The organism is Paenibacillus mellifer, from assembly GCF_023195895.1.
GTDB classification, from domain to species: Bacteria; Bacillota; Bacilli; order Paenibacillales; family Paenibacillaceae; genus Fontibacillus; species Fontibacillus mellifer.
In genome coordinates this window covers 57,440-115,110 of record NZ_JALPRK010000004.1, presented here as the reverse complement: position 1 = coordinate 115,110, position 57,671 = coordinate 57,440, and the positions used below count along the sequence as shown (strand labels likewise).

53 protein-coding genes and 1 riboswitch (2 of these 54 running past the window's edge) are annotated in these 57,671 nt (G+C 51.3%); of the genes, 40 read left to right on the top strand and 13 right to left on the bottom strand.

All coding sequences use genetic code 11. The features are described 5' to 3' along the window. The 14 genes from M0651_RS06550 to M0651_RS06480 all read left to right on the top strand — a co-directional run. Positions 1-299 carry the 3' portion of a TIGR01457 family HAD-type hydrolase gene (locus M0651_RS06550; RefSeq protein WP_372490892.1) on the top strand. 502 nt of this gene lie to the left of the window's left edge, so only the last 299 of its 801 coding nucleotides appear in the window; its start codon lies beyond the left edge, outside the window; its stop codon occupies positions 297-299. 21 nt (positions 300-320) lie between these two features. Next, on the top strand, positions 321-1,139 hold the full coding sequence (locus M0651_RS06545; RefSeq protein ID WP_248551036.1) for an Fpg/Nei family DNA glycosylase: 819 nt from the start codon (positions 321-323) through the stop codon (positions 1,137-1,139). Then, positions 1,129-1,983 carry a deoxyribonuclease IV gene (locus M0651_RS06540; RefSeq protein ID WP_248551035.1) on the top strand — a complete coding sequence of 285 codons (855 nt, stop codon included), beginning with the start codon at positions 1,129-1,131 and terminating at the stop codon, positions 1,981-1,983. Before M0651_RS06545 ends, M0651_RS06540 begins: the two co-directional genes overlap by 11 nt. A 60-nt stretch (positions 1,984-2,043) precedes the next feature. Continuing rightward, positions 2,044-3,423, top strand: coding sequence for a cyclic-phosphate processing receiver domain-containing protein (locus M0651_RS06530; RefSeq protein WP_308195470.1), 1,380 nt, complete (start codon positions 2,044-2,046; stop codon positions 3,421-3,423). 182 nt (positions 3,424-3,605) lie between these two features. Next, a complete protein-coding gene (locus M0651_RS06525) occupies positions 3,606-5,135 on the top strand; it encodes a serine/threonine-protein kinase (protein ID WP_248551034.1) in 1,530 nt (509 codons plus the stop codon). A gap of 19 nt (positions 5,136-5,154) precedes the next feature. Continuing rightward, positions 5,155-6,111 (top strand): SAF domain-containing protein, encoded by a 957-nt coding sequence (locus M0651_RS06520; RefSeq protein WP_248551033.1) that lies wholly within the window; start codon positions 5,155-5,157, stop codon positions 6,109-6,111. A gap of 14 nt (positions 6,112-6,125) precedes the next feature. Further along, positions 6,126-6,836, top strand: a complete 711-nt coding sequence (locus M0651_RS06515) for a hypothetical protein (protein ID WP_248551032.1) — start codon at positions 6,126-6,128, stop codon at positions 6,834-6,836. Further along, complete coding sequence (locus M0651_RS06510; protein WP_248551031.1) at positions 6,833-7,675, top strand: hypothetical protein; 843 nt, start codon at positions 6,833-6,835, stop codon at positions 7,673-7,675. Before M0651_RS06515 ends, M0651_RS06510 begins: the two co-directional genes overlap by 4 nt. Before the next feature lie 60 nt (positions 7,676-7,735). Beyond that, complete coding sequence (locus M0651_RS06505) at positions 7,736-9,505, top strand: P-loop NTPase family protein (RefSeq protein ID WP_248551203.1); 1,770 nt, start codon at positions 7,736-7,738, stop codon at positions 9,503-9,505. Then, complete coding sequence (locus tag M0651_RS06500; RefSeq protein WP_248551030.1) at positions 9,495-11,585, top strand: hypothetical protein; 2,091 nt, start codon at positions 9,495-9,497, stop codon at positions 11,583-11,585. The genes M0651_RS06505 and M0651_RS06500 overlap by 11 nt, the downstream gene beginning before the upstream one ends. Before the next feature lie 22 nt (positions 11,586-11,607). After that, a complete protein-coding gene (locus M0651_RS06495; protein ID WP_248551029.1) occupies positions 11,608-12,099 on the top strand; it encodes an ABC transporter permease in 492 nt (163 codons plus the stop codon). 30 nt (positions 12,100-12,129) lie between these two features. Next, positions 12,130-12,594 carry a hypothetical protein gene (locus M0651_RS06490; protein WP_248551028.1) on the top strand — a complete coding sequence of 155 codons (465 nt, stop codon included), beginning with the start codon at positions 12,130-12,132 and terminating at the stop codon, positions 12,592-12,594. Positions 12,595-12,603: 9 nt separating this feature from the next. After that, entirely contained in the window at positions 12,604-13,146 is a 543-nt protein-coding gene (locus tag M0651_RS06485; protein ID WP_248551027.1) for a hypothetical protein, read from the top strand. Further along, positions 13,133-14,125 carry a hypothetical protein gene (locus tag M0651_RS06480; protein ID WP_248551026.1) on the top strand — a complete coding sequence of 331 codons (993 nt, stop codon included), beginning with the start codon at positions 13,133-13,135 and terminating at the stop codon, positions 14,123-14,125. The genes M0651_RS06485 and M0651_RS06480 overlap by 14 nt, the downstream gene beginning before the upstream one ends. A 65-nt stretch (positions 14,126-14,190) precedes the next feature. Here M0651_RS06480 and M0651_RS06475 read toward each other — a convergent pair whose 3' ends face one another. After that, positions 14,191-14,940, bottom strand: coding sequence for an SDR family NAD(P)-dependent oxidoreductase (locus M0651_RS06475; RefSeq protein WP_248551025.1), 750 nt, complete (start codon positions 14,938-14,940; stop codon positions 14,191-14,193). Positions 14,941-15,082: 142 nt separating this feature from the next. Here M0651_RS06475 and M0651_RS06470 point away from each other — a divergent pair, with 142 nt between their 5' ends. The 3 genes from M0651_RS06470 (at position 15,083) to M0651_RS06460 (ending at position 17,823) form a co-directional block, all read left to right on the top strand. Then, positions 15,083-15,961 carry a LysR family transcriptional regulator gene (locus tag M0651_RS06470; RefSeq protein ID WP_248551024.1) on the top strand — a complete coding sequence of 293 codons (879 nt, stop codon included), beginning with the start codon at positions 15,083-15,085 and terminating at the stop codon, positions 15,959-15,961. Positions 15,962-15,996: 35 nt separating this feature from the next. Further along, on the top strand, positions 15,997-17,049 hold the full coding sequence (locus M0651_RS06465; protein WP_248551023.1) for a MoeB/ThiF family adenylyltransferase: 1,053 nt from the start codon (positions 15,997-15,999) through the stop codon (positions 17,047-17,049). 96 nt (positions 17,050-17,145) lie between these two features. Then, positions 17,146-17,823 (top strand): response regulator transcription factor, encoded by a 678-nt coding sequence (locus M0651_RS06460; RefSeq protein WP_248551022.1) that lies wholly within the window; start codon positions 17,146-17,148, stop codon positions 17,821-17,823. 118 nt (positions 17,824-17,941) lie between these two features. Here the strand turns inward: M0651_RS06460 and M0651_RS06455 are convergent, their stop codons facing one another. Together M0651_RS06455 and M0651_RS06450 are read right to left on the bottom strand one after the other, a co-directional pair. After that, positions 17,942-18,451, bottom strand: coding sequence for a C40 family peptidase (locus tag M0651_RS06455; protein ID WP_248551021.1), 510 nt, complete (start codon positions 18,449-18,451; stop codon positions 17,942-17,944). Between the two features lie 281 nt (positions 18,452-18,732). Next, a complete protein-coding gene (locus tag M0651_RS06450) occupies positions 18,733-19,374 on the bottom strand; it encodes a thiamine diphosphokinase (protein WP_248551020.1) in 642 nt (213 codons plus the stop codon). 145 nt (positions 19,375-19,519) lie between these two features. On the opposite strand from M0651_RS06450, the gene M0651_RS06445 reads away from it, so the two are divergent. Beyond that, on the top strand, positions 19,520-20,206 hold the full coding sequence (locus M0651_RS06445; RefSeq protein ID WP_248551019.1) for a trimeric intracellular cation channel family protein: 687 nt from the start codon (positions 19,520-19,522) through the stop codon (positions 20,204-20,206). A gap of 102 nt (positions 20,207-20,308) precedes the next feature. Here the strand turns inward: M0651_RS06445 and M0651_RS06440 are convergent, their stop codons facing one another. Beyond that, positions 20,309-21,034, bottom strand: a complete 726-nt coding sequence (locus M0651_RS06440; RefSeq protein ID WP_248551018.1) for an alpha/beta hydrolase — start codon at positions 21,032-21,034, stop codon at positions 20,309-20,311. Positions 21,035-21,292: 258 nt separating this feature from the next. Here M0651_RS06440 and pdhA point away from each other — a divergent pair, with 258 nt between their 5' ends. The 5 genes from pdhA to M0651_RS06410 all read left to right on the top strand — a co-directional run bounded on the left by pdhA (position 21,293) and on the right by M0651_RS06410 (position 27,448). Next, positions 21,293-22,360: a pyruvate dehydrogenase (acetyl-transferring) E1 component subunit alpha gene (gene pdhA / locus M0651_RS06435; protein WP_248551017.1), complete on the top strand. Its 1,068-nt coding sequence runs from the start codon at positions 21,293-21,295 to the stop codon at positions 22,358-22,360. A gap of 49 nt (positions 22,361-22,409) precedes the next feature. After that, positions 22,410-23,390 (top strand): alpha-ketoacid dehydrogenase subunit beta, encoded by a 981-nt coding sequence (locus M0651_RS06430; protein ID WP_248551015.1) that lies wholly within the window; start codon positions 22,410-22,412, stop codon positions 23,388-23,390. 90 nt (positions 23,391-23,480) lie between these two features. Then, the gene (locus tag M0651_RS06420; RefSeq protein ID WP_308195469.1) at positions 23,481-25,103 is read left to right on the top strand and encodes a 2-oxo acid dehydrogenase subunit E2; all 1,623 of its coding nucleotides are present in this window, start codon (positions 23,481-23,483) and stop codon (positions 25,101-25,103) included. 3 nt (positions 25,104-25,106) lie between these two features. Then, positions 25,107-26,522, top strand: a complete 1,416-nt coding sequence (gene lpdA / locus M0651_RS06415; protein WP_248551014.1) for a dihydrolipoyl dehydrogenase — start codon at positions 25,107-25,109, stop codon at positions 26,520-26,522. A 170-nt stretch (positions 26,523-26,692) separates the two neighbouring features. Then, positions 26,693-27,448: a carbonic anhydrase family protein gene (locus M0651_RS06410; protein WP_248551013.1), complete on the top strand. Its 756-nt coding sequence runs from the start codon at positions 26,693-26,695 to the stop codon at positions 27,446-27,448. On the opposite strand, the gene M0651_RS06405 is transcribed toward M0651_RS06410, so the two are convergent. From M0651_RS06405 to M0651_RS06395, 3 genes are all read right to left on the bottom strand, one after another. After that, on the bottom strand, positions 27,445-28,269 hold the full coding sequence (locus tag M0651_RS06405; RefSeq protein ID WP_248551012.1) for a class I SAM-dependent methyltransferase: 825 nt from the start codon (positions 28,267-28,269) through the stop codon (positions 27,445-27,447). The two genes, M0651_RS06410 and M0651_RS06405, sit on opposite strands and share 4 nt — an antisense overlap. 113 nt (positions 28,270-28,382) lie before the next feature. Continuing rightward, positions 28,383-30,896 (bottom strand): FAD-dependent oxidoreductase, encoded by a 2,514-nt coding sequence (locus M0651_RS06400; RefSeq protein WP_248551011.1) that lies wholly within the window; start codon positions 30,894-30,896, stop codon positions 28,383-28,385. Positions 30,897-30,899: 3 nt separating this feature from the next. Continuing rightward, the gene (locus M0651_RS06395) at positions 30,900-31,187 is read right to left on the bottom strand and encodes an ArsR/SmtB family transcription factor (protein ID WP_248551010.1); all 288 of its coding nucleotides are present in this window, start codon (positions 31,185-31,187) and stop codon (positions 30,900-30,902) included. A 452-nt stretch (positions 31,188-31,639) separates the two neighbouring features. Here M0651_RS06395 and M0651_RS06390 point away from each other — a divergent pair, with 452 nt between their 5' ends. Next, positions 31,640-32,284, top strand: a complete 645-nt coding sequence (locus tag M0651_RS06390; protein WP_248551009.1) for a hypothetical protein — start codon at positions 31,640-31,642, stop codon at positions 32,282-32,284. Between the two features lie 16 nt (positions 32,285-32,300). On the opposite strand, the gene M0651_RS06385 is transcribed toward M0651_RS06390, so the two are convergent. After that, positions 32,301-33,071, bottom strand: a complete 771-nt coding sequence (locus M0651_RS06385) for a hypothetical protein (protein ID WP_248551008.1) — start codon at positions 33,069-33,071, stop codon at positions 32,301-32,303. A gap of 252 nt (positions 33,072-33,323) precedes the next feature. Here M0651_RS06385 and thyA point away from each other — a divergent pair, with 252 nt between their 5' ends. The 4 genes from thyA (at position 33,324) to M0651_RS06365 (ending at position 38,640) form a co-directional block, all read left to right on the top strand. Continuing rightward, positions 33,324-34,118, top strand: a complete 795-nt coding sequence (gene thyA, locus M0651_RS06380) for a thymidylate synthase (RefSeq protein WP_248551007.1) — start codon at positions 33,324-33,326, stop codon at positions 34,116-34,118. 31 nt (positions 34,119-34,149) lie between these two features. Further along, positions 34,150-34,635 carry a dihydrofolate reductase gene (locus M0651_RS06375; protein WP_372490896.1) on the top strand — a complete coding sequence of 162 codons (486 nt, stop codon included), beginning with the start codon at positions 34,150-34,152 and terminating at the stop codon, positions 34,633-34,635. A 101-nt stretch (positions 34,636-34,736) separates the two neighbouring features. Continuing rightward, positions 34,737-36,224 (top strand): glutamate synthase subunit beta, encoded by a 1,488-nt coding sequence (locus M0651_RS06370; RefSeq protein WP_248551005.1) that lies wholly within the window; start codon positions 34,737-34,739, stop codon positions 36,222-36,224. Positions 36,225-36,357: 133 nt separating this feature from the next. After that, entirely contained in the window at positions 36,358-38,640 is a 2,283-nt protein-coding gene (locus tag M0651_RS06365; protein ID WP_248551004.1) for a type IA DNA topoisomerase, read from the top strand. A 23-nt stretch (positions 38,641-38,663) separates the two neighbouring features. Here the strand turns inward: M0651_RS06365 and M0651_RS06360 are convergent, their stop codons facing one another. Both M0651_RS06360 and M0651_RS06355 read right to left on the bottom strand, forming a co-directional pair. Next, entirely contained in the window at positions 38,664-39,431 is a 768-nt protein-coding gene (locus tag M0651_RS06360; RefSeq protein WP_248551003.1) for an HAD family hydrolase, read from the bottom strand. A 101-nt stretch (positions 39,432-39,532) separates the two neighbouring features. After that, positions 39,533-40,450: a helix-turn-helix domain-containing protein gene (locus M0651_RS06355; protein ID WP_248551002.1), complete on the bottom strand. Its 918-nt coding sequence runs from the start codon at positions 40,448-40,450 to the stop codon at positions 39,533-39,535. A gap of 166 nt (positions 40,451-40,616) precedes the next feature. On the opposite strand from M0651_RS06355, the gene M0651_RS06350 reads away from it, so the two are divergent. The 6 genes from M0651_RS06350 to M0651_RS06325 all read left to right on the top strand — a co-directional run bounded on the left by M0651_RS06350 (position 40,617) and on the right by M0651_RS06325 (position 46,648). Further along, the gene (locus tag M0651_RS06350; RefSeq protein ID WP_248551001.1) at positions 40,617-41,816 is read left to right on the top strand and encodes an MFS transporter; all 1,200 of its coding nucleotides are present in this window, start codon (positions 40,617-40,619) and stop codon (positions 41,814-41,816) included. Between the two features lie 90 nt (positions 41,817-41,906). Then, on the top strand, positions 41,907-42,641 hold the full coding sequence (locus M0651_RS06345) for a phosphonate ABC transporter ATP-binding protein (RefSeq protein WP_248551000.1): 735 nt from the start codon (positions 41,907-41,909) through the stop codon (positions 42,639-42,641). A 14-nt stretch (positions 42,642-42,655) separates the two neighbouring features. After that, positions 42,656-43,912, top strand: coding sequence for a hypothetical protein (locus tag M0651_RS06340; RefSeq protein WP_248550999.1), 1,257 nt, complete (start codon positions 42,656-42,658; stop codon positions 43,910-43,912). Positions 43,913-43,941: 29 nt separating this feature from the next. Further along, complete coding sequence (locus tag M0651_RS06335; protein ID WP_248550998.1) at positions 43,942-44,640, top strand: response regulator transcription factor; 699 nt, start codon at positions 43,942-43,944, stop codon at positions 44,638-44,640. Next, positions 44,637-46,070, top strand: a complete 1,434-nt coding sequence (locus tag M0651_RS06330; RefSeq protein WP_248550997.1) for a sensor histidine kinase — start codon at positions 44,637-44,639, stop codon at positions 46,068-46,070. The genes M0651_RS06335 and M0651_RS06330 overlap by 4 nt, the downstream gene beginning before the upstream one ends. Before the next feature lie 35 nt (positions 46,071-46,105). Beyond that, the gene (locus M0651_RS06325) at positions 46,106-46,648 is read left to right on the top strand and encodes a GNAT family N-acetyltransferase (protein ID WP_248550996.1); all 543 of its coding nucleotides are present in this window, start codon (positions 46,106-46,108) and stop codon (positions 46,646-46,648) included. Positions 46,649-46,731: 83 nt separating this feature from the next. Here the strand turns inward: M0651_RS06325 and M0651_RS06320 are convergent, their stop codons facing one another. Next, positions 46,732-47,952 carry a glucose-1-phosphate adenylyltransferase gene (locus M0651_RS06320; RefSeq protein ID WP_248550995.1) on the bottom strand — a complete coding sequence of 407 codons (1,221 nt, stop codon included), beginning with the start codon at positions 47,950-47,952 and terminating at the stop codon, positions 46,732-46,734. A gap of 182 nt (positions 47,953-48,134) precedes the next feature. On the opposite strand from M0651_RS06320, the gene glgB reads away from it, so the two are divergent. Together glgB and glgA are read left to right on the top strand one after the other, a co-directional pair. Continuing rightward, on the top strand, positions 48,135-50,066 hold the full coding sequence (gene glgB, locus M0651_RS06315) for a 1,4-alpha-glucan branching protein GlgB (RefSeq protein WP_248550994.1): 1,932 nt from the start codon (positions 48,135-48,137) through the stop codon (positions 50,064-50,066). Continuing rightward, positions 50,063-51,493, top strand: coding sequence for a glycogen synthase GlgA (glgA, locus tag M0651_RS06310; protein WP_248550993.1), 1,431 nt, complete (start codon positions 50,063-50,065; stop codon positions 51,491-51,493). The genes glgB and glgA overlap by 4 nt, the downstream gene beginning before the upstream one ends. Positions 51,494-51,521: 28 nt before the next feature. On the opposite strand, the gene M0651_RS06305 is transcribed toward glgA, so the two are convergent. Next, positions 51,522-53,270 (bottom strand): alpha-glycosidase, encoded by a 1,749-nt coding sequence (locus tag M0651_RS06305; protein ID WP_248550992.1) that lies wholly within the window; start codon positions 53,268-53,270, stop codon positions 51,522-51,524. Positions 53,271-53,541: 271 nt separating this feature from the next. Between M0651_RS06305 and M0651_RS06300 the strand changes: the two genes are divergently transcribed. The 4 genes from M0651_RS06300 (at position 53,542) to M0651_RS06285 (ending at position 56,947) form a co-directional block, all read left to right on the top strand. Continuing rightward, positions 53,542-54,393: a transporter substrate-binding domain-containing protein gene (locus tag M0651_RS06300; protein WP_248550991.1), complete on the top strand. Its 852-nt coding sequence runs from the start codon at positions 53,542-53,544 to the stop codon at positions 54,391-54,393. A 97-nt stretch (positions 54,394-54,490) separates the two neighbouring features. After that, positions 54,491-55,153 carry an amino acid ABC transporter permease gene (locus tag M0651_RS06295; protein ID WP_155605916.1) on the top strand — a complete coding sequence of 221 codons (663 nt, stop codon included), beginning with the start codon at positions 54,491-54,493 and terminating at the stop codon, positions 55,151-55,153. Then, entirely contained in the window at positions 55,140-55,862 is a 723-nt protein-coding gene (locus M0651_RS06290; RefSeq protein WP_248550990.1) for an amino acid ABC transporter ATP-binding protein, read from the top strand. The genes M0651_RS06295 and M0651_RS06290 overlap by 14 nt, the downstream gene beginning before the upstream one ends. Before the next feature lie 202 nt (positions 55,863-56,064). Continuing rightward, a riboswitch (cyclic di-AMP (ydaO/yuaA leader) is annotated at positions 56,065-56,238 on the top strand. Between the two features lie 7 nt (positions 56,239-56,245). After that, positions 56,246-56,947 carry a 3D domain-containing protein gene (locus M0651_RS06285; protein WP_248550989.1) on the top strand — a complete coding sequence of 234 codons (702 nt, stop codon included), beginning with the start codon at positions 56,246-56,248 and terminating at the stop codon, positions 56,945-56,947. Between the two features lie 39 nt (positions 56,948-56,986). Here M0651_RS06285 and M0651_RS06280 read toward each other — a convergent pair whose 3' ends face one another. Further along, on the bottom strand, positions 56,987-57,671 hold the 3' portion of the coding sequence (locus tag M0651_RS06280) for a polysaccharide deacetylase family protein (RefSeq protein ID WP_248550988.1). Its footprint extends 143 nt past the window's final position; the window shows 685 of its 828 coding nt (coding positions 144-828); its start codon lies off the right edge, out of view — the gene reads right to left on this strand; the stop codon is at positions 56,987-56,989.

Sequence of the window (57,671 nt, the reverse complement as noted above, 5' to 3'; positions counted from 1 at the left end):
CCATTCAAGCGGCCACAGGCGTGAAACCTGTGGTGATTGGTAAACCGGCAGCGCCTTTGATGGATTTTGCCATTGCTAGGCTTGGATTAAAGGCTTTGGAAGTGGCGGTCATCGGAGATAATCTGCATACGGATATTGCCGCTGGGGTGAATGCCGGCTGCGGGACCATTCTGACACTCACCGGTGTCACGACGGCTGACAATCTGCCGGACTTTGTGAAATCTTCGGGCGTGTCGGCGGATGTATTATGCCGCGATCTGGCGGAAGTCAGAGCATGGATCTGCGGATCGAACTTATAAGAATGAAGGGAAAGATGTACCATGCCGGAATTGCCGGAGATGGAAAATTATCGAATACAGCTATCGCAACATATTTTGGATCTTCCGATTACTGAGGTGGTTGTAGGCCGGGAGAAATCGGTGAATTTACCAGCGGAGGCGTTTGCCCGAGAACTGCTAGGAAGACAGGTCATCTTCATCGAACGTCGGGGCAAGCATCTACTGTTCCATTTGGATAACGGACGAAGATTGCTGCTCCACTTAATGCTTGGCGGATTATTGTACCTTGGTTCCAAGGAGGACCGCCCGGACCGCAGCACCCAGGTCGAAATTACCTTTGGGGAGTCCCATGTGTTGTATTTCATTGGGTTGCGTCTGGGGCATCTGCATCTACACACCGCTAAAGAAGCCGAGGAATTGCTGTCCCATCTGGGGCCGGAGCTTCTGGATCGGCGGATGAACGCAGAGCGGTTTACCACGCTGCTTCGCAAGCGGCGGGGAAGTCTGAAGACGACGCTTGTTAATCAGGACGTCATTGCCGGAATCGGCAATTGTTACGCGGACGAAATTGCGTTCGCCGCCGAGCTGTTGCCGATGGCCAAGCTGCAAAATTTGAGCGATGAGGATTTCTCCCGCCTGTACCAAGCGGTCCGGGACGTGCTCATCGAGGCGACGGAGGCCGGCGGATATATGGAGATGCCGCTGACCAAGGACGACAAGCTGACTGGAGGATCGAACGAAACCTGCAGGGTGTACGAACGGGAGGGAGAGACCTGTCCGCGCTGCGGCGACCAAATCGTAAAAGCGGAAATGAACGGGCGCAAGGTATTCTACAGCCCCGGATGTCAGCATGACCGCTAAGGTGAAGGTAGGGGGACATTTCAGCATACGAGGCGGTTACTCTGGCGCTGCTAAGGCTGCGCTGCAACTCGGGGCCGGCGCTTTTCAGTATTTTCCGAAAAATCCGCGAAGCCTGACCGTGAAACCATTTGATGTGCGGGATGCGGAGCAGTGCCGAACGTTGTGCCAGGAACATGATCTGGTCTCGATCGCGCATACGCCTTATCCCAGTAATCTCGCCATTAGCAAGGACGCTGACGAGGACACCTATAACCGAGTAGTGACTTCGTTGCGCAACGATCTGGAAATTGCCGAAGCGTGCGGTTCCATTGGGATCGTTGTACATTTTGGCACATTTAAGTCAGGAAACCCCTTACAAGGATATCAAAATATTATACAATGTATTAATGATGTGCTCTCCGGCTGGCAGGGCTCGGCAAAGCTGCTCATCGAGAATCAGGCCGGTGATCACGGCGATATGGGGATGACGATCGAGGAGTTAGTCCAGATCCGCAAACTGTGCCGGGATTCGGAGCGCATCGGCTTTTGCCTGGATACCTGTCATGCTTTTGGGGCGGGGATGTGGTTAGGCGAAGGAGATGAAAGCTTCACGGCCAAAGCTAAGGAGCTTCAGTTTTGGGACGGTCTAAGTGCCGTCCACTTGAACGATTCAAGATACCCGGTATTATCGCGCAAGGACCGTCACGCCCGAGTGGGCCAGGGCCATATCGGTGAAGCTGGCTTTCGCTGGCTGCTGCAGATCGACGCGATCCGGAAATCCCCGCTGATTTTTGAGAGCGAAACCGGGGAAGATGGGACCTACAGAGAGGATATGGAGCGAGTGAGACGGTGGGCGGAGGCCTAGTGCTTAGAAGGCAACCTGACTCCGCTTGGAGTGAAATACTGCGGGAAAGGAAGAACACTATTGATTCATGTATATATGGACGATTTTCGCCGATGTCCGCAGGGATTTACGTTAGCGCGCACCGTCGAGGAGTGTCTGGAGCTGCTTCGTTTGACGGAAGTAGACATTTTATCGCTGGATTACGATATGGGGCCTGATGAACCTACCGGTACGGAAATGGCGGCCGCCATGGTTCGGGAAGGACTTTTTCCGCGAGAAATTTATCTTCATACCTCCAGCATCTCCGGAAAAAAAAGCATGTATGAAATTCTGTACCAAGGCTTGCCGGAGCAAGTACAGTTGCATAATGGACCGATTCCGTTCGAACGGTTGGAGGAGATCGCCCGTAACTGCAAGGTGCCGCCCCATTCGAAATGGATATGCACGGCCAATCACGGCTTTGCGCCCTACGCTCAGGAGGAGCTGCGCCGCATGTTCGGTAGTGTGAAGAGCACCATGCTTGTTCCCGGTGAAGTCTTTGCGGCTTCGCTGCAGGCGATGCCGGAAGACGTGCAGCACCGGCTCCGTCAGGCTCCGCCGATATTTCTGCGACACACCTTCCTGGTCGATTGGGAGTGGTGTCCGGGGGAAACGGAGGAAGTGAAGCCGGAGGATTGGCTTGAACCGCTTCGGAAATATCTGATGGCCGACTTCCGGCTCCCTGGAGCCAAAATTGCAGTGCAGGCGCGCAAATCGGAAGATGGGCTGTGGTCAGGAACAGCGCTGGAGCTGAAGGATCGTCTGCAGGAAGATCTAAACGACGTTTCCGTTGCGGATTTCGTAGTGCGGGATGCCGATTGGATCATCTCGGTATTTGCGGGAGCAGATCGGGTTTACGCCGGTGTGGCACATCCGCAGGATAACCTATCCGATTGGAGCGGCGGTGCAATTCGCTTCCGCAAGGAGGAGGGGCAAATCTCCCGGGCGAAGTTCAAGCTTCTGGAGGCCGAATCGGCCTTCGGTATTCCGTTTGAGTCGTTCCGCGAAGCGCTGGATATCGGTGCGGCACCGGGCGGTTGGACCTCGTTCCTGCTGGAACGCGGCCTAAGCGTAACGGCGGTGGATACGGGGAAAATGCACCCCTCGTTGTTGTCATCTCCCAAGCTGACGTTCCTGCAGCGGAATGCGAACCGAGTTAAATTCAAGGAGAATCAATTTGATCTCCTGGTGTGTGATATGAGCTGGAGTCCGAAATTGACAGCTAAACTCGTAACCGAGCTGTTGTATTCGCTGGTTCCTGGGGGAACGGTAATTGTGACGGTGAAGTTGCTGACGAAGAAACCAATGGCGCTAATCCAGGAGGTCACCGACCTATTTCAGGAGGCTCGGCTTCAAGTACAGCGGGCGAAGCAGTTGTTTCATAACCGTGATGAAATCACGCTCTATATGATTAAGTATTAATGGCGTTAATTAATGGCTTTGAAAAATAGTGCTTTACATTTGACGCCAGCCGTCCTATACTAATTCCAAAATTATACAATGTACCGCAGTAGGGAAAGCATCCCTTGTCATTTCATCTTGGCCGAGAGGTCAAGGAATGACGAGGAGGCTTTCCCTTTTTTGCGTTCAGGAAAGGAGGAGTTATGGCGAGATTCGTTCCCAAGATCGCGCCGGGCGGCTTGTTGGCCGGACGCTACAGGATTGAACAAATCCTCGGGCAAGGCGGCATGAGCCGGGTTTATTTGGCCGAAGATCTGAAGCTGCCGGGGAAGTCTTGGGCTATAAAGGAATGCTTGACCGTGCCTGGAGAACCCGTATCCGTTGCCAAGGAGGTTAAGCTGTTAATTCAACTGAATCACCACCGATTGCCGCGGATCGTCGACTTTATTGATCCCGATGAAGACGGTTATTCCTATATCGTCATGGATTATATCCAGGGCGTTCCCTTGGACCAATTCATCCGAGCGAGAGCAGGGCGGCTTCCCATGGAACTGTTAATTCGGTTCGGCCTTCAAATGGCCGAAGGCCTGCGGTATTTGCATCGACATGAGCCTCCGGTCATCCATCGGGACGTTAAGCCAGCCAATCTACTCGTTGATGACAAAGGAGAGCTTCAGTTCGTGGACTTCGGGATTGCCCGCACCTTCATAGACGGCAAGACAGAAGATACGGTGCAGCTCGGGACCGTCGGCTTTGCGGCCCCGGAGCAATACGGTGATCGCCAAAGCGACGCGCGTACCGATCTATATTCCCTGGGCGCGGTCCTACTTTATATGGGGACGGGGGGACGCTTTCCGGTTTGGACTCCTGAGGCTGCGTCGGCTTTACGCAACCACGGGTGTGAACGTCTAGAGCCCATCGTAACCCGACTGCTGCAGGCCCGGCCCGAAGACCGCTTCAACTCGGCCGAAGAGGTGAGTGAAGCTCTAATTGCACTGCTGCGCCGACAGTCTGAAGCGACCAGGCCTGTGATTCCGGGGTCAAACTCCAAGACGCATGAGGATATTATTGAGAACCGCGGTCGTCCGGTGTTGGTCAGCGTCCTCGGTGCCTCAGCCGGAGCAGGCACGACTCATACGGCCATTGCGCTCGCCCACCTGTTGGCTCGCTGCATCAAGAAGGTTGTAATTGTGGAGATGGATCCCAAGTCTTTGGCGTTTCTCCGTTTGGCACAGCTTTTGGATGAGGAAGCATCTGCGGCAAAAGGGAAAACAGGGAGGCGATTTCGCATCGGACATGTGGATTATGCCAAACTGTCCGCTCGTTCGGATTTCATTTCGTTACTGTCCGAAGGTTACGGTTGCATCGTCTGCGACCTGGGTACCGGCCGCAGCAAGGAGCTGCTTGAGGAATTCCGCCGCGCGGATCTTTCCATCATCGTCGGAGCTGGTGCGGAGTGGAAGGCCGAGGAACTGGAACGTTTCGCTGGAACCTTATGTTCAATAGAGCAGATTCCGCCAACCTGGAGGTTCTGTGTGCCTTTCGCTTCGTCTTCCGGCTTGCGGCGGATCCGCAAGTCATTACACACCAAGAACGTGTACGGCCTTCCTGCGGATCCGAATCCGTATGATCCTGGGCCTTCGATGTCTCACGCTCTGCAGGAAGTTTGCGAGAACCTGTTGACGAAGCCCAAACGGACGAGCTTCCGATTCCTGGTGAAACCCAAAACATAGAAGGGATGTGGATTGACCTATGCCAAGATTCAGGCAAAAAACGAAACAGCTGCTGCTAGCCGGATTTATCGGGGTTGTTGTGGCTGGAGCTGCGTTTACGAGCTATGCGGTTGTGAGGGACAGACACGTTCACGCCGCACGTACTGCCATGGTCCAGGATTATGAAGCCCGGTTAGCCGACTTACAAGATCAGGTACAGCAACGGACGATTCAGGGATGGGTACCCACGCGGGATATTCCTGCCGGAAACCGTATCGGGGCAGGCGACCTAAAGCGGGTGGAACTGCCTGCTGACAGCGTTCCTGCAGATCTTCTGAAAGCACAGGAAGCAATTGCGGGGAAATACGCGAAAATATCGCTCCGTTCGTTAACGCCTCTGACGGAAACTTTGCTGTATGAAGAAGAACCGATCCCCGCTGATTTGCGCTGGCGGGAAATGGCGTTCGTCCAGCTTCCGAATGCTTTGAAGGAGAACGACGTCATCGACATCCGTATTCAGTTTCCGACCGGTCAGGACTACATTCTGTTATCCAAGAAGAAGGTGGAGACCCTGAACACCGAAACGTTGACGGTGACGCTTGGTGAAGCGGAGATTCTCTCACTATCAAGCGCGATCGTAGACGCTTATTTACATAAAGCTTCGATCTATGCACTCGCCTATGTTGAGCCAAATCTGCAAAGCAAACCGGTGCCGACGTATCCGGTTAATAAAGGGGTCATGGAGTTGATCCGAAAGGACCCGAATATCGTACAGAAGGCGGAGCAGTCGCTTCGTCTCAGCAACACGGCGCGATCCGGCTTGGAAAGTGATTTATCCTCGATGTCTCCGCAGCGAGCTTCTGAATTTGCGAGCAACCAGACACAGATCATACGTTCGAATTCCCAGGTTCAGGACGGAAACATCCCACCTGAGAGTCTCGTAGCGGACGGAACGTCGGTGGAATCCGATCGTTTTGAGCTTAATCCGGGGAAATGAGAGGAGAATATGACGTGAAGCGATGGTTATTCGTGGGGAAAAGCGATAAACGCGACCTTTTATTGTATCTATGCAGCGTGTTGGCTGCGGCCGGCTCGAAGGTCCTGCTCACCGACGGAACGGAAAACGGCAAATACCGCTATTCGATCGGTGAAGGAGATTCGTATCAACCGCTAACGGAGTTCTACGGATTTGATGTAGCAACGGGGACTACAGGCTTCGTAAGTTCGATGTCCAATAAGGATGGCGAGGAGAAGTCCACCGCCTACGATTATGAACTGCATGATGTTGAAACTCTTAACGGTCTTACTCCCGAGTTGTTTACCTCCGCAGATGAAATCGTCTGGGTGACGACATTTGATCGTTACGAGGTAGAGGCAAGTAGACAGTGGTTTCACAGCTTGTTCCATCTCTGGCCTCAGCTTTGCGGGTTAACCCTGCGGCCCGTCTTTATCCGTACGGTCGATAGTAGCGTAAACAGCCGGTTTGTTCTGAGCTTATTAGATGGTCTTCCAGTGGAATGGTGCTCCGAGGCGTTATGCATTCCATGGAACGAATCGAATCTCGCTGCTCAGCTGGAGAATGATCATTCCCAGCGACTGCGCCTTGGGAGTCTCTCCCGCTCTTACAAAAGAGCGCTTCGCCATTTGCTGCGCGAGCTGGCAAGCTGGGATCAAGCCATCGTGAAGCGGGCCGTACGCCAAGCGGCAAGGAGGCAGGCATGAGCCGACTTGTGTTTTGGGACGGTGGATTTGGCGGAGCTGCAGAAGCAGCCGTAGCCACCGCGATAACGTTAGGTCTGAGGCTTCCGCAGCGGTTGCTTCTGGTCAATGAAGGACCTGCCGAATCCGGCATAGAGGAGGGATTGCGACACACGGTCCGCCAACACGGCTCAACCTACGGGGAGGAGGCGATCCCGGAGCATGGTCTCGATGCACTTCTCCGCCTGCAAGCGAGCGGACGCCTTACACGGAGCAATTTTACCGATTATACGGTTCCATTACTGCGCGGTCGCCTGGATCTGGTATGCGGGACACGTTTGGCCGATACGGCTTGGAGGGAAGCCGAACAGAAGGGCGTCGCCGAGGTGCTGGCGATGGCGGACCAAGTATACGATGGACTGATCCTTTATGCGCAAGGTCAGCGGTTAAACGAGGTGTTGCAGAATCAACGCGAAGGCGACGTGTTCGTGGCGGTGCAACCGCATCGCCTGGGAATCCTGGATGAGCGCTTTGCATATATGGCTTCAGGCCAGGGCGATCACAGGAAGAATTTAATTGTTGCCATTTCGCCCTTTGATCTCCGTTCCCGCTGGAGTCTAACCAATTTGAAGCGACGGTATCCATTCTCGCTGCCTATGGTCGGTCTTCCGCATCATACCGAGTTCTCTGATGCTTGGAATGATCGAAACATCTTGACGTATTTTCGTCAAAATCCGCTGTTACTGAAACGGGGCGGAGAACGCGAACTATTGCTCAAAGGTTACCGCAAGCTGGGGGAGATGCTGATGGAGTTTGCGGCGAGTGCAAGCCCTTCCGTATCTCCGACAGAAAAGGGGGCGTAGGGCTTGAGCGGATTAACAAACGGGTTATGGATTACGCTGCTGTTACTCACCGTGTTCCTCATGATTTGGCGCAAAGCCCAAACGGCAGGGGCAAAGGCTCACGATCGTTTGACTGGCCAGGATCGATACGAGCTTTCGGTCATTACGTCCTACATCAAGGAAAGGCTGTATGAACTCAGCCGCTCGGTAGGTAATGATTGGGGGATCAGCGAGGACGCTTGGAACCGCAAAGCGAAAGTTCGGGCAGAGCTCCGCCAGGCACTTCGTGGATGTACGTACGGAGACCCGCAGGATAAACAGTATATTAAGGCGTTTATCCGCGACATCCTGGTGGGCGATTATGGGATCAACGAACATCATATCGACCGGATCCTGCCGTTTGATCGCAGGGAGCTATTAACCGTCCAAGATCGCTTTGATATCGTATTGTACCTTTACAAGCAACGGTATGGTGCCGAAGGATTAGCTCAAATGATGGAAGATTATTCGCTGGATGAACCCAAACTTCCTAAGACAGTTGACGGTTCGCCGGTCTATGAAATGACCGGGGAAGACGTTAATCGCATCTTTTTCCTGGAATACCGCATGCTTACGTTTCAAGAGAAGTTAGACCTCGTCGTCCAGCGCGTTTACCAAATGTATAAAGGTTTCTCGGTGGTGGATGAGCTTCGGGAAATGCGGATCGACGGACTAAGCGGCGGGGTGAGCGGGATTCCGAGCGGGTTTGCAGCGAGGGAAACAACCCATGGGCTGGACCATGAATTCGGTGCGGGCAATCAAGCCATGTCTGACGTTGACATGGACGGTGAACAAATCACTCACGCTTGGGACAGCGTCTGGATCTTCTACAAAGGGAAGAGCATCCGCTTGGCCTTTCTGTCCTTCGGCAGTGAAGCGGAACTTAAACGGGTTTGTCAGAACATCTATAAATTTAACCTGCCCGGTCAATTGTCAGAGGTTAACGGGTATAAGGTGAACGAAATGAAAGACGGTTCACGGATTGTAGTCGTTCGGCCGCCTTTTGCGGAGACATGGGCGTTCTTCGTCAGGAAGTTCGATATTCCCAGCGCTTCGTTGGAGCACTTGATCCAAGGCGATCAGGCCGAGCTCCCGCTGGGGTTGCTGAAGTATCTCATGAAGGGAAGCCGGATTACCTCGATCACCGGTTCGCAAGGCTCGGGCAAAACTACGCTGCTGATGGCGATGATCAAGCATATTTACGCCTCCTATACGCTTCGCGTACAAGAAATGTCTTTCGAGCTTCATTTACGGCGTCTGTACAGCGGACGGAACATTTTAAGCTTTCGGGAGACCGATTATGTGAGCGGGCAAGCTGCGTTGGACTTACAGAAGAAGACGGACGGTACCGTGCATATTCTCGGCGAGGTTGCGACAGACGAGGTTGCCGCCTGGATGGTGCAAATGGCGCAAGTCGCCAGCTTATTCACCTTGTTTACGCATCACGCCAAAACGTTCCGTGATTTAATCGAATCACTGCGCAACTCCCTGCTGAAAACCGGTGTGTTCCGTGACGAAAGAATCGCTGAAATGCAAGTGGCCTCGGTCATCGACTTTGACATTCACTTGCGTCGTGATATGACGGGGAAGCGTTATATTGAACGGATCACGGAATGCTGCCCGCGGGAGTCTCTTCATCAAAGCGGCTATGAGGAACGGGTGATCATGGAGTATCGGAGTGGGCGATATGTGGCCGTTCAGCCAATTACGCCTAAGTCTCGCGAGGCTATGGCCCGAGAGATGCTGCCGGAAGACACGGCGGATTTTGAGCGGTTTGTCGGCTTGTATTGGGGGGAGACCGTTGGAGCTTAAGACGATCCTGCTGGTGGTGTTAGTCATTTCCTTGAGTGGTTGCGCTGGATTATATGTCATCAGCCAGTTGCTCGGGAGAAGGGAAGTCCTGTTGTGGTCGGATGCCGGGAGTGGGGGCGGAACGTCTTCCCAACAACCTCTACGCTGGATGAAGTTGTGGATCTCTTCGTTCTTGCTTAAGTCGTATGCCGTGTGGATGAAGGTGTTGCCGCTAAGGTATTATGCCGGGAAAGTTCGGATGCGCTTGGCGGTCATTTACCCTTATGACGAGCTGGAACTCCGGCGTCAAACAATGAAATTCGCTTATGGGATCACTGGGACGTTGACCGTATCGATCACAGCGTTGACCGTATTGAATCCCGATGCGGTATTCTTGTTGTCAATGCTCATCGTCGCCGCCGTCCTCCAGGGTTTAATCCTAGACGGTTATATCAATCGATTGGAAACCAAGCTGCTTGAGCAATTGCTCGGTTTCTATTCCGCCGTCCGGCATGCGTATCATCGGCATGGCATGGTGACAGACGCGATTGAGGAAGCGGGTGAGACGACGGGCCAAGAAATCGGGGTTCATGCCCATTTGATCAGCGAGGCCCTAGAAGACTCCGATCCGGACAATGCGCTGGAGAAGTATGTTGAAACGGCGCCAAGCCGATATTTGAAAGCCTTCGCCGGCATTTCCCGGCTGGTAGCGGAATATGGGGATCGGAAACGCGCGGAGGGTTCTCTGTATCTACGCGGCATTAGCCGCTTAACCGGTGAAGTTCAATTAGAGCTGATCCGAAAGAAACGACTGGATTATCTGTTAAAAGGGCTGCATGTGATCGCTTTGTTGCCGGTCTTTTTTACGAAGCCTATTGAGATGTGGGCGAGGGGGCATTTCCCGCTCATGGATTCGTTTTACTTGAGCAAGGCGGGGATGTTGATCAAAGCCGGTCTGTTTCTAACGATTCTGCTCAGTTATGTGTTGCTGCAAAAGCTCAAGAGCGAAGAAGAAACGCCCTATCGAGTTAAGCCGGCGAACAGGCCGTGGGAAGCGAGAGTGTATGCGCATCGAGTTCTTGGTCGTGTCTGTCGCCCGTTTGTCCCGCCGGTTGATTCCATGGCCAATCATCGGATCTCTCAATTGCTAAAGGAGACGAACCATCGGCTGCGGATCGAATGGTTTCAGGTCAGGCGGATGAGCGCGTTTGTCCTTAGCTTTGTCGTAACTCTATGTGCGTTCCTGATGCTCCATCATCTTGCACAGCAGCGAATAATGACCGAACCTCCCGCCGCTTCTTCCTTTTTTGGAGCCTTGCCGAAGGATGCGATTGATACCGGGCGCCTGGAGGCTCAAAGGGATGCTGCGGTGATGCGGGAAATGGAGATGTCGGGGACAGCCGGTTATGATGCAATCGCTCTCTCCGTCGATACTTTGCAAGCGAACTTCGGGGGAGGGGGTTCCCGTGAAGAGATATCCGAAGTTGCACGGCGGATCATGGACAAGCTGCAGCGGTGGAATCGGGAATACCTCAAGTGGTGGGAGGTCGGCCTCGCGATTTTAGCCGGATTCGTCGGGTACCAGTTGCCGCTGTGGACTGTGCAATTTCAACGTTGGATGCGGTCGATGGATATGCGTCACGAAGTCTATCAGATGCTAACGATGATCGCGATCCTGCGAGAGCTGGAGCGGATCTCCGTAGAAGAAATCCTGGAGTGGTTGGCCTCTTATGCCGTGATTTTCCGGATCCCCCTGCAAAAATGCCTGCTGAATTATGGTCATAACCCGGAGGATGCACTAGTGGAGTTGAGGAAGGTGGTTGTGCTGGAGGATTTCCAACGCCTGGCGGATAAACTGCTGCTGGCGTCGGAGAAACTTACGGTCGCCGACGCCTTTGATGATCTCGACAGCGATATGTCCTATCAATTTGAGCGGCGGAGGCTGGATTACGAGAAATCACTGGAGGTTAAAGCCGGATGGGGCCGAATGATCGGTTTTACCCCTATGTATGCGCTAGTATTCGCCTATTTGGTGATTCCGCTGATCTGGATGAGCTTTGAACAGATGAGCTTGTATTTTGAACAACTACAAAAATTGTGAGGATTAAAGGAGGCACTTATCGATGAATAACGCATCATCCGCTTTAAAAGTCGCGGCCGGTATCTTTTTGACAATTGCTTTGATTACGATTGTAGTCATTTTGTTCGTTTCTGCGCAGGAAGCCACCAAAACGGCGCAGAACAGCTTCTCCGACATTCAGACCGAATTGTCCCAAGCTTCATTTACCGTATATGATGACACGACGGTCAGCGGATCACAGGTCACGAATGCGCTTAGGAAGTTTAAGGATCGTGATCAATTCGGGATTATGGTGAAAACCGGGAAAAACAGCGGCGGGGAATGGTACGGGGATGTACTGATCATCAATGAGCCCGAAACCTCGGAACGTTACGGTTCCGTCAACGGGCAAAGCTACGCCGCGATCAGTGATGCCTGGAACGAACGGCTGAATGAATATGTCAATCCCAGCGGCAAATTCAAGGCAAAAGTGGTCAAGGACAGTTCGAATGTGGTCCGAGGATTGATTTTTACGCAAACAACGCTCATCCCGTGAGTATGCCGTGGTTGGGAGGTACAGGGTTAGATGATTAATCATGTGAAAAGTCTGGTTTGGCTGCTCTTCTCCGTTAGTACTTTTCTGGCGGCCACCTTGTATACGCTTGAAATCGGGAAGGATCAAAATGGATCCTACGATGTGATGGCCATACAGCTGCACGGCGTTGGGCGAAGCGTTTATGCCCATGAGGGGAAGGATTCTGTCCGGGTAACGGCGGGGAACTCCGGCGATGACGAGCTGCTGGAATTGACGAGTGAAATTTATACAGGGAATGAAATTTTGCATCGTCTTCCGGACTGGATTGAACTCGGCGTAACCATCGAAGTGGAAGGCGAAATTTTGAACGCCACCCTGCTGGGACCGCTGGAGGACGAACTGGAACAAAGCCGCAAGCGCGCCTTATCCGTACTGGAGCTGCGGGAGGAATATACCTCGGAACGTGTGTACAATTCTACCGGGAAAGAGATACGCGTAATTTTTAGCAGAAAGTAGGTGGCAGGAATGGTTAACGCCTTGTCCAAAATTACGGCCGCGCTGCTTGCCGTGCTGCTCCTATTTCTGTTTCCAGCATTACAAGCGGCTCAGCGACAGGAGGATATCCGGTATTTGGCAGCTTATCGTACACTGGTTCAGTTTACGGATGCGGTTCGGAACAAAGGGGTTGTGACTCCAACGATGTATGAGGATTTTGTCCGCGAAATTGAAATCACCGGGGGAGGGTACGAGGTTGAATTGGAACACCGGCATAAAAGTTATCATCCGGAATACGCCGATCCGGCCGACCCCACGACTTTCCTGAATGACTTTAGCGTCGTCTACGACGCATTTTATACTTCGGATATCTTGCAGGTGATGTTTCCAGCTGGAACTGGGCAAAAAAGAGACACCTACGTGCTTCAGGAAGGCGATTTCTTCGCCGTCACGGTTGTGGATCGTTCTCGCGGCCCCTTTGATATTCTATCGGAGTTTCTATATAACGGCGCCGGCAGAGACAATCCATCTCTCTTAACCTATGGGGGCATGGTGTTAAATGAAGATTACTGACTGGGCTATTCTCTTTGTGTTGATCGTCGTCCCGATCCTTTGGCTGAGCGGTCAACGAGTGGAGGATCTACGGGAAGTGAACCGTCTTGAAACTCGTTATACCGCTGCAATCCGTACGGCTGTTCAAGATGCGGCGGTTGCGCTGAATCGGAACGAGCTCCAACAATTCGAGAGCGGGTATGGATCGGCGAAATGGATGCGTGCGGATAAGGAACAAGCGTTGGCCGCGTTGCTCCAGAGCTTGTACCTAAACTTTGGCGTCGCCGACGATCCAGTAGGACAGCAGGTGATCCTCGGCTATATTCCGGCAGTAGTCGTCATGGATTATGATGGCTATTACTTGTATGCGGCGGACTATGAAGGGGGTAAAGATTCGAACGCCTACCATTGGCAGGACAAGAAGCCTTATACCTACTCAGATAGGGAAGGGAACAGCATCGCCTTTACTTTGGACAGGAATGTGACGGCGTATGATGCTGCCGCAGACCGCTGGGTTAACGGGCTGCAATCCGAGGTTAAGTCGGAAGTCGCCATTCCACTGCTTCAAGACGATGAACAATTTGAGGCTGTCCGCCGTGCGACGATCGTCCGCCAGATTGAAGAGGATTTGGCCCAAACGATCCGCAATCATAATTTGCTCGCAGTGAAACTTGGCGTAAACTACACTTTTACGCTGCCGGTCATCGCACAGGAGGAGTGGAATAACACGCTGAATGATGTTGGGATTCTGGTGTTTCTGCAAGGCATTCCAGTTGGAGATCACCATTACAACAACTATGCGATAGGCGGGGGGAGACTGGATCGAACACCGGCAATTCTGGGAGCCGTTGATCTACTGACAGGGATGAAATACTATTATCGAGCGTCTTGCTCTGGAGCCCAGGGGTTAGGTTACCGCGAGGAGGAAATTTTCTCCGATGAACGCGAGGCGGTCAAAAACGGATATTTTCCTTTGAAGTGTCAGACAAACGACCCATAAGCGAATACATAAATGCTGACGAAGAGGCCGTCGTATTGATAAGGTCCCTTCGTCAGCGATTGTGGTTATTTGAAGGAGGCATATCCTTCGTCTGCCATAACGACGCTGCCGTTAATCGCACTAGCCTCGTCCAGCGTCAACAAGTATACGGTATCGGCCACTTGTTCCGGCAAAGTCAATTTGTTGCCCATCACTTTGGATTTCATCGAATCGATCATGCCCTTGTCTTTATACCCTTGGATGATCGGCGTGTCGACGGCTCCAGGCGCTACGGCAATGACGCGGATGCCCCAGTCCGCCATTTCCAGAGCGGCGGATTTGGTCATCATGATGACGGCACCTTTAGAAGCATGGTATGCGAAGGTGCCGGGGGACGCGAGGAAGCCGAACACCGATGCGGTATTGATGATTACCCCTTTGATGCCCAGCTCACGCATTTTCTTACCTGCGGCGATGATTCCGTATGCAACGCCATGCTGGTTCACCTGGATAACGTTATGATAATCGTTTAGATCTTGGTCCAGCACCGGAGTGACTCGGCCGATCCCGGCATTATTGAACATAATATCGATTCTTCCGTACGTCTCCACAGCTCGTTCCACCAAACTCTCGACATCTTCATATCTGGAAACATCCGTTTTGACGAAGATCGCTTTGCCTCCATTCGCAATAATTTGGTCTGCTACCGCTTGACCGCCAGCTTCATTAAAATCTGCCACAACAACGCGATCCCCTTTAGAGGCAAACTTGTAAGCGGTTTCCTTTCCGATTCCACTTGCTCCCCCAGTCACGATGGCTACTCTATTTTGTTGCATGAGCGTTCTCCTGCCTTTCTTTGATATTTAGTAGGTTCTGTACTATGATTGTAACAAAAGTCATTGTTAAACAAAATTTATATATAATTAGTATCAGATAAGAATTACTTAAGAAGTTGCTCGAAAAGAGGGAGGGGATTCCGTGAACCTGGAGCAGTTAGAGTATATTGTAGATGTGGCAAAAACAAGATCGCTGACGAAAACGGCGCAAAACGCCCATGTTACGTTATCTGCAGTTAGTCAGTCCATCTCATTACTCGAATCGGAACTGGGACTCGTCTTATTCAATCGCTCACGAGGTATTGGCGCTGTTCCAACCCCAGAGGGACAGTCGATTATTGGAAGGGCAGCGGAGATACTAACGAAGCTTGAAGCCCTTCGTTCCGAAGCCAACTCCTACAGTGACAGGCTGAGCGGCGAGTTGATCATCGCCACGATCCCCGGCCCGATGCATTTATTGATGGAGGCGATCGCAGGTTTCAGGAAGGACTACCCTGAGGTCAAGGTCCGTATCTTCGAGCAAGGCCCCAAAGAAATTCTCGATGAATTGCAAAGCGGGGGGATCGATCTCGGCTTTATCGCGTTAACCTCGGATCTTCTGGCACACCACAAAACGTTACATTATGAAAAGCTTTATACTGGAAAAATGGTTGTTGGTGTACCTAAGACTTCATTGCTGGCGCAGGAGCGGTCGATCCAACCGGAACAGCTTCTCGGATATTCTCTTGTGCTGTATTACGATGAGCATATTCGTAATTACTTAACTACTAGACTCGCAGAATACGGAGCCCCGGATATCTTGTTCGCTACCAATAATATTCAAGCGATTCAAAGCGCTGTGAGGGAGGGGCTTGCACTTACGGTCGGAGTGGATTATTCTTTCGAAAGCGGCGGGCAAGCGGATATCGTTCCGGTCGAGTTAGATCTGCCGGGTTTTGGGCCGGTGTATTACGGTTGGGCGCTCCCTAAAGGAAAACATGCCTCGACCATCACCACACGTTTTGTACGCCGGCTACAATAAGATTAAGGATAGGACCAGTGGAGAGGAGATTCAGGATGGCTATCGATCAGGATCATCATAAGAACCAACCGGACCGTTATTCGCGGCAAAGGTTGTTTACTCCTATTGGCAATGCTGGACAAGACAAGCTTGCAATGGCGAAGGTACTGATCGTCGGTGCGGGAGCGCTTGGCACCGGCATCGCAGAGACACTAGTGCGCGCGGGAGTGGGCCATCTCGTGATCGCCGACCGGGATTACGTGGAATGGAGCAATTTGCAGCGACAGCAGTTATTTTCTGAAGCGGATGCGGCCTTGCGTGTGCCGAAAGCGATTGCTGCCGAGCGGCGATTAGCCGCGATTAACAGTCAGGTACGCATCAACGCCCATGTAGTGGACGTCGACCCGGAAGAACTAAATGAACTAATCGCGGGTGTCGATTTGATTATGGACGCCACAGATAATTTCGATACCAGATTGATGATCAATGATATCTCGCAAAAATATCGCATTCCGTGGGTTTATGGCGGTTGCGTCGGAAGTTACGGTATTACCTACACGATTCTGCCTGGCGAGACGCCTTGCCTCAACTGCCTGTTGGGTACCGTACCGCTCGGCGGGGATACCTGCGACACGGTTGGCGTGATACCACCGGCCGTTCAGATGGTTGTGGCTCATCAAACGACGGAAGCGTTAAAGCTGTTGACCGGGCATTCCGAAGCCCTTCGCGGCACGCTCTTGACCTTTGATCTGTGGCGGAACGAACAAGCTTCAATCAAGGTAGGGTCCGCCAAGCGGGACGATTGCCTGTCCTGCGGAAACGGAGCAACTTTCCCTTATTTGTCCGCTTCCAGTCATCGGAAAACGGAAGTGCTCTGTGGGAGAGATACGGTACAGATTCGACCTGCAATTAAACGAAACATTCATCTGGAAGCGATGGCGGAGAAGTTGAATCGTTTGCAGGAGGGTGAGGTAGAGATCAATCCGTTTTTACTTTCCTTTAAGATAGACGAACGCCGGTTGGTCCTGTTCACGGATGGGCGAGCGCTGATTCACGGCACGCAAGATCCGGTCGAAGCCAGAACCATCTATGACCGATATTTAGGATAAAGTAAAGCGTATGGGTTCCGAAAGGGCCGAATGGTTTGACGTTGGAATGACCATCTTATTAATGGATTAGCAGATGCAGCTTAAGGTGGTCGCGCGATGAAAAGGTATATCATACTTGTATTGGAGGATCCTGCCGAGGGGGAGCGAATCAAAGCTGGACTGGAGGAAGCCGGTTATCGGATCAGCTGGAGGCAGAACGAAACAGGTATTCTTCGAACGCTGGAAGAAGATCTTCCAGACTTGCTGCTGCTCGGTACGGATTTACCGAACGAAGCCTCGTCGGTCTTGCAAGAGGAAATTGGACGGTTTGCTCCGTTTCCAATCCTACTTCTGCTGAAGGAGTGGAACACGGATGCGGTCGTCGCCGGCTTTGCCAGGGGAGCCAACGATGTCGTACAGGTTACGGTCCCTATGGCGGAACTGTATGCCCGAATTGGCCATTTGATTTCTTTGTTCAAACGGTTGGGTGACGGTTCCTTAACCGAATTGTCGTTCGAGGATTTACGGATGGAGCTGCGCAGTCGCAAAGCGTGGAGGGACGGGGAGTCCATCAAATTGACGCCTAAGGAATTCGATTTGCTGCTTTTTCTAATGAAACGCGCGGGGAAAGTGTGCGGGCGGGAGATGATCCTGCAGCAAGTATGGGGTTATGACTTTGCCACTGGAACGAATGTAGTCGATGTCTATATTCGTCATTTGCGCAAAAAAATAGACAGCGGTCATACCAAGAAATTGCTGCATACGATACGCGGCACCGGATACATGCTTGGTTAAAATAACAATAACAAATAACCCGGATATAAGCATTCCAGGTTATCTTGGGATCAAAAAGCCGCTGCGATCCATTGATCAAAGCAACGACTTCTTGAATTTGTAATATGGGCTTGTCCGACTACAGGACGCGACGAGCCTTCAGGTAGGTTCTCTTCCAGGTGCCCGAATTCAGATTGGAGATCGTTACGCCTGGCTTACCGTAAGTGTGTATAATCTTTCCACTACCCATGTAGATCGCCACATGGGTTACGTTTCTTCCGTTCGCCCGGCTGCCGCTGGAGAAGAACACCAAATCGCCGGCTTTCAGATTCGACTTCGAAACGGCATAACCCGCTTTAGCTTGCGCAGCCGAAGTACGTGGCAAAGTGACGCCGTACTTTTTGAATACATATTTCGTAAACGAAGAGCAGTCGAATACTCTAGTCGTTGAAGTGGATGCTCCGAATTTATAAGGTCTGCCCAAAAAATTCTTACCATAGTTTACAACCTGCGTTCCTTTCGAAACGGCGGTGCTTGTAGCCGATTGGGCTTGTACAGGTTCAGCCCCGCTTGCAAGCAGTGTGCTGAAACCGATGGCGGACGCCAGCCCGACCGTCAATACTTTTTGGAAAAGAGTATGTTTATTCATCATGTAGTACCTCCAAAGTGATTGTTTGTTAACCGGTTCGTAAATGAAGTATAACAGATCTGTAATCTCCTAAATGTTGGTATGATCTCCTAAAAACCTTATGCCCCAACGGTTTGACCGTGATTATTAAAATAACATTAAAGTTTACATTTTTTTAAGATATCGAGATTTTTCTTAAAAATTGAAATGGAAAAAACCCTTGAAAACTCAAGGGTTTTTTCATGTTTTTCATATTTCAAAATCATTTCAAAAAGGTTACAAAAATGAAATAAATGAAGAAGCTAATCTCGACTTTGTATGATTAGCAGCCATCCTTCCCCAACAGTTACCGTCCCGATGGGAGACACGAATTGATTGCTCACCGCCAGGGATTGTCCAATCCGCAGGGTGGCGTTATGTAAGGGATAGAGGAAACCATTCAGCGTAATGCCGGTTACGACTGGGGTAAGCGGGAGAAGAGAGACATAGGTGTATCCGTGATCCACGACCTGGCTGACAGATCCACACAACGTGATGTAATTGTACTCATCCCAAATGGCACAGGTAATCCCTTGTTCCGCCGCGGGCAGCAGCATATGCAGATTGGCCAGCGTATGATCCAAACGGGTTCCAATCACACCGGTCAACACGATTTCAGCCGGGTTTCTCCGCACGGCATGTTCAAAGGCCAGCTCCGTATCCGTCAAATCTTTATTTATGGGATCGCATACTAGAGTTTCTTTACTATATGTACGAATTAGATTCAGTTCTTCCTGACTTACGGAATCGAAATCGCCTACCGCCAAATCCGGCTTCATTCCATGTTCAACTAGAAATAAGGCTCCACGGTCAGCGCCGATTAGAATATCGTCCGGACGAACCTCCCGAAGCATTCCCGGATCTAAGCGCCCGCCGGCAAAAATAAGAACCCGGTTCACGGTCATTTCTATTCCTTCCTTTCACGAAAAAGAAATCTATTGCTTCAATAGTATAATTCAGATTTTAGGGTTGCACAATTTCACCCTGTGGGCCTACAATGAGGATTGATGAAATGAAGCTGACAGAGAAAGGCAGAGAAGGACAGAAGAGATGCATATCTTTGATATTTTTAGCATCATCGGGACAGTGGCTTTCGCGATGTCCGGCGCGTTCGTGGCCATGGAAGAAGAATATGACATCCTTGGCGTGTTGGTGTTGGGTTTGGTCACGGCTTTTGGCGGCGGGATTATCCGCAACGTATTGATTGGCGTCCCGGTTACGACGTTATGGGCGCAAGGGGATTTGATATTGCTGGCCGTATTGTCGGTGTTTGTCGCTTTCGTGCTTCCGATGCCGTGGGTTCGTCACTGGAAGCGGACGGAGGTTTTGTTTGATGCCATCGGTTTGTCGGCTTTTGCCATCCAAGGGGCGTTATACGCGACAGAGATGAAGCATCCGATGAGCGCAGTGTTGGTTGCAGCGGTACTGACAGGCATCGGAGGAGGGATCATCCGAGATCTGCTGGCGGGGCGGAAGCCGCTGGTGCTGCGAGATGAAATTTATGCCGTGTGGGCCATGTTGGTGGGTCTGGCGATTGGCATGGGATGGTTTGGCTCGACAGTGGAGTTAATTCTGCTGTTTGTGGCCGTGGTTTTTTTCCGAATGCTGTCGGTCCATTATAAATGGAAACTGCCTCGACGATCATTGGCAACGGGAGATATTTATATCAGAACGGAGGCGAGCTCGGAGCCAACTCCCGAGCAGCGGGCGGTAGTACCGGCGGATCGGACTCCTTAACGCAGTCAGGCAGAAATGAACAGACACCAAGAGAGGCTGTCCTTAGTAGATGGAAGTTCTACGTTGGGCAGCCTCTGGTTTTATAACGTTATGAAAGCGCTATTATAGAAAATGTACTATCGCGTCGGGCAACTCTTGTTGCCAAAACCCCCATAAATGTTTGCCGTCCTTCTCGAAGTAGGCGACTTGGGCGCCGCGTTCCTCCAGCAGCGATTTCGCCTTGCGGTTCAATTCGACAAAATTATAGGTCCCCGTATCGGTGGTATAATGATCCTCCTGTAATCCCACGATCATGAAGAGCGACAAATAGGAAAGGTCGGTCTCCTGAGCAAGGATATTCAGGGAAGGTTCATAGTAAGCACCGGACAAGCTAATGATTTTGGAAAACAGTTCCGGGTTTTTCATAGCAAGATGAAGGGAGACGGTTGCCCCTAATGAATCCCCGGCCAGCACCCTTTCCGCAGGTTCGCGGCGAACCGGATAATTGCGTTCGATAAAGGGAATAATTTCTTCCGTAAAACAGCGCGTATAGGCGTCAAAGCGATTTCCGAACGGGGCGTATTCCTCCGTGCGCACGGCGACGTTCACCTCCACGCCTACAATAATGAAAGGCTCGAGGCCTTCATCCAGAATCAGGCGATTGGCGTGAGTCGCGATGCGACCGAAGTTGAAGAATTCTTCGCCGTCCTGACAGTAAATGACGGGATAACTAAGAATTTCGTTGTACCCAGGAGGAAGGTAAACACGCAGGTAACGTTTTTCCCCTAAGAACTGGCTTTGAATTTCCTCTTTAATGATGGTTCGTTTCAAATAATTCGAATCCGTCATGGTTCTACACACACTCCCGGTTGGATGGATTTTGCTTTTGCCTGTTGAATCAAGTAACATTTACCGTGAAATAGAGATAACGATAGCTTACCACAATATGGGTTTGTGTTATACTATTTTTGAAAAACTGTTACATACACAAAAATAAAATTATAACACAATAATCCTTAATTCCTTTGACTTCTAGAATGAAACAGGAGTATAATAATTCTATAACAGAGGAACAAGTTAATCAAATTTTCAGTCGAGGTGAAAAAAATGAGCAAGATTCCTTATGAAGTATACACGGAAGAAGTTGAAGCTTTGACCGTGCTCTCGCCAGACGGTGAAATCGTTAACAAAGATAAAGTGCCGGCATTGTCCGACGATCAATTGAAAGAACTGATGTATCGCATGGTATTTACGCGTACTTGGGACGAACGTGCGATCAACTTGGGCCGCCAGGGCCGCCTCGGATTTTATGCACCGGTGTCCGGACAAGAAGCAACCATGGTAGGCAGTGAATTTGCCCTGGACAAAAACGACTTTGTTTGCCCGGGTTACCGCGATATGCCTCAGCTCGTATGGCATGGTCTTCCGCTGTATCAAGCTTTCCTGTATTCCCGCGGTCATCAACACGGCGGACAAATTCCGGAAGGCGTCAACGTACTTATGCCTCAAATCATTATCGGCGCTCAAGTGTTGCACGCGATGGGGATCGCGATGGGCTTCAAGCTCAAGAAGCAAAAACAAGTGGCCATTACTTATACCGGTGACGGCGGTTCTTCGGAAGGCGATTTCTACGAAGCGCTGAACTACGCTGGAGTGTTCAAACTGCCGGTTATTTTCTTCGTGCAAAATAACGGTTACGCCATCACCACACCATTCGCGAAACAAACCGCAGCCTTGTCGATCGCTCATAAAGCTGTCGCTGCCGGGATCCGCGGCGTAAAAATCGACGGGATGGACGTGTTTGCCGTCATCAGTGCGGTGCAGGAAGCTGCTGAACGCGCTCGTAACGGCGAAGGCGCTACTTTGATTGAAGCGGTCACTTATCGGTTCCGTCCGCACTCCCTGTCTGACGATACTTCGAAATATCGGACGAAGGAAGAAGAAGGACAATGGAACGAGAAAGACCCTATCGCTCGCTTGGCTAAATATCTGGAGAAGAAAGGTCTTTGGACCGAAGAAGATACCGCTCGGGTGAAAGAAGAAGCAAAAGCGAAAGTCAACGAGCAAATCAAGAAAGCGGAACAAACGGAGAAAATGACGATTCCAGGCCTGATCGACAGCATGTTCGAACAAACACCGAAGCACCTGGAAGAGCAAAAGGCCGATTTTCAATAATACGTACGTGTAAACTAGTCTGATCGTTCTATAGAGGAGGATACAAGCAATGGCACAAATGAATATGAAAGAAGCGATTCGCGACGCCATGCGCGTCGAACTGCAACGCGATCCAAACGTTCTGATTTTCGGCGAAGACGTAGGTAATGTCGGTGGGGTATTCCGCGTAACAGAAGGCCTGCAGAAAGAATTCGGGGAAGAGCGCGTCATGGATACACCGCTGGCGGAATCGGCCATCGGCGGGATGGCGGTAGGTCTGGGGATTCAAGGATTCCGTCCGATCGCAGAAATCCAGTTTGTCGGTTTTATTTTCGAAGCTTTGGACCAAATTCTCGTACAAGCGGCCCGGATGCGTTACCGTTCCGGCGGACGTTACCACGCTCCAGTCGTGTTCCGCACCCCGTTTGGCGGCGGCGTTAAAGCGGCTGAACTGCATACGGACGCCCTGGAAGGTCTGATCGCCCAAACTCCGGGGATCAAGCTGGTTATTCCTTCAAACCCTTACGACGCCAAAGGATTGTTGATCTCGGCGATCCGCGATAACGATCCCGTCTTCTTTATGGAACACTTGAACCTGTACCATGCCTTCCGTGATGAAGTGCCGGAAGGAGAATATACGGTTGAACTGGGCAAAGCCAACATCGTTCGCGAAGGTTCCGACGTAACGATTCTCGCTTATGGCCTCATGGTTCACACGGCTGTGAAAGCAGCGGAAGAATTGGAAAAAACCAAAGGCATCAAAGCCGAAGTCATCGATTTGCGTACGCTCGTGCCACTGGACATCGATACGATAATTGCTTCGGTGAAGAAGACGAATCGTGCCATCATCGTTCAAGAAGCGCAAAAATCGGCCGGTATCGCAGCGGAAGTGATCGCGCAAATCAACGAGAAAGCAATTCTGCACCTTGAAGCTCCTGTGCTTCGTATCGCTCCGCCGGATACCGTATATCCGTTCGCGCAAATCGAAGACCAATGGCTGCCGTCCCCGGCTCGCGTGATCGAGGGCGTTAACAAAGTGCTTGAATTCTAAATCGAAGAACAAAGCTTATGCTTCCGAAGCAAGTTTTGCTCGAAGGTGATTCAAGGCATGGGCTCACAAAACTTTTAGGAGGTCTTTCCTGTGGCTAAGTTTGAATATCGGTTCCCTGAACTGGGCGAAGGCTTGCATGAAGGTGAAATCATCAAAATGCATGTGAAGCCAGGGGACAAAGTAACGGATGAAGATATCATCATGGAGGTACAAAACGACAAAGCCGTCGTTGAAGTGCCATGTCCTGTGAACGGTGTAGTACAAGAAGTGTTCGGTAAAGACGGCGCCGTATTCCGCGTAGGCGATGTGGTCGCCGTGATCGAAGCCGAAGGCGATATTCCTGAACAAGAAGGAGCCCCGGCTTCAGCTGCAGAGGCAAGCGCACCGGTTGCTCCGGCAGCAGCTCCTGCTCCACAAGCGGCCGCTTCCTCATCCAAATTCGAATACCGGTTCCCTGAACTGGGCGAAGGTTTGCATGAAGGCGAAATTATCAAAATGCACATTAAACCAGGTGATAAGGTCACGGACGAAGACATCATTATGGAAGTGCAAAACGACAAGGCCGTCGTGGAAGTTCCTTGCCCGGTCAATGGTACGGTTCTCGAAGTGTTTGGCAAAGACGGCGCGGTATTCCGCGTAGGCGACGTTGTAGCTGTCATTGATGCGGAAGGCGATGTGCCTGAACAGGCCGCTGCTCCAGAGCAAGCGCATGACGCACCTAAGGCCGCTGCTGGTGCGCCGGCTGCAGCCGCAGCTCCGGTCGCTCCAAATCGCGAAGTTCTCGCTACACCTAGCGTACGTAAATATGCTCGTGAGCAAGGTGTGGACTTGTCTCTGGTTCCAGGGACAGGCAAAGCCGGTAAAATCACGAGAGAAGACGTAGATAACTTCAAGAAAGGCGGAGTTTCCGCCGCTGCTCCTGCTCAAGCCGCAGCACCTTCGCAAGCCGCAGCTCCGGCCGCTGCTGCCAAAGCTCCAACTGCCGCTGCACCAACTGCGATTTCTACGGACGGTGAAGAAGAACGCGTACCGTTCAAAGGTATTCGCAAAGCGATTTCTAATGCGATGGTTAAGTCGGCATACACTGCGCCTCATGTTACCATCATGGACGAAGTGGACGTCACCGAATTGGTTGCTTTCCGTACACGGATGAAACCGATCGCCGAGAAGAAGGGCATTAAGGTCACTTATCTTCCATTCATCGTGAAGGCATTGGTTGCCGCTTCCCGTCAATTCCCGGCTCTGAATGCTTCGATTGATGAAGTGAACAATGAGATCGTGTATAAGAAATTCTATAACATCGGGATTGCAACAGACACCGATAATGGTCTGATCGTTCCGGTGATCAAAGATGCGGATCGGAAGAGTATTTGGATGATCGCCGAAGCCATCAAAGACCTTGCATCCCGCGGTCGTGAAGGCAAACTGGCAGCGAACGAGATGAGAGGCAGCACAATCTCGATTACCAACATCGGTTCTGCCGGCGGAATGTTCTTTACACCAATCATCAACTATCCTGAAGTTGCGATCCTTGGCACCGGCCGGATCAGTGAAAAACCGGTTGTCAAAAACGGCGAAATCGTTGCCGCTCCGGTGATGGCTTTGTCTCTCAGCTTTGACCACCGTCTGATCGACGGCGCGACGGCGCAAAACTTTATGAACTATATCAAACAGCTGCTCGCGAACCCTGAGCTGCTCGTTATGGAGGTGTAATCAATGGTAGTAGGAGATGCTTCTCTAGATATTGATACATTAGTTGTCGGTGCAGGTCCCGGCGGATATGTGGCGGCCATTCGTGCCGCCCAGCTCGGGCAAAAAGTGATCATCGTCGACAAATCGGAGCTTGGCGGCGTCTGCTTGAACCGCGGATGTATCCCGTCCAAAGCGCTGATTTCCGCAGCTCACCAATTCGAGTCCGCTCAACATGCCGATGCTTTCGGGATTACGGCAGAGAACGTGAAAGTGGACTTCAAGAAAACGCAAGAATTCAAAAACGGCGTAGTCAAGAAAATGACTCAAGGCGTTGGCGGCTTACTTAAAGGTAACAAAATCGAAGTTTTCAGCGGTGAAGTGATGTTCATCAACGAAAACGAAGCCCGTGCATTCAACGAGCATGAATCGCCGCGTTACCGCTTCAAACATTGCATTCTGGCTACCGGTTCCCGTCCGATCGAATTGAAACCTTTCCCGTTTGGCGGACGCATCTTGTCCTCGACCGAAGCGCTTGAGCTGCAAGAAATTCCGAGCAGCCTCGTCGTTATCGGCGGTGGTTATATCGGTGCCGAACTCGGCCAAATGTTCTCCAAATTTGGCACCAAAGTAACGATCATCGAGGGCATGGATACCGTATTGCCAGGCTTCGACAAAGATATGACCCGTCTGGTTGCCAAGAACATGGCGAAGACCGGCATCGAAATCGTAACGAACGCCAAAGCCGAAAGTGCGGAACAAACCGATAAGAACGTAACGGTGAAATATTCCGTGAACGGCGAAAGCAAAGAAGTGACTGCCGATTACCTGTTGGTCACTGTAGGCCGTCGTCCAAACACCGATGGCGATCTGGGTCTGGATCTGGCTGGCGTGGAGTTGACTGACCGTGGTTTGGTCAAAGTTGACCATCAAGGACGTACCAGCAATCCGAACATCTTTGCGATCGGCGATATCGTGGCTGGCCCTGCGCTTGCGCATAAAGCTTCCTACGAAGGCAAAGTCGCTGCAGAAGCGATCGCAGGACTTCCTTCCGTAGTGGATTACAAAGCAATCCCAGCGGTTGTCTTTACCGATCCAGAATGCTCCAGCGTTGGTTTGACGGAGTCGGAAGCGAAGGAGAAAGGCTTCAAGGTCAAAGCCGGCAAGTTCCCGTTTGCAGGTAACGGTCGCGCGACTTCCTTGAACCAACCAGAAGGCTTCATCAAGATCGTGGCGAATGCAGATAACAACGTGGTGCTCGGCGCGCAAATCGTCGGGATCGAAGCTTCCAACTTGATCGCTGAGTTGGGCCTTGCAGTCGAAATGGGTGCAACCCTCGAAGACATCTCGTTGACCATTCACGCTCACCCAACCTTGGGCGAAATCGTGATGGAAACCGCCGAGCTGGTCGAAGGTCATCCGATTCACGTGATTTCTCGCTAATTTTAGCGATATTATCTCCCACTCCTCCTAAGAGTGGATTAACTCCTAAGTCTATTGGGCAAGACCGTGATTACGGTCTTGCCCTTTTTTTGTATGGAGTATGCCCTCAGTTTCGATGGCAATACTTCATAGAGGTTAAGACTCAATTTTGTGAGGAAGAGGGCATGAGAATGAAGAGAAAAATGTTCATATCCGGAATATTGGTTTTTGTCATGTTGATGGGGGCGCCTACGACATACGCATTTGTTCCAACCGTCGTTGGTGAAAGTGTCCAAGTGGATAAGACTCCCTTTTCTTATGAACATCAAGAGGAGTGGGAGTTTGTATCCGGGAAGATGCAGTCTCCGATTAACATTGAGACCTCCAAGGTTGAGGATTATCTAGGGGATGGCTTGGAGCTAAACTATGACCCGATTGGGACTTATGTCGAAAACAACGGACACAGCATCCAGGTTGGGCTGCGCGGGACGGCAGAGATCGATGACAGGGACTTTACGGTAACGCAACTCCATTTTCATGCGCCAAGTGAGCATACCCTTGATGGCAAGCATTTTCCACTCGAAGGCCATTTCGTGCATCAAGCTCAGGATGGCCGGATTGCGGTCATTGGGGTTATGTATACAACAGGTAAAGAAAATGCGGCCTTCCAGGACATTCTAGATGCGGCCAAAGCGAGCACGAAAGGGAGTAAGGACGTTAAGATTGACGAGCTTAAGGTTACTCGGTTGCTCCCGAAATCGCGAAGCTATTATCATTATCTAGGGTCTCTGACTACGCCGCCTTTGACCGAAAACGTGGAGTGGTATGTCTTGACGGAGAGTGTCCCCATTTCAAAAGAACAATTAAAAGAGTTCCAACGGTATTACGATCATAATAACCGTGACATTCAAGAACTGAATGACCGGAAAGTTTTTAAGTGGGATTAATTTGATTTAACGCCGAGCCGCATCCGGTAACCGAACAGGATGTTGCGGATCTCTCCGCCAAATACTCGTCTTACCTGATCGCGAAATTGCTCGGCTGCGGAGGCGATCTCGTCTGCGCCTAATTTCAAAGCCGTTTGAAGGCCGCCTTGACTGAGGGCCAGATTCGCAAATCGATCGGCGTCACAGCTCTCCCAGTGGTGAAAAACGATTTCTCGGGAAAATCGGAACAGACCGCTCTTTTGGATTTGCTGCAAGTGCTGGTTTTTGGGCCACTTAAAGGCTTCCTTTCCGGTTTCAATGAGTTCGCTTGCTCGTTTCTCAGCGACCTGTACAAGTTTCTCATACGCTTGATCGAGCTCTGGCGAAGCGGCCGGAGGCCAATCGCAGTCGTATGCGGCAAAGATGCCCCCAGGGCGCAACACCCGAGCGAACTCTTGCAGTGTCGGCTGCGGATCCATCCAGTGAAACGATTGAGAGCAAGTGACCAGATCGACGGAAGAGGGTTCCAGCGGCAATTCGGTGGACAAGCCTTTGACGAATTGAAGTTGTGACGGGCTGTTTCTTTCCCGCCAGTGATTCATCGCTACGGCGCGCATATCGTCATTCGGTTCAATCCCGATGATTTGCTTCGCATGATCAAGCCAGGCAAAAGAAGAGAGTCCGGTACCGCAACCGACATCCGCGACAACCTCTGGAGAGTGCCCCAAATACATCTTAAGGATGTTGATGAGGTCAACCGGTGCCTTAGGGCGGCTTTGATCATACAGATCGCCGAACCCGCTGAAACGATCTACGTTATTTTGGCGGACTTGTTCGCTCATTTGATGATCTCCTTTTCGATGGAAAGATAGATGTACGTACCGATTATACCGCAAATGAAGTTTGGATTGAAAAAGGGTTCTCGGTCACATGGACCTAGAACCCTTGCTGCCTCTTATATGAATAGATTAATCCCCGATTGGTCGGCCTTGCCCAAGTAATAACCGACTCCGCCGATTTTAACCCCGTCGATCAACTCTTCCTGGCGAATGCCCATCAGATCCATCGACATTTGGCAGGCGACGATTTCGACGCCTTGATGAATCGCGCTGGTCATCAGTTCTTCTAGGGAAGAGACATTGTTACTTATCATCACACCGCGGATCATCTTAGCCCCCATTCCCAGCATATTCATGCGGGAGAGAGACAGCTTGCGGGTGCCACGCGGCATCATCGCGCCAAACATGCGGCCGATAAAGGTCTTGGCGACGAGAACCTTCTCTGATTTGCGGAGAATATTGAGCCCCCAGAAGGTGAAAAATAACGTCACTTTCTTGCCGCTGGCCGCGGCGCCATTCGCAATAATGAATGAGGCAATCGCCTTATCCAAGTCACCGCTGAATACAATCATCGTAGAGCCCTCCGGCGTAGCTGCCGGTTGAACCGAAGAGTCGCTAAGCCGGTTCGGGTCTTCTTTGCAAATATAAGCTTCGATGATCCCGTTCGCGTTCTTGGCAACCTGGATCATGCGGTGTTTGGACATGGTCGCCCAGGCTTGCACATCCTCATAGAAGCCAGGGTCTGAGGCGGTCACGTGCAGGATTTGTCCGGCTTCCAAACGGTCCATGGCCTGTTTGACCTGAATTAACGGACCGGGGCAACACAATCCGCAGGCATCGAGCTTCGCATCGGCACGCATTTTGGAATCGCTAGACGCTATCCCATTCGAGTTTGTTTGAGTTGTTGCCGAAGCTACCGAAGCTGCGGCGATTTCTGCTTTCACTACACGATCAACGGGACAATCTGTTGAAACAGACCGGCCAGGCTGGTAATTAGCCATTTGATAGAGCTTATAACCGCCGGTTAGATTGCGGACCTTGTAGCCTTTTTGCTGCAAAATTCGCGAAGCGGTATAACCGCGTAACCCGACTTGACAGTAAACCCAAATCTCCTTGTCGCGGTCTAGTTCATCCAGGCGATCACGCAACTCGTCAACCGGGATCAGCAGGGAGTCAGGGATATGACCGTTCGCATGTTCCATCTCAGAACGGACATCAACGAGCAGGGTGGTTTGTTCGTCCCGGGTTGCCAAATCCTGCGGGACAAACACGCGAACACGTCCGCTTAGTACGTTCTCCGCTGTATAGGCAGCCATGTTGACCGGATCCTTCGCCGAAGAGTAAGGTGGGGCATAAGCCAGCTCCAGCTCCGTCAAATCGGTTACCGTACCCCGGAATCGAATGACTGTGGCAATATCGTCGATCCGTTTATCTACCCCGTCATATCCGACAGCCTGCGCACCAAGCACGGTTCCATCGGGCTTAAACAACAGCTTGATCGAGAGCGGAGTGGCGCCGGGATAGTAGGAAGCATGAGAATTGGGATGAACCACGGTGACATGATGAGGGATACCTAACCGCTGGAGTGTTCTCTCATTGTTCCCGGTGGCGGCTCCGGTAAGTCCAAACACTTTGATAATGGACGTCCCTTGTGAACCTTTATAGGTGGTCCCAAGACCACAGACGTTATCCGCTGCGATTCGACCCTGCTTATTGGCAGGTCCGGCCAGGGGGATGGCGGTTTTGGAATCATTGACGAAATCAACGACTTCAACCGCATCCCCAACGGCATAAATATCCGGAATGCTAGTTTCCAGTTTGTCGCTTACGATAATATGACCTCGCGGCCCCAGTTCCATGCCGGTCTCTCTCAGAAAAGCCGTATCCGGCGTAACCCCAATCGCCAGGATGACGATATCGGCAGCTAATTCAAGCTCGTCTGACGTATGCGCTTGAATCTGGTTCCCTTGTTCCGTAAAGGAAGTTACGGTCTGCGACATGAGCAATTGAACGCCATGATCCTCCAGTTCCTTGGCAAGGACTCCAGACATCTCGGCGTCAAATGGCGCTAGAATTTGCGGACCGCCTTCGATCAACGTGACCTCAAGCCCGATTTCTCGCAGATTCTCCGCCATTTCCACACCGATAAATCCACCGCCAATGACAATGGCGGAAGAAGCCTGTTCCTCTACAACCCGGCGCTTGATGCGGTCGGTATCTGGGATATTCCGCAGCGTATGGATCCGGCTGCTTTCGATCCCTGGGAGATTCGGTCGGATGGGTCTTGCGCCAGGCGACAAAATCACGGCGTCATAGCTTTCCCGGTATTCCCCGCGTTCTTTGCTTCGAACAAGCACGGATTTACTCGCCGGGTCGATCCCAATTACTTCACTTTCGGTGCGGACATCGATGTTAAACCGGCGATGCATCGCTTCCGGTGTTTGAACTAGCAGCTTTGATCGATCCTTAATCGAATCACCGATATAGTAAGGGAGCCCACAGTTGGCAAAAGAAATGTACGGGTCCCGTTCGAACATGACGATATGGGCTTCTTCATCCAAACGACGAAGTCTGGCGGCCGCAGAGGCACCGCCGGCAACACCGCCGACAATTAATACTTTTTTGCTCATCGTTTATTGTTCCTCCTCGAACAGATGGCGAACCAGTTTAATGACTTTTTCATTCGCCAACTGATAATTGACTTCCAGTCCGCTGCGTTCGGATTCGACGATTCCTAGACTGCGCAGCTTTTGCAGGTGCTGGGATACGGTCGATTGCGGCAGCTCCAAGCATTCTTGCATGTAGGTCACATTGCATTGCTTCTTGTCCAGCAAGCCGCGGACGATGCATAATCGTACCGGATGTGCCAGAGCTTTCAACATTTCTGCAGCATCTTGATAAGCTTTGAAGTTGTTATCCATGAAAGTTCACCTCGGTTTCCTGATAATCATTATATCCTAATATTACGATATAGCAATATAATTTGCGAAAATGTCTGTTTCCAATCTTTACAATTCAATGCGTCATACACAATAATCAGACTAATAGTCAAAAGGCGGGGAGGTTTATCGTTGTGCTAAAAACAAGCATATTTCTGCTTATGATCCTTACATTATCCGGTTGTTTTCAAACGGAAGATCAAGAAAGTCCGCTCGAAAGGGAGGCCCCTGTTCAGCAGGACTCCGGAACCAACGCCAATGGAGAGGGTAATGGGAAAAAGTTTGAAGAACCAACAGGATCTGAAGAATCGATAGAGCCGGCAGGGGAGGTCGATGTAAAACGACTTGGCCAAGTATTTGGCTTTGCCGACGAGAATGGAAAGCGGCTGTTGGTTAATGGATCCGAGGATATATCAAAGGAAGCATTATCCGGGATGACTCAGGCCATTGGCGAGCAGGGGAATTTGATTTCCGTTGTTTATGAAGGCTGGCAGGAGGGGGATGATACGAACAATGGACGGGACACGTCTCCTAATTTCTCGCATTTGCCGGGACATATTTATGCCGTTACCGAAGGCAGCGCACAGCCAAATACCACCTATTACCTCTTTCAGAGGAAGCAGATTCCGCTGGATTCCTTGCTTCCGATCACAACCGATGGCCAGGTGGTAACGGATTCCGATCTAGGTGAGCAAATCGAGAACGAGAAGGGCCGAACCCTTCAACAACTATGGAGATTAGCAGATCTAGGCGGGGAAGCTAAGCTTTATTTGGCTTTATTTCGTCCAGACGGCCCCGATTACCTGTTTTGTATGATTCTAAGACAGGGCGAAAGTTTGGCCGTCCTGGACTTTCCTGCAACAACGAAGGACGCATACAGTGTCTGGCGCGTGGATGATCTAGGGGAGATCGCTCCCCATCACTTTACTTATCTGTTTGCGGCCAGAACCTCTGAGCCAGGAGTTCTCGTCGGTATGGAGTGGCATGGGGCCGAAGGGATGAACTCGCTCCTCCTTCATGGTACGGAGGATCGTTTGACCCAGCTCGAGACCCGGTACGGCCGCTACACGTCTCCATGATCAGCTCCAAAATGGTTTAAGGAAGTTTGGCGGCGGCTTGAGTGATGTTTTGAGCAATTTTCCGCTCCCATTCGTACACTTTCGTTAAAGATGCGTGAATGGCTTTGGTTTGATCATAGACCGTCTTTAGCTCCAGGGCAGCAACGATAGCGTCGCCACGCTTCACGCTGGCTTTGTATCGTTTATCCGCCGCCGAAAGGTGTTTTCGCGCGGCGGCGACGGATTTGTTTTCGGCGGTGATCTGCTTTTTTAACGTCTGCACCGGAGCCAACGCGTCCTTGACGACTTTCGTTTTTGCGGCCTTGGATTTCTTCGCGGCTGCGAGCGCCTCCTTCTTGGCTTTTATTTCCGCCGAAGCCGCTGTGGCTACCGGCTTCAATTGGTTGCGTTTCAATTCCAGCAGATCCGCCGATTTCTTATCCTTTCGTTTCTTGGCTGCCGTCACCTGTTTGCTTAATGATGTGTATTGCTCTAATAAAGGAGCATGCTTCCGCTGCAGCGCCTCGGTCTCCTGGCTCAGACGAGCAACGGCCGCTTGATCGATCGTTTTGATCTTCGCGTTTAACGCGGACAAGGCGTCGTTATTCTTCTTGCGCAGTGCTGAGATTTCAAGACTTTCCTGTTTCACCAGCGTTTGAACGGCGGTTAGCCCGTCATACACCGCATCGATCCCGTCTAAGGCCGCATCCCATGAGCTACTTGCAACCACCGGACGATGTCCACCTAGCATCATTGAAAGTACGATTACCGCAAGTAATGTCATTTTCACCGGTTGTCTCCAATTCACGAACCATCAGCTCCCAACAGAATTTATTTTCCAGTCCTAACGACAACGCAAAAAAAGCACCTCCAAGACAGGCATTAACGCCTACCTTGCGAGGTGCTTCACTCGCGTTGATCTATTAGGATATGGTTCTATTACTATAACCTTCAAAACTGAGGATGTCAAGGTACAATGCGAACAAGTATTCTTGTCACGAAGTCGTTGAAGTCTGCTATAATAGGATGGATTATAGACCAACGTGACGGGGTGTAGATGATGAGAAATTATTTAAACTTACTGGAGGATGTTCTAAAGAACGGGACGCCGAAAGAGGACCGAACCGGCGTCGGGACACGCTCTGTATTTGGTCGCCAGCTTCGTTTCGATTTAAGCGAGGGCTTCCCCTTGGTGACGACTAAGCGGATCCATTTGAAATCGGTGATCCATGAGCTGCTGTGGTTTTTGCGCGGCGATACGAATATAGCTTATCTAAAGGAGCATGGCGTTCGCATCTGGGACGAGTGGGCAGACGAGAACGGCGAACTTGGGCCCGTATATGGCTCGCAATGGCGCTCCTGGGAAGCGCCGGACGGTCGGAAGATTGATCAAATCGCCGCTGTCGTAGAAGCGATCAAGAAGAATCCCGATTCGCGCCGCCATCTGGTCAGCGCCTGGAATGTGGCCGAGGTAGATCAAATGAAGCTGCCGCCATGCCATTTTGTCTTTCAATTTTATGTGGCGAACGGCAAGCTGTCCTGCATGCTGACGATGCGTTCGGTGGATACGTTCCTGGGTCTGCCGTTTAACATTGCCAGTTACGCGTTGCTCACCCATATGATCGCCCAACAATGTGATCTAGAGGTTGGCGAGTTTATTTGGTCCGGCGGGGATGTGCATATTTACAACAATCACGTGGAGCAGGTGCAAACCCAATTGGAGCGCGAGCCTTATCCGTTGCCGAAGCTGGTGATCAAACGTAAACCGGACTCGATTTTTGACTACGTGTATGAGGATTTCGAGTTTGTAGATTATCAGTTCCATCCCACTATTAAAGCGACGGTGGCTGTTTAATATCTTCAAATTAGGAGGGGATCACATGGGGATGATTACGCTCATTTGGGCGATGTCCAGAAATGGGACCATAGGTCGGAACAATCAACTTCCTTGGAGGTTGCCGGCCGATCTGAAGTTTTTTAAGGCCCAGACAACGGGAAAAACCATCGTTATGGGCCGTAAAACATGGGAATCTATGGGCAGTAAGCCGTTACCGAATCGGCATAGCGTCGTCATTACGGCGGATGCCTCTTACATCGCGGAGGGAGCGGACGTCGTCCATTCGGTGGAAGAAGCGTTGACCTATGCGGAGCGTGGCGAACTGGTGATTATCGGCGGTGCGGGCGTGTTCCAACACTTCTTGCCGCTGGCGGATCGGCTGCTGGTGACCCGGATCGAGGAAGACATCGAAGGCGATGTATTTTTTCCTCACTTTTCATGGGAAGATTTCAAATTAGTCCATGAGGAACCAGGAGTGCGAGACGAGAAGAACCCCTATGATTATCGTTTTCTGACTTACGAACGCCGCAAATGATGTGATGATCAGTACAAATTATCATATCAATAATCCATTAATAACCGTTCCCCCGAATGCTAACATCAAGATACACTGATGACGGATGGGGGAACTTTTTGATGTCTACACCAACAGGATTTATGGAGTTCAAACGCGAGCTTCCCGGAGACCGTAGCCCGTCCGAACGGGTAAAGGACTGGGAAGAATTTCATAAGCATATGGCGGAAGAAGAACTGCGCACCCAGGGCGCACGCTGCATGGATTGCGGTACGCCGTATTGCCATACGGGAATCGAAATGATCGGTGGAACCTCCGGGTGTCCGGTGCACAACCTGATTCCGGAATGGAACAACCTGGTCTATAGAAACCTGTGGAGGGAAGCATTGGACCGCTTGCACAAAACGAACAATTTCCCGGAATTTACGGGCCGGGTCTGTCCTGCGCCTTGTGAAGGCTCCTGTACGGTGGGGCTGATCGGGCAACCGGTGACTATCAAGACGATTGAGCAGGCGATTATCGATAAAGGATTCGAAGAAGGTTGGGTCGTACCGGAACCTCCGGAGAAGCGGACAGGCCGTAAAGTGGCGGTTGTTGGCTCCGGACCCGCGGGTCTTGCCTGTGCGGCTCAATTAAATAAAGCAGGCCATGAGGTGACTGTTTACGAGCGTTCGGATCGGATCGGGGGCCTCCTGATGTATGGGATTCCAACGATGAAGCTGGACAAAGCGGTTGTACAACGTCGTGTTGATCTACTGGCGGCGGAAGGTGTTCAATTTGTCACCAAGACGGAGATCGGTAAGGACATCAAAGCACAGCAACTCGTCGACGAATTCGACGCGGTGGTTCTGTGCGGCGGTGCGACAAAACCTCGTGAATTTAGTATCGAAGGCAGCAACCTGAACGGGGTCCATTATGCCATGCCGTTCTTGAATGGTACGATCAAGAGTTATCTGGACTCCGGTTTAACCGACGAGCAATATTTGTCGGCGGAAGGGAAAGACGTGATTGTCATCGGCGGCGGCGACACCGGTTCTGACTGTGTGGCAACAGCACTGCGCCATGGTTGCCGCAGTATCACACAGTTTGGCACTCACGCCAAAGCGCCATTGGAGCGTGATTCGATCAGCAATCCTTGGCCGCAGTTCCCGAACGTGTACACGCTCGACTATGCCCAAGCAGAAGCCAAAGCGTTGTTCGGCGATGATCCGCGTGAATTCTCGATCATGACAACACGTTTCGTCGGAGACGAGAACGGCAACTTGAAAGAGCTTCACACGGTACAAATTCAACGGACTGTTGATGAGAGCGGCCGCAAAATCTATCAGCCGATCCCGGGTACGGAACGCGTTTTTCCCGCACAAATGGCGTTGATCGCCATCGGATTCGATGGACCGGAATCTACTTTGGCAGATGAATTGGGTCTGGATAAAGACCGCCGCACCAATGTGAAGGCGAAATACGGCCAGTTCAAGACAAACGTGGATAAAGTGTTTGCTGCCGGTGACATGCGCCGCGGCCAAAGCTTAGTTGTATGGGCAATCAACGAAGGCCGAGAAGCGGCCCGTGAAGTGGATAAATACCTGATGGGATCGACGGTGCTGGTGTAACGCCTCTACTCGTCTGAAGATTTTTACAGGACGATCCTGGGTCCATATGCTATAATAGGTACTAGCTTACTAGAGCTGCGCGGAGCGCGGCTCTTTTTTAGATGGAGAGACAGAGGAAGAGGGGCGCTTAAGCATGAAAACGCTCGTAATTGCCGAAAAACCGGATATGGGACGGACCATCGCTGCAGTCATTGAGCCGAAGGCAAAGAACAACCGGTCCTATCTGGAGGGAGAGCGCTACATCATCACTTGGGCGATAGGTCATTTGTTGGGTTTGGCCGAGCCGGACGCCTATGACGATAGATTCAAACGTTGGAATTTCGGCGATCTGCCGATCCTGCCGGATCAGTTCAAGATCGTGCCGAACCCGCGAACGAAAGATCAATTGAAGACGATAGGCGAGCTGGCCAAACGCTGTGACGCGATCGTGAACGCCTGCGATGCTGCGCGCGAAGGGCAGTATATTTTTGCGCTGATCCAGCAACAGTTAATGTTAACGCAACCCGTGAAACGGTTGTGGATCTCCGACTTGACGAGCGAAAGCATTGCCAAAGGGTTTGCCGAGCTGCATGACGCGTCTGAGTTCGAGAATCTGACGATGGCTGCAAGGGCGCGGAGCGAAGCGGATTGGCTGATCGGGATGAACGCTACGCGGGCGTTTACGACCAAACATCGGGAGTTGTTATCGGTTGGCCGAGTGCAAACCCCGGTGCTGGCGCTGATTTACGACCGTCAGAAGGAAATTGAGAACTTCGACTCGCTGACCTACTACGAGATCAAAGCTGAATTTGAACAGGTCGCACGCAAGTACACGGGAAGCTGGCAAGGCGATCGGCTGACGGACGGGGAGAAGGCGGCGGCCATCGCCGAGAAGGTTCGCGGCAAGGAAGGACGAATCACGGAATACGAAGTCAAAGAGACGAAGGAGTACCCGTACAAGCTGTACGATCTGACCTTATTGCAGCGAGAGGCCAATGCGAAATTCGGCTATTCCGCCAAAAAGACGTTGGACATCGCTCAAGCGCTCTATGAACGTCATAAGGTGATCTCCTATCCACGGACAAGCTCCAACTATGTGACCGAACAGAATATCGACGGGATGCACAAAGTGCTTCACATGCTGAAGTCTTCGAGCTACAAGGAACTGGCTGAAGGCGGCCGGCCCAATCTGGTGCATGTCGGCAACAAGGCGGTATGTAATCCAACGCGGGTTGAGGATCACCATGCGATCCTGCCGACGTTACGGCGACCAGGCACCTTAAGTAAGGAAGAACAGAACGTCTACGATCTTGTCATTCGGCGGTTCTTATCGCATTTCTATCCGGCAGCCGAATATAAGCAGCATACGGTGCTGACTGAAGTGGAAAGCGAAACGTTCAAGACGAATGTCAAAGAGCTGCTGTCCCTTGGTTGGAAGGTGTGTTTACCAGGGGATGACGGGGCGAAATCCGGGAGCGGACGCGGGAAGAAGAGGGACGAGGAAGAGGAGTCCGAGGATCTGGTCAGCGAACCGTTCCAGATCGACAAGGACCGTCCGGTGCAATGTACAGGCGCAGAAGCGAAGGAGAAAGCCACGCAGCCACCGAAGCATTTCACAGAGGGGACGCTGCTGAAAGCGATGGAAAGCGCCGGGAAGCAACTCGAGAACGAAGAGTTACGCGATGCGATGAAGGATGCCGGTCTTGGTACTCCGGCTACGCGGGCGGCGACAATTGAACGGCTGAAGAATGTGGGATACATTACGATGCAGGGCAAGAAGATCACCGTCACGCAAAAAGGTCGTACAGCGGTGGAGTTGATCCGGCGCGCGGGCGTTGAACTGTTGACCTCGCCGGAGATGACCGGTCAATGGGAGCGGAGATTATATCAGATTTCCAAGGGTGAAGCAGCCCGGGAGAAGTTTATGGATAACGTACGCCGGTTCACGATTTCGATCATTGAGAAGGTGCGTACGCAGCAAAAGGCGGACGCCTCCATGTTTGGCACGGAGGAGGCGGACAAAGGCGGTCGACGCGGAGGAAGTCGGAGCAGCAGCGGCAGCGGAAAATCCGGCCGCACGGCTACCGGTGCTACCGCTGCCGAAAAGGGCGAACGCCGTACTGCCACGGCTAAGCCGCCCGCAGGCAGTATGCAGCCACTTGCGCCTTGTCCGCGCGAAGGCTGCGGCGGACAGTTGATCGAAGGCCGTAAAGGTTACGGCTGCACGCACTATAAACAAGGCTGCGGTTTTGTGATTTGGAAAGAGTTTGAAGGCAAGAAGATTTCGCCGGCTATGTTGAACGCTCTGCTGGCAAAAGGTCAAACTCAGCTGTTGTCGTTCAAACGTGAGGATAGTGAGATAAAAGCGCGCATCTCTCTGGCTGACCGGACGACAGGCAAACTGGAACTGTTGGAGACGGAGCCTTCCCGAACCTGATATGAAAACACAAAAACGGACCTTTATAAGGTCCGTTTTTGTCGTTCGGTTTGATGAATATGATTATAGATCACCCTCGGGACTTCTTCGAGCGAAGTGACCGTATGCATCTCCGCATCCCCGTCGTGCTGGAGTTCTACAATGTTGTACAGCCACTCATTGGGGATTTTAATATATACTGCTTTGATTCCAGCGGAAATGGCAGGCATGACATCGGTACGCAAGCTGTTGCCGATCATCCAGGTACGGGATCGGTCAAACTGTCTTGCGTGCAAGATCTCTTCCAGTGCCTCGGCATTTTTGTGCTGGCGGATATAAATCCGGTCCTGAAAATAATCGGCCAACCGCATCTGCTCAATCTTCCGCTGTTGGATCACAGTTTCGCCGCCGGTGTACAAATGGAGCTCATGGCCTTGGCTGCGCAAGAGATTTAGCGTTTCGACCATCCCGGGATAAGGTTCGATTGGCAGCTCATATACGCTAAGTCCGAGTTTCATTAACCGGTCTTCCTCTTCAGGGAGCCCCTTGCGTCCCGTCAGCCGGATGTAATACCGGTACGTATCGACCAGTGACTCGGGAAAATGCGAGCTGGCAAACCCAATCTGATGGACACCGGCGACGTCGATTTCCGTTTGTTTCTCTCGGATTTCCGCAGTCGAGATGCCGTACATTTTGAACCAATCCGTTAGCAGGTCGGCAAATTGATCCAGAATCAAATCGAAATATTTATTGCAATGAACCAATGTATCGTCCAAGTCAAAAATGACTTGTTGAAGCAGGGTCTTATTCATTGAACGGGTCACTCCTTTATCCAAGAAACGCTTGTCTCTACATCTAACTCTATCCTAACACAAGCGAAAGCGTCCCGCCAAAGGACCATTGGCAACCTTGGCTATAAACGAATATAGGATTCCAGGAACATCTGCAGCTCCGCCGCGCCGTCCGGTCGGATGCTGAATTTCTCCGTGTCCTGAGCCAGTAGGTGGATACGCAGTAAGCCGGCAACTCGAAGCCGCATCAAGTCGTGCATCAACTGTTCCTTGGGCTCGCCAAGATCTGTCAGCATTTCCTGCATGGACTTCGGCTCGTCGGCGACGTAGCGGAGGAGGCGCAAACGCTGCGGTTTGGCAAGCGCGCGGGTTAGACGTTTTAACACCATCGGCGGTTCATCTGCGTCAAGTTCCGGGATATCCAAGGGATACTGGATAAATAGCACATTTTCGTAGAAGACATATGTATTGATCGGCCGAAAATGAATCGAAGGGGTCAGCACAACCTGAGTGATCGGTTTCAGAGGTTCCAGCACCAAGCCACCGGAGGCGTATTCGATCAGTGCGTCGGTATCCATCTTCTGCAGCAACGTGTGCTTCTCGGCTGCATCTTCCTCCAGCAGCGGGAGAAATTGGTTTTCATTTGGGCCGAAATAAAGGCGCTGCCAACAGTTCAACAATGGAATGTAGTTGCTGCGAATCCGTTCTATAGTATCATTATTCACAGCGGGAATGTAGGATTTGGTGCGGTGGTAAAGAGTGTCGACGGGGAGTTCCGCCAACTCGTTCAGAAACTTGGACACCTCGCCAGCTCCGTCTCGCTCCAACGCCCAAACATACAACACATCGTAGTCGGTGAACGGGAACTTTGCCGCTTCAGCGAACTGCCGGCGTTCTTCCGGCGTGAGGCGGGCGTCGATTTCGGCGATCCATTCCGGACCTACGTCCAAATTGTTCACCCATTTTTGCGTTGTATATATCATAAAGCTGCTGATCAGTTCGTAGACCAAGGAATGGTCCACTTTCACATCATAGGCCATGACAGAACAAACCTCCCAAAGATCTTAGCATTCAGATTCATTATGGCTTGTTAGGGAGGGGATTGTCCACTATAATGTTTAAGGATTATCGGGAAAAGATCATTTTGAGAAAAGTCGTCAGCGTTTTGACGATTTTTTCTTTGTTTTTAACAAAGGAGTGCTTCATTTGAATCTATTGACATCAAGAACCCATCGTTTATTTACGCCAACGTTTATCCTGATTGCTGTCATCGTGATCGCCGGTCTCAGTCAAGGGCTGCTGCTGCCGGTGTTGTCCATATTTATGGAAGAAAGGGGGATTTCCTCCTCCGTCAATGGGCTGCATGCAGCCGCATTATATGTTGGATCCTTCGCCATGTCTCTGGTTGCCGAAAAGCTGCTTCGCCGCACCGGGTTCAAGCCCCTGTTGCTGGGAGGTATCGTTCTCGTTATGCTCGCTCTGCCGGTATTTCCGCTCGTATCGGATTTGCGGCTTTGGTTTATCTTGCGATTGCTGGTTGGGATCGGAGACAGCGCCATTCATTTTACTTCGCAATTATGGATTATTTTAGTGTCGCCACCGGATAAAAGAGGCCGGAACATCTCGTTATACGGGATGTCCTACGGACTTGGCTTCAGCATCGGACCGCTGGGCATCCGGCTCCTGGAATTCGGGCATGCCGTGCCGTTTGTCATATTAGCACTCTTGTTTCTGGCCATCGTTCTTCTTGCGGCAGTTTATTTGCCAAACCGCGCGCCGGAACCGGTTCGTCAGGAGGAGCCTGGTGCTCCGCGCAAAATCCCGCATATTTATCGTTTGGCCTGGTTTGCCTTGCTACCTTCGCTGCTCTACGGTTATATGGAAGCTTCTATGAATAGTAACTTCCCCATTTACGGCTTGCGATCGGGTCTTAGCGCCGCGGATATCGCTGCGCTACTGCCGTTCTTCGGGATCGGCGGGCTGATTCTCCAGCTCCCGCTAGGCATGCTCAGCGACCGATACGGCCGCAAGAAAGTCCTGATGGCCGCCGGGATGACCGGCGGGCTGCTGTTCTTGGCCGTGCCGCTGGCCGGCAACCATTTCATGGCGTTATTGCTCTTGTTTATGGGGGCCGGCGGCCTGGTTGGTTCGTTCTTCTCGCTAGGACTGGCGTACGCCGCAGATTTGCTTCCGCGTCATTTGCTGCCGGTGGCCAATGTCATTGCATCTTTCCACTTCAACTTTGGGAGTATCGTTGGCCCGAATCTCGGCGGAGCAGCGATGCAGCTGGGCGCAGCCCCGCTGTTGTTCCTTCTCCTGGGCTTGGCATATCTGCTGTTTTCCGCGTCCGGGTTCGCGTTTAAGTCGGAACTTGGCAAAAAAAGCGCAAATATGAACAGGCTGTAATGGATTTTCGCCGGTTTTTCCAATACACTAAAAGGTAAAGGAAATCGCATGACTGACAAAGTGCGTCTTACGTAGAAGGAGAAATCGGATATGATTAGAGTCAACCACTTATTAAAATCAGTGGATGGGAATAAGAAGAAGGTGCTCCGCGATATTACTGTCCAGTTTGGCGCAGGAGAAATGATCGGTGTGGTCGGGGCGAGCGGCAGTGGCAAAAGCACGCTTCTTCGCTGCTTAGCGCTGCGTGAACGTTGGAACCGTGGAGATTATATGTGGAATGGGGACAAGGTAATCGAAGGCGGCGGAAGCGGCTCACAGAAATATCGTTCCCGGTGTGCGTATCTTGAACAGAACCCGTCAATGTATCCCGAAAAAACCGCGCTGAAGAATGTCTTGATCGGACAAGCGGGGCAAACTCCGCTGTTGCGCCGCCTGACCGGAATGGTGCGGTCGGATGATTACATGGGAGCGATGGACGAGCTGGAGAAATACGGTCTGCTGGACAAAGCTCATGTCAAGGCCGGCAAACTCAGCGGCGGCGAACGCCAGCGCGTGGCGATCTGCCGGGCTCTGGTCCACGGAGCGAGCTTCCTTGCTGCGGACGAACCGGTGATCGGTCTTGATCCCAAGTCGGCGGAACGGGTATTGGAGACCCTGAAAGAGCTCTGCACACAGCAGGACAAAATCGTGATTGCGGCGTTGCCGCTGGAATATGCGGAGCGTTACTGCACGCGTATCTGGGGTCTTCTTGAGGGGGAACTTAAGCTTGACGTATCCGGTCGTCGCTTGACGCCGGAAGATAAACGCCTGATTGATCTGGCATGAAACGAGTGATGAGAATGTTCACCAAAAGGAGGATAACCGCTTGGGCAGGAGCTTGCTTGCTTCTGATCCTGAGCGGCTGCAGTTTTATAAGCGATCCGAAATCGCTAATGCAAACCCCGCAGCTCTCCACGGATCGCGCGTCGCTGATCAGCGTCATTAAGGCGGAGCTGAAGGGCGGAGAAATCGTCTCGCCGCGTGATGTGCGCAACATCAGCTCCATCCGGACGCCCGACCTGAATAACGACGGGATTAAAGAGGCGGTGGTGTTTTATGAAACACCGGATGAAGCGGTGCGGATTCACGGGATGATCTTGGAGCATCAGGGGAACTCCTGGGCGCTGAAAGTACGATTCGACGGCGAAGGCCAAGTGCTCGAAACGTTTGATCTGCTCGACTTGAACGGCGATGGTAATCTGGAGATCATCGCTGGCTTCTCCAGCGGTTCCGAGGAACTTCAAAAAGGGTTAACCGTATATACTTACGATGGAACTGAAGTCGAGAAGGCGATCGCACTCCCGTATCATTATTTTATGGTAGACGATTTGAACAAGGACGAGATTCCGGACATTACGGTCGTGAATTTAAAACGCGAGCAATATGCGACGGTAACGACTTACCAATATGACGGATCTTTTAAGGAATTGAGCCATCTGGAACTCGACGATCCCATCAGCGAGTACTATAATGCGGTCAGCGGGAATATCACACGTAACCTAAAAGGGATTATTCTGGATGCTACAGTTGGAACCCACTCCGCTTTCTCGACGGTTATCGTCATGAAGGAAGGGCAGCTCATCAATCTGCTGCCTTCGCAGGATATGACGTTAAAGGGGTATCCCATCCTTAGCGGGGATGTCAATAACGACGGCCTGCTGGAGATCGGCATGCTTGAGAAGCCGAAGGGCTGGGAATATATTTCATTCGATGAAATTCCTTGGCTGTTTTCGTATTATCAATGGGAAGAGAAAGATGGGCTCAAGTTCGTGATGCAGCAGTACATGGATATGGCCGGACGTTTCTACTTCAATTTCCCGAAAGAATGGCAAGGGAACGTGACGATTGATACGAAATCGGACAAAAACGAGCACTTGATTTTCGTCAAAACCGACACGAACGAACCGGTGGCAGAGATCCGCTTCTTTACGCTGTCGGAATGGGAACGGAATAAAGCGGATTGGGATCTGCTTGCGCGGGATGCCGATAAGGTGATCGGGTTCCTCAGCCATACGGATTTGAAGGTTAATAAAGGCGAGACGGAAATCAAGCGTTAAGCCGTTTTTTTGAAGAGGGGGCAAGCAAATTGAGTAAAGTGCTGATTTTGGAGGACGAGGAGTCTATCCGCAGTTTTATCGTCATTAACTTGAAACGCAACGGCTTTGACGTCCTTGAGGCGGCGGACGGTAATGAAGCGTTAAGCAAGCTGCAGAGTGTACCAGACATCGACATCGCGCTCCTCGATGTGATGGTGCCGGGAATTGACGGGTTTGAGGTGTGCCGCCGAATCCGCGAAACGAACGAACGGATCGGGATTATTTTTCTAACCGCCAAAGTACAGGAGCAGGATAAGGTCTACGCGTTGTCTGTCGGTGCGGATGATCACGTCAGCAAGCCGTTCAGCCCCACCGAGTTGATCGCGCGAATCCAGTCCTTGCTGCGCCGAGTGAATGTCTATCGGGAGAGCAGTGCGAAGGTGACGTTTACTTCCGGTCCGTTTACGCTGGATTTGATCTCGAAACAATTCAAGAAGAACGGTCAACTGATCGAGTTGACTCCTACCGAGTTTTCGTTGATCCAATTTTTCCTGGAGAAGGAGAATACACCGCTCAGCCGCGATTTGCTCCTGGATCATGTGTGGGGCAAGGAGTATATGGGTGATCCGAAGATCGTGGACGTGAATATTCGCCGTTTGCGGCAAAAAATCGAAGCTAATCCGTCCGAACCGGCTTTCCTGCAAACCGTGTGGGGGCACGGTTATAAGTGGAAAGGCGAGGGACAATGATCAAGAAAGGGATTGGACGGCAGATCGTCTTACACTATTTCATCGTCGTATTCGTAACCTTGTTCATGGTGGAGGTCATCTTTACTCTGGCCATTCGCATGTACTATTACGATACGATCTATAACCATATGTCCAATCATTCGATGTGGGCTTCGGATTACTTTCAGAAGTTCGTCCGGCTGAATGCGGAAGGGGATCCGGATTATTTTACGGAGATGCTGCGTACTTTTGAACTCGACAACACCGAGTTGATGATTCTGGATCGCAGCGGCGAAGTCAAAGCGAGCACTAACGCATTTCAGGCGGACAAAGCGATACAAACGAGCGATGTTCCGCAAGCGTTGGCTGGCAGCGTCGGGAAGTGGATTGGACGGCAGACGGCGACCGGTGAACTGGTGATGGCGGTGTCCAGGCCGCTGCAGATTCAAGGGCAGACGCAATACATCGTTCGCTACGTCACCTCGATGGAGTCGGTGAATTCCAAGCTGCTAAACTTAACGTTTATGTCCATTGCTGTTTCGGCAGCCGTGCTGGCTTTAGTAACGCTGTTTAGCATCGGATTAGCAAATTCGATCGTTAGGCCCATTAATAATATCCGCGCGGTATCGGCACAAATGGCACGGGGCAAATTTGATGCACGAATCAAGGGGAATTATCGATATGAATTGGGCGAGTTGGCTTCGACCTTAAATTATATGGCCGAGGAGATCGTTCGCAGTAATCAGATCAAAGACGATTTCATCTCTTCGATATCGCACGAGTTGCGTACGCCGCTCACGGGTATTAAAGGATGGAGCGAAACGTTGACCTCCGGCGGCTTCGATCCCGAGGAGACGAAAATTGGGATGGGCATCATTGCCAAGGAAACCGATCGCTTAATCGGTCTTGTCGAAGAGATCCTTGATTTCTCGAAATTGCAATCTAATGAAATGAAGCTGGTGATCGGCGAGGTAAACCTCAAGGAACTGCTCCAGGAGACGATGCTGAACGTCTGGGCCAAAGCGGAGCAGAAGCAAATTCAATTGAAACTCGAGGACAAAACCGAAGGCAGCTCCATCATCAGCGGGGACGGCAACCGCTTGAAGCAAGTGTTCCTGAATGTGGTGGATAATGCGATTAAATTCTCCCATGAGCAAAGCTGGATCCATCTCGTTATTAGCCGTGTGGAGAACGAACGCGTACGGGTTGAAGTCATCGATACCGGAATAGGTATTAGTGAGGAGTATTTGAACAAAGTGAAAGATCGCTTCTTCCAGGTGAATCACCAGGGAGGCGGTACCGGGCTGGGACTGGCGATCAGCCAGCAGTTGGTTGAACTGCATCATGGGGCAATGGAGATTCAAAGCGAGTTAGGTGTCGGGACAACCGTTTCGGTCACGCTACCGTTGCTAAATGATAGCGCACCGACCGGGACGCAAACCCAGCGATAAAGCCAATTGATCGTTATGAATAGGAGGGACTTACCTTGAATAAATTGATCGATACACTGGAAACGGCTCAGGGTACATTTACCGTTACTTTAGCTGGAGAAGATGATTTGGAAGAGGTTCGGCGGATGTTGGTTGAGGCCGCCAACTGGATGCAAGAGAACGGGATTAAGCAATGGAATCCGCAGCAATTCTCGCCGGAGGTAATTCGCTCATTCTACGAGGAGCGGGAGATTTACCTGCTGCATAGCTCGGGCGAAGTGGCGGCGATGTTTACCCTGCAGGACTCCGATCCGGAATACTGGGGGGAACGAAACATCCCCGGATACAGCTATCTGCACCGACTGACGATCCGTTTGCCCTTCCGCGGGCTTGGGCTAGGCGCCGATATTTTGCGTTATGCGGCCAAACGATCCAAAGCGCTGCAGCGCACCGGCCTGCGTCTTGACTGCTGGAATCAGAACCTGAAGTTGAACCGATTGTATCAAAACTTAGGATTCCAACCCCAAGGAACAGGCAGCTTAAACGGACGCGAATTTAATTTGTATCAGTTGGATCCCCAAGTCTATTTACAAAGCTAATGACAATGCTAATGACAATGCCAAAAGAGGCCACCCTCGAAAGATCATCCATGGATTCTTTCGAAGAGGCCTCTTTTTTCATGTCAGGAGAGCAAACCCTCCGCCCGCAGCCGAGGCGCGTTGTCGTAAACCTCCTGAAGCAGACGCGACGGCTGAGGCCGGCTCATCGGCTTCGCGTATACCGTCTCGTACGGGGCAATAACGTTGATTTCTGCGGGGTCTGCTTTGATCACAGCCCCATCTTTGATGATAGCTCCTTCGCCGATGATGGCTCGCTCGATTTGAACGTTGCGGCCAATTTTGGCCCCTGGCATGATAATGCTGTCTTTGATGCGAGTATACCGGCCGATTTCCGCCCCGCTAAAGATCACCGAACGTTCCGCGTACCCTTCGAGGGAACAGTAATCATGGACGAGAGAGTGGGGTGCAAGCAGATTGCGTTTTTTGCTAAACCCCTGAGAGACCGGACGTTCCCGTGTGAACATCGGCCAATCCTCCCGATGAAGCCTCCATTCAGAAGTATCAGCGAGCAAATCCATATGCGCCTCCCACAGACTATGGACGGTTCCCACATCGCGCCAATATCCGTGGAATTCATAAGCGTGTAACGGTTCGCTTCCCGCCAGCATTTTCGGGATCAAATCCTTGCCGAAGTCATGGCTGGAGTAAGGGTCAGAGGCATCCTCCATCAACTGCTGCTTTAAGAATTCCCATTCGAACAAATAGATGCCCATGGAAGCGAGATTGCTCGAAGGCTGCGGCGGTTTCTCCGCGAATTCGGTAATGCGGTTCCGTTCATCCCTGGACATGACCCCAAAGCGATGGGCTTCTTCCCAGGGCACTGGCATCACCGAAATGGTTGCTTTAGCTTGGTGACTCAGATGAAACTCCAGCATGTGACGGTAGTCCATATGATAAATATGGTCTCCCGAAAGGATAAGGACGTATTTGGGCGAATGGCCGTCGACAAATGCCATGTTCTTGTAAATGGCGTCCGCCGTTCCCGCATATTCCTCCACACCTTCCCGGAACGCGGGGAGCAAAGTGATCCCGCCGTCTTCCGAGTGCGTTAGCTTCCAGGGTTCGCCTTCGCCGATATGCTCGTGAAGCGAAGCCGCTTCGTATTGTGTGAGCACGCCAATCGTATCGATCCCGGAATTCACGCAGTTGCTGAGAGGAAAATCGATGATCCGGTATTGTCCGCCAAAGTGCACGGCCGGTTTCGCCTGCTTGGTGGTCAGCGGAGACAAGCGCCGTCCTTCCCCGCCTGCAAGAAGCATAGCAATACAGTCCTTTTTCCTCATTTCATTTCCCTCCCGTATGTTTTTGACTGTGTAGCACATACATTAAAGGATATAATGTAGTTGGAATAAATTATGGAAAACGAACGAAAATATTACATCATTTCATTGTAAATGCTGAAATTTTTTTAAAATTGATAAAGTTTCTTGAATTCTTTTCATATCGTGTAAAGGTGGTGCCATATTTGTTCGATTCCAGGTCCGAATCTACAGGGGCTTCTGCTGTGTCCCAGACGGATATTTATTTATTCAGTGAAGGGACGCTATATCAAAGCTACCGCACGTTTGGCGCTCATCCCGCAACCGAAGGGGAGAGACGTGGTGTCCGCTTTACCGTTTGGGCCCCGAATGCATGCCAAGTCGCCGTTGTCGCCGACTGGAACGGTTGGAAGGGGACGCGTGATGTACTATATAAGATACCCGATTCGGGAATTTGGACTCGTTTTTTTCCGGATGTTCAGGTTGGAAGTTTTTACAAGTTTGCAATTACCGGGCCGAATGGGGAGACCTGTTTCAAGGCGGACCCTTATGCCTTCTACGCCGAAGTGAGGCCGAAAACAGCTTCGATTGTCACCTCGCTGGATCATTACGTATGGGGTGACGACGAGTGGATTCAAGGCCGCTGCGCTCCATACGGACAACCCTTAAACATTTATGAGATGCATTTCGGGACCTGGCGACAACGGCCTGATGGGACGTATTACACTTATCGCGAGATGGCGGATTTGTTAATTCCTTATGTGAAGGAAATGGGCTACACGCATATTGAAATTATGCCGCTTTGCGAGCACCCCTATGACTTATCCTGGGGATATCAGGCTACCGGCTATTTTGCGCCAACCAGCCGCTACGGGGTGCCACAAGATCTGATGTATTTCGTAGATCAATGTCATCAGCACGGAATCGGGGTGCTGCTCGATTGGGTACCCGGCCATTTTACGAAGGATGACCACGGACTTCGCCTTTTTGATGGAACGCCATTGTATGAGTATGCCGACCCTGCTAAAGCGGAGAAACCTGGATGGGGGACACTTAGTTTTGACTTTCGTCGACCAGAGGTTCGTTCTTTTTTGATCTCCAGTGCGATATATTGGCTTGAAAAGTACCATTTCGATGGGCTGCGTGTGGATGCCGTCACCAGTATGATCCGGCTCGATTTCGAGAAGCCATCCTGGGCGGCAGCGCGTAATGAACTCGGCGGCAGTGAGAATCTGGAGGCGATCGATTTTTTGAGGCAGTTAAACACAGCCGTGTTTCGCTACTTCCCGCATGCCTTGATGATGGCGGAAGAGTCGAGTGCTTGGCCTCAGGTTACGGCTCCTGTAGAACACGGCGGCCTCGGATTTAATTACAAATGGAATATGGGCTGGATGAACGACACGTTGGATTATTTCGAAACTCCATTTGACGAAAGGCCCAGTCGCCATCATCTGCTCACGTTTCCGATCTGGTACACCTATTCGGAGAACTTCACGCTTCCGTTATCCCATGATGAGGTTGTACATGGCAAAAAATCGCTGTTGGACAAAATGCCTGGCACGTACGAGCAGAAATTCGCCGGACTTCGCCTGCTGTTCGGGTATCAGTTGACCACTCCGGGGAAAAAACTGATATTTATGGGCGGTGAATTCGGCCAATTTATCGAATGGCGGGATCAAGGTGAACTGGATTGGTTTCTGCTCGATTACGAGGCTCACCGGAACGTTCAGACTTATTGTCAGGCGTTAAACCGTTTTTATCTGCAAGAGCGGGCGCTTTGGGAGTTAGATCATGAACCCGCGGGGTATCAGTGGATGATTCCGGATGATGATAAGCAAAGCGTGATTGCGTATGTGCGAAAAGGAAAGGAACCGCAAGATTTGCTGCTTGTACTGTTAAATTTCCAACCCGTGGAAAGAACCGATTATCGCGTGGGTGTTCCGCTGCCGGGACGATATGAACTTACGTTTAACAGTGAGGATGCCAAGTACAGAGGGTCAGGGAACCTGCAACTAGAAACGACGCTCAGCGAAAAAACACCTTGGAACGGGCAATCCCAAAGCATGACCGTAACGCTTCCTCCGCTGAGCATGACGGTGTGGAAGCGTCAAGCGCCAAGAAGGAGGGCGAAAGGATGAAGATCTTGTTTGCCGCGGCGGAAGTCGCGCCATTTATCAAAACTGGAGGTCTGGCTGACGTAATCGGCGCATTGCCGAAGGCGTTAATTGAAGCCGGCCATGATGTGAGAATTGTGATGCCGAGATACCGTGAACTGCCACTCGTTTACCGGGAACGTTTGGAGCATCTAGGTACCGGTGAAGTTCCGGTCGGTTGGCGGAACAAGTATGGCGGCGTTTCTCAACTGATCTGGGAAGGGATCCCCGTGTACATGATCGATAATGAGGATTATTATGGCAGGGAAGGGGTTTATGGGCATTGGGATGATGGCGAGCGGTTTGCGTTCCTGGACCGGGCTGTGCTCGAGCTGCTTCCGCTGATCGGATTCTTTCCAGATGTGATCCATTGCCATGACTGGCATACGGCGATGATTCCGCTGCTTCTGAGGGAGCATTACCGCCATCGTCAGGATTACCGGGACATTCGCACCGTTTATACGGTACATAATTTGTTGTATCAAGGGATTTTTCCGGAAGAAGTGCTGGGGGATTTGCTGGGTCTCCCTTGGGATTACTTCACACCGGAAGGGGTGGAGTATTATGGCAACGTCAGCTTCATGAAAGCCGGCCTCGTCTATGCCGATCATGTGACAACAGTCAGTCCGACTTATGCCGAGGAGATTAAGACCGAGCATTACGGCTATGGGTTGGACGGTTTACTTCGATCGCTGGGCGGGCGATTATCGGGAATTGTGAACGGAATTGACGCCAAGGCCTACGACCCAGAGACGGATCTGGAGCTGTTTGCTCGTTATGCCCGCAGCCTGGAGCAGAAGAGAGCCAATAAACCGGTGCTCCAGCGGGAACTGGGATTGCCGGAAGCGCCGGATACGCCGCTCGTTTCGATGGTTACCCGTTTGGTCGAACCTAAGGGTCTGGATTTAGTTACCCGGGTGCTGGATGAATGGCTGAGTGAAAATGACGTACAATTCGTACTGCTGGGCACAGGGGACCGTGTTTATGAGGATTGGTTCCGAGAAGCGGCGTCTCGTCACCCGGGAAAGCTGGCGGTTCAAATCAAATTCAGCGACGCCTTGTCGCGGCGGATTTACGCCGGCAGCGATTTGTTCCTCATGCCTTCTCGGTTCGAGCCTTGCGGTATCAGTCAATTGCTAGCGCTCCAATACGGAACGATTCCCGTTGTTCGGGAAACCGGCGGTTTGAACGATACGGTGCAGTCCTACAACGAATTTACGGGCGAAGGCAACGGCTTCTCATTCCGCAATTACAACGCACATGATATGCTGCATACGCTGCGCAGGGCGTTGTCCTTCTACCGTCAGCCCGAACATTGGAAGCAGATTACGGCAAATGCTTTTGCCGGTGATTACGGCTGGGATGCCTCAGCTCGGCAATATATCCACATCTACGAAAATCTAAAGAAATAGCGGACGTTAAGCGTCCGCTTCTTACTTTTTAAGTTTGTATGTGTCGGTATAAGATGCGAAAGCCGTAGGCTTCAAGAAAGATGTTCATAATCCCGTTCACCGGGACCACCGCTTCTTCGGTCAGGGCATCCCGCCAATCGTTTGTTTGCATGGGATGCGTTAAGGTAACCGCTTGGGCAGTATTATTCATCCACACCGTAAAATGCATCTGCGCGTCCATTCGTTCGTAAACGAGGTTTGGATCGCCCGGTTCGGCATGCAGAAACCGAAAACGACCATGGCGGAGAGCGGTGTGCCTCTTGCGCAGCTCGATCATCAGCTTGTAGAAATCATAGAGCTCCCGATCCTGCTTGCTGCGGTCCCATTCCATACATTTACGGCAGTCCGGATCTCCATCGCCGGTGAGTCCAATTTCATCGCCGTAAAATACACAAGGCGTCCCGATATAGGTGAACAGAAACACAACGCATAACTTAAGTTTACGTTTGTCGCCACCGACACGCGTCAACAGCCGCGGGGTATCGTGGCTCCCCAGCATATTAAAGACGACTTCATTCGTTTGATGCGGATACCGCATGATCAGCGAACCCATCTCATCGGAGAAAGCTGCGCCGTCCACACCGCCGGTAAAGAACTCCAGCACCTTATCCGCGAACGGGTAATTCATGACGGAATCGAATTGATCTCCCAGCAGCCAATTCAGCGAATCGCTCCATACTTCCCCAATCAAATAAGCCTCCGGATTTGCTTGCTTCACGACCTGCCGAAATTCGCGCCAGAACGGATGATCAACTTCATTCGCTACATCCAGCCGCCAGCCATCCAGTTTGATCTCCTTAATCCAATATTCGGCGACACCCAACAAATAGTTCTTCAAATCAGGGTTGGCCGTATTAAATTTAGGCATATTTGGAAAAAAACCAAACGTATCATAAGTAGGAACTCCATTCTCCACTCTGGCGGGAAAGCGATTCACATGAAACCAGCCGGCATAAGGAGAGGTTTCGCCGTTCTTAAGCACATCCTGAAACGGCGGGAAATGCTCGCCGCAATGGTTAAATACCGCGTCCAGCACCACTCGAATTCCGCGGTCATGGCAACGTTCGACCAGGGTTTTCAACAAGGCATTGTCGCCGAAATGAGGATCGACCTGCTTGTAATCCACGATATCGTATTTATGATTGGATGGCGCCGTAAACAAGGGGGTCAGATAAATCGCCGTGATCCCCAGGTCGGTTAAATCGTCCAGATGGTCGATGATCCCTTGCAAATCGCCGCCGAAGTAATTATCCCGGGTTGGCTTGCCGCCCCAGACTTCCACCGGCTTCGGATCATTGGACGGATCTCCATTGGCGAACCGTTCCGGCATGATCTGATAAAACACGGCTTGCTTGGCCCATTCCGGGACCCGGACCACTTCAAGTTCGTGGATATACGAGAATTCGAAGCATTCGCCCGGGGGATGGGGCGCTTCCGATTGAATTCCTGCATCCAGCAGGTAAACCGTCTCCGTTCCCGAGGTGAGCTTAAAAGCATAGGAGAGACGTTTGAATTTGGGACGCACGGCAACCTCCCAATAGTCGAACATGCGGTCATGAGCCGTTTTCTCCATCGGCAGCTCTTGATAAGTTCCCGTCCAGTCATATTTGTCCCCGGTCATTGCGTAAGCCTGTTCGACATCGTCCCGTTTGGTCCGGATGCGAAGATGGATTGTAGTTGGGTCATAGGCATAAGCCCATTTATCCCGGGGGACATGGTAGAGCGCTTCAAGCAACATAGACCGGCGCCTCCTCTCGTGAATACAGATCGTTATAGAGCTCATTATTCCCAAACGCAACGCGGAGCATGAACCGGAAGAGAAACATAAATATTCAACGAATTGACCAAAGTATGATAAAAGGGGAACTCCAGGGCAACCTTATGTCGGAACTGTGAAAATATAATGAATGCTATGAAAATTGTTTTGCATATATATGCATTCTGATTTATAATTAGCCCAGTAATCATCTTAGAATGAAAATAAGCCAAACAGAACAGGAGAGAGATCCATGAAAAAATGGGGAATGTTATTCATAGCTGTCATGATGGTAACTTTGGTGCTGGCCGCTTGCGGTCAGGAAAAAAATAACAGCGGGAACGCGGCGAACAACGCCGGCCAAGCCGCAAATCAAAATGAAACCCAAGCAGGCGGAGAGCAAACCGAACCGGCTAAGAAGCTCGTTGTTGGGATGAGCGCGGACTTCCCACCTTATGAATTCCATATTAAGAACGATAGCGGCCAAGACGAAATTGTTGGTTTCGACGTCGAGATCGCCAAGGAAATTGCTAAGGATCTTGGCGCAGAATTGGAGATCAAAGATTTGAAGTTCGATACGCTGTTGAACGAGTTGTCCAGCGGTCGCGTTGATCTCGTGATCTCGGGCTTGAGCCCAACTCCAGAACGTGCCGAACAAATCGACATGTCGAAAATTTACTACAAAGCCGAACAGGCCGTCGTGACCCGTGAAGCGGACAAAGATAAATTCAACACCATGGAAGCGCTGGAAGGCGCAAAAATCGGCGTACAACAAGGTTCCATTCAAGAAGATATGGCTAAAGAAATTCCGAACGCCCAATTGACTTCGCTGGGTAAAATCAACGACATCATTATGCAGCTGAACACTAACCGTGTTGACGCAGCTATTTTGGAAGGACCGGTTGCTGAATCGTTCGTGAAGAACGTGAAAGGCCTGGTCATCACGGATGCCACGCCGGTAACTGAAGATGATGGTTACGTAATTGGCATCAAGAAAGGCAATCAGGAGCTGTTGGATCAAGTGAATACGACGCTGGATCGCTTAATTAGCGCCGGCAGCATCGATCAATTCGTTGCCGAAGCGAGCGCGTTGGCCGAGAAATAATCACGGGTGTCCATCTGCAGAAAATAGCGAAGTCGATTCGCTATTTTCTGTTTTTTTGCGTAAGGGTTGAAGGTAAAGGAGGAGGAAGAAAGGCGCTATGGACTTAATATCGATGTTTATGGAATACCGCAGTTACTTCTTGGCCGGCGTCCAGTATACGCTGCTCTTGGCGGCGATCAGTGTGTTTTGCGGATTTATTCTTGGATTATTAATTGCATTAATTCGTATGTCTCCTTGGGGGATTGTGCGGTTTCTTGGCCATGCTTGGGTCGAATTTCTACGCGGCACGCCTATGATGGTGCAGCTCTTGATTATTCACTACGGGTTTGCGTTTGTGTTTGACGTAAACTTCACACCGATTCAATCTGGGGCGATTACGTTGTCGATCAACAGCTCCGCATATCTGGCGGAAATCTTCCGCGCCGGCATTCAAGGCGTCGACCGCGGACAAGGGGAAGCGGCCCGTTCCTTGGGGATGACCAAAGGGATGGCGATGCGCCATATCATTATCCCGCAAGCGATCAAATCCGTGCTTCCCGCCATCGGGAACGAATTTATTACCATCATTAAAGAATCGTCGATCGTCTCGATTATCGGTACGGCGGAGCTGATCTATCAAGCGCAGTCAGTCGTCACGATCACGTACGACGGGATGACGCCTTATCTAATCATCGCCATCATGTACTTTATTCTGACATTCACGCTGTCCCGGATTTTGAGCGTGTTCGAAAGGAAGTTGAAGACCAGTGATCACCGTTAAAGGTTTGCATAAGAAATTCGGCCAACTGCATATTTTGCGCGGCATCGACCTGGAAATCTCTAAAGGGGAAGTCGTCGTCGTTATTGGTCCCAGTGGATCGGGAAAGAGTACCTTCCTCCGTTGTCTGAACCTGCTCGAGGTTCCAACCGAAGGCGAAATCACGTTTGAAGGCGCGTCGATTACCGGCAAGAGACACGACATTAATAAAACCCGCGAGAAGATGGGCATGGTGTTCCAGCATTTTAATCTATTTCCGCATAAAACCGTGATCAACAACATCACGTTAGCGCCGATTCGCGTGAGAAAGCTCGATAAGAGCAAGGCGGAAGCGATCGCGATGGATCTGCTTCACACCGTGGGCCTTGAAGACAAACGAGACGTCTATCCGGCTCAGCTGTCCGGCGGCCAGAAGCAGCGGATTGCGATTGCCCGTGCACTGGCTATGGAGCCGCATGTCATGCTGTTCGACGAGCCTACGTCGGCGCTGGACCCGGAAATGGTCGGAGAGGTGCTTGATGTCATGAAGAGCCTGGCGGAACGGGGCATGACGATGGTGATCGTTACTCACGAGATGGGGTTTGCCCGTGAGGTTGGCGACCGCATCCTGTTTATGGATCAAGGCGTGATCCTCGAGCAGGGGACGCCGCAAGAGGTGTTTGGATCGCCGCAGAATCAACGGACGAAGGATTTCCTGAGCAAGGTGTTATAAGAGGTTGAAAAGGTAACTGACTTATATTATATAGACCGTCCGAAACGATAAATTCGGGCGGTTTTTCTGTCTTTTTTACATGCGAACGTATGATCTTTTTTAACATTGTGTTTACGTTTGGACACAAAAATGTAACCCGTACTATCAAGGTTTTGAGCCGCTTGGTTGGAATTACCTGAGCATCTGGTTACAAAATTGTGATATATTCAATAAGCCGAAACCTTACATCAAGGTGCGGGGGACGAAAGCTGAAAACGAATCTGTGAGGTATGAACACACGTTTTCTTGGGGTGAAGCGCATCAACAGGATGCGCCGGGAACGTTCCTTTTTTTCCGAATCCGACAACTAACTCCGCAGGCGCAGTTAAAAGGAGGGCAATCCATTGAAAAGTCGCATTTGGTCTAAAATTGCAGCATCGGCGCTTATCGCCGCAAGTTTGACGATTACTCTGCAGACGGCTTCCGTCCATGCAGACGCGGTACATAAAGCCGTGGAGGGAGACACGTTTTATCTTCTTGCCAAACAATACGGTGTGGATTTGAACAAGCTGATCGCAGCAAACCCATCCATCAATCCGAAGAATATATACGATGGCTTGAACATCACTATTCCGGGAGGCGAAACCCGCGCAATGGCGTTTGCTTCCGCCGCGCCGGCTAAACAGGAAACTGCACCGGCCGCAACCCCGACGACCGCTACCGCTTCCAAGCTGAAGGTGATGTCTAATGACAACGTTGTGGAAGCTTGGGGGAAAACCTTTACTTACACGCAAACGATGAATGTGAAAGCGTCGGCCTATACCGCATCGGCAAGCGAAAATGGGAAGTGGGGCGCGGTGGACTACTATGGCAACCCGCTAAAGCTAGGCACCATCGCCGTTGACCCGAAGGTCATTCCGATGGGTACGAAAGTGCTGGTGACCGGTCACAGCCATGACGGATTGCCCGATCAAGCATTTGTAGCTACGGCCACCGACCAAGGCGGCGCGATTAAAGGCAACCGCATCGACATCTTCATTCCCGGCAGCGCCACTGCCGCCAAAGCATTTGGCTATCAGGATATTACTTTATACGTATTGAATTAGAAGTAAGAGAGCTCCCTCGAATGAGGGAGCTCTCGTTCATTAACGGTATTTCGTTGTTTGCAGGAGCTCGGCCAGATCCACGAAATGATATCCTTGCGCCTGCAGCGTGTCGATAATCTCTGGCAATGCCTGAATCGTACCGGTCAAATTGGAGCCGACACCGCCGCCGGAATGCTGCAGGATAATCGAGCCGGGGCCCGCCGTACCGATAACGTTCGATTTGACTTTGTTCTTGTCGAGACCTTTCCAATCCTGGGAGTCCACATTCCAGTTGACGAGGGTATACCCATTTTTCTTCGCCCACTGCACCTGTTCCTCCTTAATCTCTCCATAAGGCGGGCGGATCAGCTTGGGGCGGTACCCTACGGTATTCTGGATGATTTTCTCCGTACGCAGGATCTCGGTTTGAAACTGTTTGGCGGAACGCTTGTGAAAATTCGGATGACTGAAGGAGTGGTTGCCGATAAGATGCCCCTCCTGATGGATCCGTTGCATCAACTTAGGGAATTTCTTGGCTCGCACTCCGACGACGAAGAAGGTCGCCTTAATTCCTTTACGTTGAAGCACATCGAGAATTTGCGGTGTAAACCGCGGATCAGGACCATCATCAAAGGTCAGCGCGATTTGTTTCACTTCCGGACCTCGGAATTTGAAGGTCTCCGAATATTTACGTCGCAATTCACCTAAATCCACCGGTTTGCCGCCTACGGGTGCCGCCTTGTTC

Bases quoted from the DNA above. Each gene is read 5' to 3' on its own strand.
- M0651_RS06390 (WP_248551009.1), top strand. From the start codon at position 31,640: ATGACTCAGGCCATTGGCGAGCAGGGGAATTTGATTTCCGTTGTTTAT.
- M0651_RS06400 (WP_248551011.1), bottom strand. From the start codon at position 30,896: ATGAGCAAAAAAGTATTAATTGTCGGCGGTGTTGCCGGCGGTGCCTCT.
- M0651_RS06355 (WP_248551002.1), bottom strand. From the start codon at position 40,450: ATGGCCTATGATGTGAAAGTGGACCATTCCTTGGTCTACGAACTGATC.
- M0651_RS06485 (WP_248551027.1), top strand. From the start codon at position 12,604: ATGGTTAACGCCTTGTCCAAAATTACGGCCGCGCTGCTTGCCGTGCTG.
- M0651_RS06300 (WP_248550991.1), top strand. From the start codon at position 53,542: ATGAAAAAATGGGGAATGTTATTCATAGCTGTCATGATGGTAACTTTG.
- M0651_RS06495 (WP_248551029.1), top strand. From the start codon at position 11,608: ATGAATAACGCATCATCCGCTTTAAAAGTCGCGGCCGGTATCTTTTTG.
- glgA (WP_248550993.1), top strand. From the start codon at position 50,063: ATGAAGATCTTGTTTGCCGCGGCGGAAGTCGCGCCATTTATCAAAACT.
- M0651_RS06450 (WP_248551020.1), bottom strand. From the start codon at position 19,374: ATGACCGTGAACCGGGTTCTTATTTTTGCCGGCGGGCGCTTAGATCCG.
- M0651_RS06295 (WP_155605916.1), top strand. From the start codon at position 54,491: ATGGACTTAATATCGATGTTTATGGAATACCGCAGTTACTTCTTGGCC.
- lpdA (WP_248551014.1), top strand. From the start codon at position 25,107: ATGGTAGTAGGAGATGCTTCTCTAGATATTGATACATTAGTTGTCGGT.
- M0651_RS06305 (WP_248550992.1), bottom strand. From the start codon at position 53,270: ATGTTGCTTGAAGCGCTCTACCATGTCCCCCGGGATAAATGGGCTTAT.
- M0651_RS06340 (WP_248550999.1), top strand. From the start codon at position 42,656: ATGTTCACCAAAAGGAGGATAACCGCTTGGGCAGGAGCTTGCTTGCTT.
- M0651_RS06460 (WP_248551022.1), top strand. From the start codon at position 17,146: ATGAAAAGGTATATCATACTTGTATTGGAGGATCCTGCCGAGGGGGAG.
- M0651_RS06505 (WP_248551203.1), top strand. From the start codon at position 7,736: ATGATTTGGCGCAAAGCCCAAACGGCAGGGGCAAAGGCTCACGATCGT.
- M0651_RS06360 (WP_248551003.1), bottom strand. From the start codon at position 39,431: ATGAATAAGACCCTGCTTCAACAAGTCATTTTTGACTTGGACGATACA.
- M0651_RS06365 (WP_248551004.1), top strand. From the start codon at position 36,358: ATGAAAACGCTCGTAATTGCCGAAAAACCGGATATGGGACGGACCATC.
- M0651_RS06455 (WP_248551021.1), bottom strand. From the start codon at position 18,451: ATGAATAAACATACTCTTTTCCAAAAAGTATTGACGGTCGGGCTGGCG.
- M0651_RS06490 (WP_248551028.1), top strand. From the start codon at position 12,130: ATGATTAATCATGTGAAAAGTCTGGTTTGGCTGCTCTTCTCCGTTAGT.
- M0651_RS06320 (WP_248550995.1), bottom strand. From the start codon at position 47,952: ATGAGGAAAAAGGACTGTATTGCTATGCTTCTTGCAGGCGGGGAAGGA.
- M0651_RS06395 (WP_248551010.1), bottom strand. From the start codon at position 31,187: ATGGATAACAACTTCAAAGCTTATCAAGATGCTGCAGAAATGTTGAAA.
- M0651_RS06405 (WP_248551012.1), bottom strand. From the start codon at position 28,269: ATGAGCGAACAAGTCCGCCAAAATAACGTAGATCGTTTCAGCGGGTTC.
- M0651_RS06465 (WP_248551023.1), top strand. From the start codon at position 15,997: ATGGCTATCGATCAGGATCATCATAAGAACCAACCGGACCGTTATTCG.
- M0651_RS06540 (WP_248551035.1), top strand. From the start codon at position 1,129: ATGACCGCTAAGGTGAAGGTAGGGGGACATTTCAGCATACGAGGCGGT.
- M0651_RS06480 (WP_248551026.1), top strand. From the start codon at position 13,133: ATGAAGATTACTGACTGGGCTATTCTCTTTGTGTTGATCGTCGTCCCG.
- M0651_RS06520 (WP_248551033.1), top strand. From the start codon at position 5,155: ATGCCAAGATTCAGGCAAAAAACGAAACAGCTGCTGCTAGCCGGATTT.
- M0651_RS06375 (WP_372490896.1), top strand. From the start codon at position 34,150: ATGATTACGCTCATTTGGGCGATGTCCAGAAATGGGACCATAGGTCGG.
- M0651_RS06345 (WP_248551000.1), top strand. From the start codon at position 41,907: ATGATTAGAGTCAACCACTTATTAAAATCAGTGGATGGGAATAAGAAG.
- M0651_RS06430 (WP_248551015.1), top strand. From the start codon at position 22,410: ATGGCACAAATGAATATGAAAGAAGCGATTCGCGACGCCATGCGCGTC.
- M0651_RS06525 (WP_248551034.1), top strand. From the start codon at position 3,606: ATGGCGAGATTCGTTCCCAAGATCGCGCCGGGCGGCTTGTTGGCCGGA.
- M0651_RS06445 (WP_248551019.1), top strand. From the start codon at position 19,520: ATGCATATCTTTGATATTTTTAGCATCATCGGGACAGTGGCTTTCGCG.
- pdhA (WP_248551017.1), top strand. From the start codon at position 21,293: ATGAGCAAGATTCCTTATGAAGTATACACGGAAGAAGTTGAAGCTTTG.
- M0651_RS06545 (WP_248551036.1), top strand. From the start codon at position 321: ATGCCGGAATTGCCGGAGATGGAAAATTATCGAATACAGCTATCGCAA.
- M0651_RS06440 (WP_248551018.1), bottom strand. From the start codon at position 21,034: ATGACGGATTCGAATTATTTGAAACGAACCATCATTAAAGAGGAAATT.
- M0651_RS06330 (WP_248550997.1), top strand. From the start codon at position 44,637: ATGATCAAGAAAGGGATTGGACGGCAGATCGTCTTACACTATTTCATC.
- M0651_RS06510 (WP_248551031.1), top strand. From the start codon at position 6,833: ATGAGCCGACTTGTGTTTTGGGACGGTGGATTTGGCGGAGCTGCAGAA.
- M0651_RS06370 (WP_248551005.1), top strand. From the start codon at position 34,737: ATGTCTACACCAACAGGATTTATGGAGTTCAAACGCGAGCTTCCCGGA.
- M0651_RS06410 (WP_248551013.1), top strand. From the start codon at position 26,693: ATGAAGAGAAAAATGTTCATATCCGGAATATTGGTTTTTGTCATGTTG.
- thyA (WP_248551007.1), top strand. From the start codon at position 33,324: ATGAGAAATTATTTAAACTTACTGGAGGATGTTCTAAAGAACGGGACG.
- M0651_RS06475 (WP_248551025.1), bottom strand. From the start codon at position 14,940: ATGCAACAAAATAGAGTAGCCATCGTGACTGGGGGAGCAAGTGGAATC.